General features: G+C 64.3%; 59 protein-coding genes (1 of these 59 running past the window's edge). 36 read left to right on the top strand and 23 right to left on the bottom strand.

What is annotated here, in order from left to right:
- From DQW77_RS12855 to DQW77_RS12785, 14 genes are all read left to right on the top strand, one after another.
- Positions 1-887: the 3' portion of a bifunctional diguanylate cyclase/phosphodiesterase gene (locus tag DQW77_RS12855; protein ID WP_113258636.1), read on the top strand. The gene continues 649 nt to the left of window position 1, outside the view; the window shows 887 of its 1536 coding nt (coding positions 650-1536); its start codon lies off the left edge, out of view; it ends in the stop codon at positions 885-887.
- Between the two features lie 101 nt (positions 888-988).
- Complete coding sequence (gene yidC, locus DQW77_RS12850) at positions 989-2857, top strand: membrane protein insertase YidC (RefSeq protein ID WP_113258635.1); 1869 nt, start codon at positions 989-991, stop codon at positions 2855-2857.
- Entirely contained in the window at positions 2854-3597 is a 744-nt protein-coding gene (locus DQW77_RS12845) for an MOSC domain-containing protein (RefSeq protein ID WP_113258634.1), read from the top strand. Before yidC ends, DQW77_RS12845 begins: the two co-directional genes overlap by 4 nt.
- Positions 3597-4247 carry a ribosome biogenesis GTP-binding protein YihA/YsxC gene (gene yihA / locus DQW77_RS12840; RefSeq protein ID WP_113258633.1) on the top strand — a complete coding sequence of 217 codons (651 nt, stop codon included), beginning with the start codon at positions 3597-3599 and terminating at the stop codon, positions 4245-4247. Before DQW77_RS12845 ends, yihA begins: the two co-directional genes overlap by 1 nt.
- Positions 4248-4311: 64 nt before the next feature.
- Positions 4312-5175: an acetylglutamate kinase gene (gene argB / locus DQW77_RS12835; RefSeq protein ID WP_113258632.1), complete on the top strand. Its 864-nt coding sequence runs from the start codon at positions 4312-4314 to the stop codon at positions 5173-5175.
- Positions 5176-5274: 99 nt separating this feature from the next.
- Positions 5275-5907, top strand: a complete 633-nt coding sequence (locus DQW77_RS12825) for a ferredoxin (protein ID WP_113258631.1) — start codon at positions 5275-5277, stop codon at positions 5905-5907.
- On the top strand, positions 5904-6395 hold the full coding sequence (locus DQW77_RS12820) for a histidine phosphatase family protein (RefSeq protein ID WP_113258630.1): 492 nt from the start codon (positions 5904-5906) through the stop codon (positions 6393-6395). Before DQW77_RS12825 ends, DQW77_RS12820 begins: the two co-directional genes overlap by 4 nt.
- A gap of 190 nt (positions 6396-6585) precedes the next feature.
- Complete coding sequence (locus tag DQW77_RS12815) at positions 6586-7215, top strand: DUF2238 domain-containing protein (RefSeq protein WP_113258629.1); 630 nt, start codon at positions 6586-6588, stop codon at positions 7213-7215.
- Positions 7216-7283: 68 nt separating this feature from the next.
- Positions 7284-8399, top strand: a complete 1116-nt coding sequence (locus DQW77_RS12810; protein WP_113258628.1) for an acetoin utilization protein AcuC — start codon at positions 7284-7286, stop codon at positions 8397-8399.
- 100 nt (positions 8400-8499) lie between these two features.
- Positions 8500-9345: a flagellar motor protein MotB gene (locus tag DQW77_RS12805; protein ID WP_113258627.1), complete on the top strand. Its 846-nt coding sequence runs from the start codon at positions 8500-8502 to the stop codon at positions 9343-9345.
- 89 nt (positions 9346-9434) lie between these two features.
- Positions 9435-10736 (top strand): flagellar hook protein FlgE, encoded by a 1302-nt coding sequence (locus tag DQW77_RS12800; protein WP_258523855.1) that lies wholly within the window; start codon positions 9435-9437, stop codon positions 10734-10736.
- A gap of 50 nt (positions 10737-10786) precedes the next feature.
- On the top strand, positions 10787-12241 hold the full coding sequence (gene flgK, locus DQW77_RS12795) for a flagellar hook-associated protein FlgK (protein WP_113258625.1): 1455 nt from the start codon (positions 10787-10789) through the stop codon (positions 12239-12241).
- A 3-nt stretch (positions 12242-12244) separates the two neighbouring features.
- Positions 12245-13255, top strand: a complete 1011-nt coding sequence (locus DQW77_RS12790; protein WP_113258624.1) for a flagellin — start codon at positions 12245-12247, stop codon at positions 13253-13255.
- Entirely contained in the window at positions 13252-14364 is a 1113-nt protein-coding gene (locus DQW77_RS12785) for a flagellar basal body P-ring protein FlgI (protein WP_113258623.1), read from the top strand. The genes DQW77_RS12790 and DQW77_RS12785 overlap by 4 nt, the downstream gene beginning before the upstream one ends.
- Before the next feature lie 200 nt (positions 14365-14564).
- Here DQW77_RS12785 and fliP read toward each other — a convergent pair whose 3' ends face one another.
- Genes fliP through fliF form a run of 4 tightly spaced genes read right to left on the bottom strand, consistent with a single transcriptional unit; the run spans position 14565 to position 17849 of the window.
- Positions 14565-15305, bottom strand: a complete 741-nt coding sequence (gene fliP, locus DQW77_RS12780; protein ID WP_113258646.1) for a flagellar type III secretion system pore protein FliP — start codon at positions 15303-15305, stop codon at positions 14565-14567.
- 14 nt (positions 15306-15319) lie between these two features.
- On the bottom strand, positions 15320-15640 hold the full coding sequence (locus tag DQW77_RS12775; RefSeq protein ID WP_113258645.1) for a FliM/FliN family flagellar motor C-terminal domain-containing protein: 321 nt from the start codon (positions 15638-15640) through the stop codon (positions 15320-15322).
- On the bottom strand, positions 15640-16230 hold the full coding sequence (locus DQW77_RS12770) for a hypothetical protein (protein ID WP_113258622.1): 591 nt from the start codon (positions 16228-16230) through the stop codon (positions 15640-15642). The genes DQW77_RS12775 and DQW77_RS12770 overlap by 1 nt, the downstream gene beginning before the upstream one ends.
- Positions 16227-17849 carry a flagellar basal-body MS-ring/collar protein FliF gene (fliF, locus tag DQW77_RS12765; RefSeq protein ID WP_113258621.1) on the bottom strand — a complete coding sequence of 541 codons (1623 nt, stop codon included), beginning with the start codon at positions 17847-17849 and terminating at the stop codon, positions 16227-16229. The genes DQW77_RS12770 and fliF overlap by 4 nt, the downstream gene beginning before the upstream one ends.
- Before the next feature lie 123 nt (positions 17850-17972).
- On the opposite strand from fliF, the gene fliL reads away from it, so the two are divergent.
- From fliL to DQW77_RS12715, 10 genes are all read left to right on the top strand, one after another.
- Entirely contained in the window at positions 17973-18488 is a 516-nt protein-coding gene (fliL, locus tag DQW77_RS12760; protein ID WP_113258620.1) for a flagellar basal body-associated protein FliL, read from the top strand.
- 9 nt (positions 18489-18497) lie between these two features.
- Positions 18498-18947: a hypothetical protein gene (locus DQW77_RS12755; protein WP_113258619.1), complete on the top strand. Its 450-nt coding sequence runs from the start codon at positions 18498-18500 to the stop codon at positions 18945-18947.
- The gene (locus DQW77_RS12750; protein ID WP_113258618.1) at positions 18944-19543 is read left to right on the top strand and encodes a hypothetical protein; all 600 of its coding nucleotides are present in this window, start codon (positions 18944-18946) and stop codon (positions 19541-19543) included. Before DQW77_RS12755 ends, DQW77_RS12750 begins: the two co-directional genes overlap by 4 nt.
- 72 nt (positions 19544-19615) lie before the next feature.
- The gene (motA, locus tag DQW77_RS12745; protein WP_113258617.1) at positions 19616-20485 is read left to right on the top strand and encodes a flagellar motor stator protein MotA; all 870 of its coding nucleotides are present in this window, start codon (positions 19616-19618) and stop codon (positions 20483-20485) included.
- Positions 20482-22725 carry a lipopolysaccharide assembly protein LapB gene (locus tag DQW77_RS12740; RefSeq protein ID WP_113258616.1) on the top strand — a complete coding sequence of 748 codons (2244 nt, stop codon included), beginning with the start codon at positions 20482-20484 and terminating at the stop codon, positions 22723-22725. The genes motA and DQW77_RS12740 overlap by 4 nt, the downstream gene beginning before the upstream one ends.
- Positions 22726-22812: 87 nt before the next feature.
- Positions 22813-23586 carry a lytic transglycosylase domain-containing protein gene (locus DQW77_RS12735; RefSeq protein WP_309301318.1) on the top strand — a complete coding sequence of 258 codons (774 nt, stop codon included), beginning with the start codon at positions 22813-22815 and terminating at the stop codon, positions 23584-23586.
- A 3-nt stretch (positions 23587-23589) separates the two neighbouring features.
- Positions 23590-25674, top strand: coding sequence for a flagellar biosynthesis protein FlhA (gene flhA, locus DQW77_RS12730; protein ID WP_113258614.1), 2085 nt, complete (start codon positions 23590-23592; stop codon positions 25672-25674).
- The gene (locus DQW77_RS12725) at positions 25671-26447 is read left to right on the top strand and encodes a flagellar biosynthetic protein FliR (protein ID WP_113258613.1); all 777 of its coding nucleotides are present in this window, start codon (positions 25671-25673) and stop codon (positions 26445-26447) included. Before flhA ends, DQW77_RS12725 begins: the two co-directional genes overlap by 4 nt.
- On the top strand, positions 26447-27532 hold the full coding sequence (locus tag DQW77_RS12720) for a flagellar biosynthesis protein FlhB (protein ID WP_113258612.1): 1086 nt from the start codon (positions 26447-26449) through the stop codon (positions 27530-27532). Before DQW77_RS12725 ends, DQW77_RS12720 begins: the two co-directional genes overlap by 1 nt.
- On the top strand, positions 27529-27963 hold the full coding sequence (locus DQW77_RS12715) for a hypothetical protein (RefSeq protein ID WP_113258611.1): 435 nt from the start codon (positions 27529-27531) through the stop codon (positions 27961-27963). Before DQW77_RS12720 ends, DQW77_RS12715 begins: the two co-directional genes overlap by 4 nt.
- On the opposite strand, the gene DQW77_RS12710 is transcribed toward DQW77_RS12715, so the two are convergent.
- From DQW77_RS12710 to DQW77_RS12670, 9 genes are read right to left on the bottom strand one after another with little or no spacing between them, the layout of a single operon-like run.
- Positions 27951-28469: a flagellar basal body-associated FliL family protein gene (locus DQW77_RS12710; protein WP_113258610.1), complete on the bottom strand. Its 519-nt coding sequence runs from the start codon at positions 28467-28469 to the stop codon at positions 27951-27953. The two genes, DQW77_RS12715 and DQW77_RS12710, sit on opposite strands and share 13 nt — an antisense overlap.
- Positions 28470-28477: 8 nt before the next feature.
- Entirely contained in the window at positions 28478-29206 is a 729-nt protein-coding gene (flgH, locus tag DQW77_RS12705) for a flagellar basal body L-ring protein FlgH (RefSeq protein ID WP_258523854.1), read from the bottom strand.
- A complete protein-coding gene (flgA, locus tag DQW77_RS12700; RefSeq protein WP_113258609.1) occupies positions 29203-29634 on the bottom strand; it encodes a flagellar basal body P-ring formation chaperone FlgA in 432 nt (143 codons plus the stop codon). The genes flgH and flgA overlap by 4 nt, the downstream gene beginning before the upstream one ends.
- Positions 29634-30419 carry a flagellar basal-body rod protein FlgG gene (flgG, locus tag DQW77_RS12695; RefSeq protein WP_113258608.1) on the bottom strand — a complete coding sequence of 262 codons (786 nt, stop codon included), beginning with the start codon at positions 30417-30419 and terminating at the stop codon, positions 29634-29636. The genes flgA and flgG overlap by 1 nt, the downstream gene beginning before the upstream one ends.
- 50 nt (positions 30420-30469) lie before the next feature.
- The gene (locus DQW77_RS12690) at positions 30470-31186 is read right to left on the bottom strand and encodes a flagellar hook-basal body complex protein (RefSeq protein WP_113258607.1); all 717 of its coding nucleotides are present in this window, start codon (positions 31184-31186) and stop codon (positions 30470-30472) included.
- Between the two features lies 1 nt (position 31187).
- Complete coding sequence (locus DQW77_RS12685) at positions 31188-31457, bottom strand: flagellar biosynthetic protein FliQ (protein WP_113258606.1); 270 nt, start codon at positions 31455-31457, stop codon at positions 31188-31190.
- Positions 31458-31461: 4 nt separating this feature from the next.
- The gene (fliE, locus tag DQW77_RS12680; protein ID WP_113258605.1) at positions 31462-31752 is read right to left on the bottom strand and encodes a flagellar hook-basal body complex protein FliE; all 291 of its coding nucleotides are present in this window, start codon (positions 31750-31752) and stop codon (positions 31462-31464) included.
- Between the two features lie 38 nt (positions 31753-31790).
- The gene (gene flgC, locus DQW77_RS12675; protein ID WP_113258604.1) at positions 31791-32183 is read right to left on the bottom strand and encodes a flagellar basal body rod protein FlgC; all 393 of its coding nucleotides are present in this window, start codon (positions 32181-32183) and stop codon (positions 31791-31793) included.
- 12 nt (positions 32184-32195) lie between these two features.
- Positions 32196-32594, bottom strand: a complete 399-nt coding sequence (locus DQW77_RS12670; protein ID WP_113258603.1) for a FlgB family protein — start codon at positions 32592-32594, stop codon at positions 32196-32198.
- An 85-nt stretch (positions 32595-32679) separates the two neighbouring features.
- Here DQW77_RS12670 and DQW77_RS12665 point away from each other — a divergent pair, with 85 nt between their 5' ends.
- Complete coding sequence (locus tag DQW77_RS12665) at positions 32680-34080, top strand: FliI/YscN family ATPase (protein ID WP_181711264.1); 1401 nt, start codon at positions 32680-32682, stop codon at positions 34078-34080.
- Positions 34081-34133: 53 nt separating this feature from the next.
- Here DQW77_RS12665 and DQW77_RS12660 read toward each other — a convergent pair whose 3' ends face one another.
- From DQW77_RS12660 to DQW77_RS18050, 7 genes are all read right to left on the bottom strand, one after another.
- Entirely contained in the window at positions 34134-34940 is an 807-nt protein-coding gene (locus DQW77_RS12660; protein ID WP_113258602.1) for a DUF1217 domain-containing protein, read from the bottom strand.
- The gene (flbT, locus tag DQW77_RS12655) at positions 34937-35341 is read right to left on the bottom strand and encodes a flagellar biosynthesis repressor FlbT (protein ID WP_113258601.1); all 405 of its coding nucleotides are present in this window, start codon (positions 35339-35341) and stop codon (positions 34937-34939) included. Before flbT ends, DQW77_RS12660 begins: the two co-directional genes overlap by 4 nt.
- Positions 35338-35712 (bottom strand): flagellar biosynthesis regulator FlaF, encoded by a 375-nt coding sequence (gene flaF, locus DQW77_RS12650; protein ID WP_113258600.1) that lies wholly within the window; start codon positions 35710-35712, stop codon positions 35338-35340. The genes flbT and flaF overlap by 4 nt, the downstream gene beginning before the upstream one ends.
- 75 nt (positions 35713-35787) lie before the next feature.
- A complete protein-coding gene (locus DQW77_RS12645) occupies positions 35788-36999 on the bottom strand; it encodes a flagellin (RefSeq protein ID WP_113258599.1) in 1212 nt (403 codons plus the stop codon).
- 218 nt (positions 37000-37217) lie between these two features.
- A complete protein-coding gene (locus DQW77_RS12640; protein WP_258523853.1) occupies positions 37218-37604 on the bottom strand; it encodes a flagellar protein FlgN in 387 nt (128 codons plus the stop codon).
- Positions 37594-37830, bottom strand: coding sequence for a rod-binding protein (locus DQW77_RS12635; protein WP_113258598.1), 237 nt, complete (start codon positions 37828-37830; stop codon positions 37594-37596). The genes DQW77_RS12640 and DQW77_RS12635 overlap by 11 nt, the downstream gene beginning before the upstream one ends.
- A 290-nt stretch (positions 37831-38120) precedes the next feature.
- Entirely contained in the window at positions 38121-38324 is a 204-nt protein-coding gene (locus DQW77_RS18050; RefSeq protein WP_147094973.1) for a hypothetical protein, read from the bottom strand.
- Between the two features lie 1114 nt (positions 38325-39438).
- Here DQW77_RS18050 and DQW77_RS18045 point away from each other — a divergent pair.
- Together DQW77_RS18045 and DQW77_RS12625 are read left to right on the top strand one after the other, a co-directional pair.
- Entirely contained in the window at positions 39439-40470 is a 1032-nt protein-coding gene (locus DQW77_RS18045) for a flagellar hook-length control protein FliK (RefSeq protein WP_181711263.1), read from the top strand.
- A 13-nt stretch (positions 40471-40483) separates the two neighbouring features.
- Positions 40484-41164 carry a flagellar hook capping FlgD N-terminal domain-containing protein gene (locus DQW77_RS12625; RefSeq protein ID WP_181711262.1) on the top strand — a complete coding sequence of 227 codons (681 nt, stop codon included), beginning with the start codon at positions 40484-40486 and terminating at the stop codon, positions 41162-41164.
- A gap of 127 nt (positions 41165-41291) precedes the next feature.
- On the opposite strand, the gene ubiB is transcribed toward DQW77_RS12625, so the two are convergent.
- Positions 41292-42824 carry a 2-polyprenylphenol 6-hydroxylase gene (gene ubiB, locus DQW77_RS12620; RefSeq protein WP_113258595.1) on the bottom strand — a complete coding sequence of 511 codons (1533 nt, stop codon included), beginning with the start codon at positions 42822-42824 and terminating at the stop codon, positions 41292-41294.
- Between the two features lie 3 nt (positions 42825-42827).
- Positions 42828-43571, bottom strand: a complete 744-nt coding sequence (gene ubiE, locus DQW77_RS12615; protein WP_113258594.1) for a bifunctional demethylmenaquinone methyltransferase/2-methoxy-6-polyprenyl-1,4-benzoquinol methylase UbiE — start codon at positions 43569-43571, stop codon at positions 42828-42830.
- A gap of 86 nt (positions 43572-43657) precedes the next feature.
- Here ubiE and mutM point away from each other — a divergent pair, with 86 nt between their 5' ends.
- The 9 genes from mutM to DQW77_RS12570 all read left to right on the top strand — a co-directional run bounded on the left by mutM (position 43658) and on the right by DQW77_RS12570 (position 54030).
- The gene (mutM, locus tag DQW77_RS12610) at positions 43658-44509 is read left to right on the top strand and encodes a bifunctional DNA-formamidopyrimidine glycosylase/DNA-(apurinic or apyrimidinic site) lyase (protein ID WP_113258593.1); all 852 of its coding nucleotides are present in this window, start codon (positions 43658-43660) and stop codon (positions 44507-44509) included.
- 64 nt (positions 44510-44573) lie between these two features.
- Positions 44574-45350, top strand: a complete 777-nt coding sequence (locus DQW77_RS12605; protein WP_113258592.1) for an enoyl-CoA hydratase — start codon at positions 44574-44576, stop codon at positions 45348-45350.
- Positions 45351-45629: 279 nt separating this feature from the next.
- A complete protein-coding gene (gene rpsT / locus DQW77_RS12600; RefSeq protein WP_113258591.1) occupies positions 45630-45893 on the top strand; it encodes a 30S ribosomal protein S20 in 264 nt (87 codons plus the stop codon).
- A 465-nt stretch (positions 45894-46358) separates the two neighbouring features.
- On the top strand, positions 46359-47720 hold the full coding sequence (gene dnaA, locus DQW77_RS12595) for a chromosomal replication initiator protein DnaA (protein ID WP_113258590.1): 1362 nt from the start codon (positions 46359-46361) through the stop codon (positions 47718-47720).
- 136 nt (positions 47721-47856) lie between these two features.
- Positions 47857-48975 (top strand): DNA polymerase III subunit beta, encoded by a 1119-nt coding sequence (dnaN, locus tag DQW77_RS12590; protein WP_113258589.1) that lies wholly within the window; start codon positions 47857-47859, stop codon positions 48973-48975.
- A gap of 52 nt (positions 48976-49027) precedes the next feature.
- On the top strand, positions 49028-50140 hold the full coding sequence (recF, locus tag DQW77_RS12585; RefSeq protein ID WP_113258588.1) for a DNA replication/repair protein RecF: 1113 nt from the start codon (positions 49028-49030) through the stop codon (positions 50138-50140).
- Positions 50137-50757, top strand: coding sequence for a LysE family translocator (locus DQW77_RS12580; RefSeq protein ID WP_113258587.1), 621 nt, complete (start codon positions 50137-50139; stop codon positions 50755-50757). The genes recF and DQW77_RS12580 overlap by 4 nt, the downstream gene beginning before the upstream one ends.
- Before the next feature lie 89 nt (positions 50758-50846).
- The gene (gene gyrB / locus DQW77_RS12575) at positions 50847-53264 is read left to right on the top strand and encodes a DNA topoisomerase (ATP-hydrolyzing) subunit B (RefSeq protein WP_113258586.1); all 2418 of its coding nucleotides are present in this window, start codon (positions 50847-50849) and stop codon (positions 53262-53264) included.
- A 40-nt stretch (positions 53265-53304) separates the two neighbouring features.
- Complete coding sequence (locus tag DQW77_RS12570; protein WP_113258585.1) at positions 53305-54030, top strand: bifunctional 2-polyprenyl-6-hydroxyphenol methylase/3-demethylubiquinol 3-O-methyltransferase UbiG; 726 nt, start codon at positions 53305-53307, stop codon at positions 54028-54030.
- Positions 54031-54623: 593 nt separating this feature from the next.
- On the opposite strand, the gene DQW77_RS12565 is transcribed toward DQW77_RS12570, so the two are convergent.
- Positions 54624-55025 carry a hypothetical protein gene (locus DQW77_RS12565; protein ID WP_113258584.1) on the bottom strand — a complete coding sequence of 134 codons (402 nt, stop codon included), beginning with the start codon at positions 55023-55025 and terminating at the stop codon, positions 54624-54626.
- Positions 55026-55439 lie beyond the last annotated feature (414 nt).

Raw genomic sequence — 55439 nt, 5'->3', positions numbered from 1 at the left:
TCAACGAAGCCATGAGGCACGGACCATCGGCGCTGCGGGCCTATTCGCCCGACATGCAGGGGCAGGTGCCCTGCCCTGGCGCCCTGTCCGGGGAAGCCAGCCAAGCCCTTGAGGAAGGGCAGTTCCACCCTTGGTTCCAGCCGCAGCTTTCGACCGACACGGGCCGTGTCACGGGTTTCGAGGCCCTGGCACGCTGGCACCACCCCCGGCGCGGCATGGTCCCACCAAGCGAGTTTCTGCCGGCGCTGGAACAGTGCGGTGGCATGGAACGCCTTTCCGAAATCATGCTCTGTCATGCACTCCGGGCACTGCGCGCCTGGGATCGCAAAGGTTTCGACATCCCCCATGTAGGGGTGAATTTCGCGCCGGAGGAACTGCGAAATCCCGCGCTTGTCGACAGGGTCGGGTTTGAGCTGGACCGATTCGAACTGACGCCGGGACGGCTTTCGATCGAGGTGCTGGAAACCGTCATAGCGACCTCGTCCGACGACGTGGTGGTGCGCAATATCTCGGGGCTGGCCGATATGGGCTGCCTGATAGATCTGGACGATTTCGGCACCGGCCATGCCTCGATCTCCTCGATCCGCAGGATGGCCGTGCAACGGCTCAAGATTGACCGGTCCTTCGTCATCAAGGTGGACAGGGATCCCGAACAGCAGCGCATGGTGTCCGCGATCCTGCTGATGGCCGAAAGGCTGGGTCTGGACACATTGGCGGAAGGGGTCGAGACGGCTGGAGAACATGCCATGCTGGCGCAGCTGGGCTGTGGACACGTACAGGGCTTCGGCATTGCCCGCCCGATGCCCGTGGACCAGACGTCCGACTGGGTGGAGGCCCATTGCGCACGCCTTCACACGCCCCCCGTGATAGGGCGGCAAACCGGCTGAAACGCCCTGCTCTGCCGCGGTTTCCGGGGAATCCCCTTGACCTTTGGAGCCGCACTCTGTTGAACGCCGGGAACTGTCAACACACGGGTAGGCCACCGGCGATGGACGATCAGAACAAGAACCTCATCCTTGCGACCGCGCTCAGTTTCATCGTGATCCTGGTATGGTTCGTGATGTTTCCGCCACCTGAACCCGTCACGACAGGACCCGATGGCGAAGTCACCGAGACAGATCGAACCGCCACAGGCGCCGAGACCGGAAACCTCGATACCGCCGCCGGACCGGTCGCCGCGCCGGGAGAAGAGCCCGCAGGGCCCGATCCCGCGGGCGCCGATACCGCCGACGCACCGCGTATCGAGGTATCAACCCCCAGTCTCAGAGGATCCATTTCCTTGCAGGGCGGCCGGATTGATCGCCTGTTTCTCAAGAAATACCGGAATTCCCTCGAGCCCGACTCGGGCATGGTTGAACTGCTCTCTCCGGTCGGCAACCCGACACCCTACTATGCCCTGTATGGCTGGGCGCCCGGTGCCGGACTGACACTGGACCAGGTGCCCGGCGCCAACACGATCTGGAGCTTGGAAAGCGGCGATACCCTGACTCCCGGCAATCCGGTCACCCTGAAATGGGAGAACGAGGCGGGACTCGTTTTCCGGCGGGTACTTTCGGTGGACGAGGATTTCATGTTCACCGTCACGCAGTCGGTGGAGAATTCGAGTTCCGAACCTCGCACACTGGCGCCTTACGGAATCCTTGCCCGCCACGGTGAACCGCAGGGCCTCAAGAATTTCTTCATCCTGCACGAAGGTCTGGTCGCCATGGCTGATGGCGAGCTTGTTGAAACGGATTATTCGGATATCGCGGATCTCGAGTTCAACGAGCGCGAGGGTGCCCGTGCCGAGGTCACGCAAGTTACCGAAAATGGCTGGACCGGCTTCACCGACCATTATTGGATGACCACGCTGATCCCCGCGGGCGGCACGCCGTTCAAATCGGTTGTGAAGTTTGATCCGCGCCGTGAAATCTACCAGACCGAGACGGTGCTGCCGACACGCACCATTGCCCCAGGTGAACAGACCACGGCGCGCACGCGGCTCTTCGCGGGCGCCAAGGAATGGGACACGATCCGCAACTACCAGAACGAGGATGGCGTGGACCGCTTTCTCGATTCGATTGACTGGGGCTGGTTCTTCTTTCTGACCAAACCGATTTTCGCGGTACTGCACTGGTTGAATGTCTGGCTTGCCGGGGTGGGGCTTACCGGCTCGATGGGGTGGGCGATCATCGGTCTGACGCTTCTGATCAAGGCGCTTCTGCTGCCCCTGGCCTACAAGTCGTACGTCTCGATGGCCAAGATGAAGGAACTGCAGCCGCAGATGGAGCAGATCAAGGAAGCGGCTGGCGACGACAAGCAGAAGCTCCAGAAGGAGATGATGGAGCTCTACAAGAAGGAAAAGGTCAATCCAGCCTCGGGCTGCCTGCCGATCCTGCTGCAGATCCCGATCTTCTTCTCGCTCTACAAGGTCATCTTCGTGACGCTGGAACTGCGTCACGCCCCCTGGGTCGGATGGATCCGCGACCTTTCGGCGCCCGATCCGTCCTCGATCCTGAACCTGTTTGGCCTGCTGCCCTGGGGCGCCCCGGAACCGGGATCCATCGTGGCGATATTCAGCCTGGGCATCCTGCCGATCCTGTTGGGCATATCCATGTGGCTCCAGCAGAAGCTGAACCCCACACCCACCGACCCCACGCAGAGAATGATCTTTGCCTGGATGCCGTGGGTGTTCATGTTCATGCTGGGCACGTTTGCCAGCGGCCTGGTCATTTACTGGATCGCCAACAATACGATCACCTTTGCGCAACAATACCTGATCATGCGTAGTCAGGGCTATAAGCCCGATGTCTTTGGCAACATAAAGGCCGGCTTCCAGCGACAGCGCGAGAAACAGCAGACGGACGACAAGAAATGAGCCGCGTTCGTGCCCTCTGGCGCCACCCGATCAAGGGGCACGGGCGCGAGACGCTGGACACCGTTTCACTGACCGAAGGGCAGACCATGCCCTGGGATCGCCGTTGGGCCGTCTCGCACGAGGCGGCCCGCCTTGACGACTGTGGGTGGGCCCCGTCGGTCAACTTCTCGCGCGGGTCCAAGGTCGCCTCTCTGATGGCGATCAGCGCGCGATCTGATGAGGCTGGTGGCACTGTCACCCTCAGACATCCGGACCTGCCGGACCTGACCTTCGATCCCGATCGTGATCATCGTGCATTCCTTGAGTGGGTTCGCCCGATCATGCCCTCCGACAGGGCGCAATCCTTCGCGATCCACCGTGTCGAGGGGCGCGGCATGACCGATACCGATTACCCGTCCGTGAGTCTGATCAACCTTGCTTCCAACGCCGATCTTTCCCGACGCGCCAAGGTTGAGGTGTCACCGGTCCGCTGGCGCTGCAATATTCATGTCGATGGTTTCGCGCCATGGCAGGAATTCGAATGGATCGGCCGAGTGCTTAGGCTGGGCACTGCCGAAATTACCGTCCGGGAACCGATCCTGCGATGTCTTGCCACCACCGCCAATCCAGAATCGGGCGAGCGGGATGTCGACACGCTGAAGGCGTTGAACACCCATTTCGGACATCAGGACTTTGGCGTTTATGCCGAAGTCACCAGATCTGGGCGCATCGCGGTCGGAGACCCGGTCGAGGTGCACTGATGCCTTTGCCCTTCCCAGTTGCAGCGGTTCCCGGCCCGGACGAGGCAGAGGCGGGCCGCAAGCTTTTTGCCGGTCCGGTCGAGTTCCTGAAGGGTGTTGTCGCGATGTCCGGCCTGCCGCCGGCGGACAGGCCGGAGGTCTGCTTCGCGGGGCGGTCAAATGTCGGCAAGTCATCACTGATCAACGCGTTGACGAACCGAAAGGCTTTGGCGCGCACGTCGAACACACCGGGACGCACGCAGGAGATCAACTACTTCACGCTTGGCGAAAGTCATTACCTTGTGGATCTTCCGGGCTATGGCTTTGCGAATGCGCCGGTGCCTGTTGTCGAGAAATGGCAAGCGCTTCTCAAATCCTACCTTTCCGGGCGCCAGACACTGCGCCGCGCCTTCGTCCTGATAGATGCGCGCCACGGCATCAAGCCTGTGGATGAAGAGATCATGCAGCTTTTGGACGGTGCCGCCGTTACCTTCCAGTGCGTCCTGACAAAGGCCGACAAGATCAAGCCGCGCGACACCGAAGGCCTTCTGTCACAGGTCCGCGGCCGCCTCGCATCCCATCCGGCCGCCTACCCCGAACTGATCCTGACTTCGAGCGAGAAGGCCGAGGGCCTGTCAACCCTGCGCTCTGGCGTCGCCACACTGGATTGAGCCTCCAGCCCCTCTTGCACAGCGCATAGGATACGGGGATAACCCGGCAAGCGAGGGAAACGTGATGAAGAAACAGGCCATGAACCGCGACTGGATCGCCACCGCACGCACACTATCGGAGGCATTGCCCTACCTGCAGCGTTATGATGGTGCCGTCGTGGTGATCAAATTCGGCGGACACGCGATGGGTGATGATGCCGCAATGGAGACCTTTGCGCGTGATGTCGTCCTGATGCAACAGGTTGGCGTCAACCCTGTGATCGTGCACGGCGGCGGACCGATGATAAACGAGATGCTGGCCAAGCTCGATATCCGATCGGATTTCGTGGATGGCAAGCGCGTCACCGACGCCGACACCATGAAGGTTGTGGAAATGGTTCTGTCCGGGTTCGTGAACAAACGGATCGTTCAAGCCATCAACGCGCAGGGTGGCAGGGCGGTCGGCTTGTCGGGCAAGGATGCCGGGCTTATCACCTGTGAAGCTGCCGACCCCGCTCTCGGCCTTGTCGGTACGCCCGACGAGATCAACCCCGCAATACTGCACACTCTGTTTGCCGACGATCTCATACCCGTGATTGCCCCTCTCGGGGCGGGGCGCAAGGGGCAGACATTCAATATAAACGGCGATACCGCCGCCGGTGCAATCGCTGCTGCGCTGACTGCGGATCGTCTGTTGCTGCTGACCGATGTGGATGGCGTGCGCGGCATTGACGGAGAGGTGGTGACTGAACTGACCGCGGACCAGATTCGCGAGATGACCAAGAATGGCACTATCGCCGGTGGCATGATTCCGAAGACGGAAACCGCGCTTGCGGCCATTGAGGGCGGAGTTCGGGCGGTGGTCATTCTGGATGGGCGGGCGCCCAATGCCACGCTTCTGGAACTTTACACTGAGCATGGCGCCGGATCGCTCATCCGTGCGGGCTAAACCCGAGAAAGGCGATCATGGAATGACACTTGGATTGCAATGGCAGGACGGACGTCCAGAGCGGCTCGGTTGGTCGCCAGGTCTGCCGTTTTTCCACGAATGACACTGGAGGACGTGCAAAGTATCGCCGGGCCGCAGCACCTCGCGGTTCTTGGCGGGGTGGTGGAAGGTGCGCCCGACGGGATCGGAACCCTGCTCCTTCTGGGGCCGGCGGAACCGGGGTTTTGGGCCCATTTCACCGCCCAGCCCGAATACCTCGACGGTTTGGCGGATCCGCTTGACCGATGGTCGGAGCGCATCATCGGTGGTATCGCCGAATCAATGAACGCAAGGGCCTACTTTCCGTTCGGCGGGCCGCCCTGGCATCCTTTCGTAAGCTGGGCGTTGGCAAGTGGGCGGGCGCATCTTTCGCCAGTCGGCCTTCTGGTCCACGACCGTGCGGGTTTGATGGTCTCCTATCGCGGTGCGATCGGGTTCAAGGAAACGCTCGCGCTGCCGGATGCCGGGCCGAACCCTTGTGACACATGCGCGACGCAACCGTGCCGCAGCGCCTGCCCGGTGGATGCCTTCGGGGACGACGGATACGATGTGGCAGCTTGCAAGACAGATCTGGACCAACCAAAAAACGATTGTATGTCAAAAGGTTGCGCTGTGCGCCGGGCTTGTCCGCTAAGCCGTCGTCATGGCAGGCTGGAGGAACAATCAGCGTTTCACATGAGGGCATTCAAATGAAACGGATAATCCTGATGCGGCACGCGAAATCAAGCTGGGACAACCCGGCGCTGAGCGATCATGCAAGGCCACTGAACGGGCGCGGGCGGATCTCGGCCAATGCTGTAGGGGAATGGCTGCGGACCAAAGGTTATATTCCGGAACATGTACTCAGCTCTTCGGCGGCACGCACTCGCGAAACCTTTGCGCGGATGGGAATTTTTTGCGACGCGGAATTCCGGGACGGGCTGTATCATGCAGGGCCGGCCGATCTGCTGGAAACCCTGCGTCGTGCAAGGGGCAACTGCGTACTGATTCTGGGTCACAATCCGGGGATCGCGGAATTCGCAGATATTATGCTGTCGCAGCAACCAAAACACCCAAGATTTGGAGATTTCCCCACCGCTGCAACACTGGTGGCCGACGTCCCTGTGACCGATTGGGCCGATCTTACCCCCGGAACCGGGCACCCGGTAGACTTTACCGTCCCGCGGGATCTGACAGGATAAGGATTGAACATTCCGAAGGTCTTGAAGAGGACCGTTGAAGGAAGATCCCGGGGATGGCGGAAAGTCGTGCCCATCATTGCCAATCCGGTGCCACGCAGCCGGCTTCGGGGCCCGGTGGAAGGCCGGAACGCGTGTTTGGTTGCCCTCGCGCCCTCCCGGGCCTTACGATAGCGGAAAACGGAGGCGCCTCGTGCAGGTCTCAAGCAATCTCCGCCCACGTGAGTGGGTGGTCGCCATTTTCACCGGCGGGTACGTTCTGGCCTTCACGGCATGGTTCCTGATTGGCGGGAACCACGAATTTATCGTCTACGTGATCACCATGCTCGCGCTCATCGCGCTGGTCGGGCGGAGCCTCCGATCAGCGGAGTACCCGGTTTCGATGCTCTGGGCGCTGTCCGTATGGGGGCTGTTGCACATGGCCGGCGGCGGCGTGCCGGTGGACGGGGCGGTGTTGTACTCACTTCAGGTCTTGCCGATCACGCCGGCCGACGGGGACATGAGACTGCTCAAGTATGATCAGATCGTCCATGCCTACGGATTTGGTGTGACTGCCTGGGTCCTTTGGCACCTGCTGACACGGCACTTTCCGCAACTGAGAGACACCATGACGAGCCTGTTTTATCCCGCCTTCGGCGCCATGGGACTTGGCACGGTCAACGAGATCATCGAGTTCATCGCCGTGCTGTCCGTTTCCGAGACGAATGTCGGAGGCTATGTAAACACGGCCCTCGATCTGGTTTTCAACGCGCTTGGCGCGGCCGTCGCGATGACGGTCGTGGCGGTGTGGAGCCGGCTTCGGGCCCGTCGTGACGCCCGTTGAGCAAACTTGGGCGCATTGCGGCGCCCGACAATTGGCCCTTGCGCGCCCGGCGCCCTAGATTGCAGTCGATGGGAGCGCCACTCTACATAGGATCGGAGATCTATCGCGGGTCAAGCTACGGGCCGCGGCATCCGTTGAGCATTCCCCGGGTCCCGACCGCGACCGACCTTTGCAGCGCCATGGGCTGGCTGCCGCGCGGACAGTTCCACAACAGCCCGCGCGCCCGGCCGGCCGCCCTGACCGCGTTCCACACCCCGGGCTATATTGCCGCCCTGCAGGCGGCCGAGGCGGCGGGGCATGTCAATGACGCAACACGCTTGCGTCATGGGCTGGGCACATTGTCGAACCCCGTTTTCACCGAAATGTTCCGCCGCCCGGCGACAGCGGCGGGCGGGTCAATTCTGGCGGCGGACCTGCTGGCCGATGGGGGTATCGTCTTCAACCCCGGGGGCGGAACCCACCACGGACAAGCCGACCATGCGAGCGGTTTTTGCTATCTCAACGATCCGGTGCTCGCGATCAGGGCGCTGCAGGCCAGGGGGCTGCACCGCATTGCCTATGTCGATATCGACGCGCATCACTGCGACGGGGTGGAGGCCGCGCTTCACGGCGTCGAGGGCGCACTTCTGATTTCCACCCACGAAGAAGGGCGCTGGCCTTTCACCGGGGCGCTGGAGGATCGGGCGGGCGGTGTGGCGGTCAACCTGCCGTTGCCGCGCGGCGCCCATGACGGGGATTTTGCACTGGCCCTGCACGAGGTGATCCTGCCCTGCGTGGCCGCACACCGGCCCGAGGCCGTGATCCTCCAATGCGGGGCGGATGCGGTGGCCGAAGATCCCCTCGCCCGGCTTTCGCTGTCCAACAATGCCCATTGGCAGGCGGTGGCGCTGCTCAGGACGCTGACACCGCGGTTTCTGGTGCTGGGCGGCGGCGGATACAACCCGTGGACGGTCGGACGGCTCTGGGCCGGAGTCTGGGCAGTGCTGAACGGCCACGAGATTCCCAACCGCCTGCCACCGCCGGCGCGCAGGATTCTGGACGGGCTGACCTGGACCCGGCAGCGCGGGGAAAGGCCTCCGCACCTGGTCGAGACGTTGCGCGATATCCCGCGCGACGGCCCGCCGAATGACACGATGCGTACTCGTGTGAACCACCTGCGGAACCGTCGGAAGCTGTGGGTGTGAGCGGCCGTGGCGGACGGCTTGTACGGTCAATTTGAAACGTTAAGGCCGGGGTAACACCTGATCTGGTACCACTTGTGACGGGTGAGAAAAGGTGGATGAGATGAGCGCGCATGGAAATGCGGCGCCAGTCATCATCAAGAGGAAAAAAACGGCCGCGCCTGAGGCGCATCACGGTGGCGCCTGGAAGGTGGCCTACGCCGATTTCGTGACCGCCATGATGGCGTTCTTCCTTTTGATGTGGCTGCTGAACGCGACAACCGAAAAGCAACGCAAGGGTCTGGCGGATTACTTCAGCCCCTCGGTGCCGATCAATCGTATATCGGGGGGTGGCGACGGCGATTTCGGCGGTGAAAACGTCTTTTCCGAAGACACTTTGCCGAAAGACGGCACCGGCGCGACCGCGTTGCGGCCCACGGAATCGGATCGGGCGCGGGGCGAGACCGGCGTATCGCGCGACGAGGAGGCTCTCGAGAAGGTCAGGCAGGCACTCGAATCGGCGCTGAACGGACAGGGCGGTGAAAGCATGGCAATGCGCAACCTGCGCCGTCACGTGATCACCCGTCTGACCGACGAGGGACTGGTGATCGAGATCTTCGATCTCAGGGGGCGCCCCCTGTTCGAGCCCGGAGAGGCAGCGCCGACCGAGACGCTCAGGGCGCTGTCCGGGATGATCGGCGGGGTGACGAAGCTGGTCAGCAACCCGGCGGCCGTGGAGGCGCACGCGCGCGCGCGCCCCGTCGTGCTCAAGGTCAATGCCGTCTGGGATCTGTCCACGGCGAGGGCGCACCGATTCCGGCGTTTGCTGGAGGATGGCGGCCTGGAGCCGGCCCGCGTTCACCGGGTCACCGGGCATGCCGACCGGGATCCGGTGGTGGACGATCGCATGGCGATCAGGAACAACAGGCTGGAGGTGGTACTGCTGCGAAGCGACGGCCGCGGGAAATAGACCGGATTTTATTTGTTAGCGCGCCATTAAGCGCGGGGGCCTAGACCTGTCATCGACAAATCCAGTCGATGCAGCAGAAAGGCGTATCCATGTCCATATCCTCCTCCCTGAATGCCGGTGTCGCGGGGCTCGGCGCGAATGCAACGCGGCTTGCAGCCATCTCGGACAATATCGCCAATTCGGCGACCTTCGGCTACAAGCGTGTCGAAACCGATTTCCAGTCCCTGGTGATCGGCTCGAACGGCGGCAATTACTCCGCCGGCGGCGTGCGCTCCACCACGCAGCGCAATATCGACCAGCACGGATCGCTCGTCACCACGTCCAACGCCACTGACCTGGCGGTGCGGGGCCGCGGCATGCTGCCGGTCGCGCGCAGTAGCGAGGTGGGGGTCGGCAATGGCGCCGGGCAGATGATGCTGACGACGACGGGATCCTTCCGCACCGATGCCGAAGGCGTATTGAAGACCGGGTCCGGCCTGGTCCTGCTGGGCTGGCCGGCGGGCCCGGACGGCACCGTCCCGACCTTCCCGCGCGACACCAGCGACGGGCTGGAGCCGGTACGTATCAACGTCAACCAGCAGACCGGCGAACCAACCACCCAGATCAGCCTCGGGGTGAACCTTCCCGCCACGGAAACCGGGGCCGCCTCGAGCGGCGATCCCCAGCAGCTTTCGGTGGAATATTTCGACAATCTCGGAAAATCCGAGAATATCCTGGTGGAGTTCACTCCGACGATCCCGGGCACCGGGTCCTCGAACGAATGGACGATGACCTTCAAGGACTCCGCGCAAGGCAACGCGGTGATCGGGGATTACACGCTGACCTTTGACGCGTCCCGCGCCTCGGGCGGCACACTGCTCAACGTCACGACCAACTCGGGCGGCGCCTATGATCCGGCAACCGGCAAGATAATTACAACGGTTGCCGGCGGCCCGATGGAAATCGACATCGGCCAGACCGGCGCCCTCGACGGGCTGACCCAGCTGTCCGACAGCTTTGCACCGCTTTCGATCTCCAAGGACGGGTCGCCTGTGGGCAACATGACCGCGGTGGAGGTGGACGAGAATGGCTTCGTTCACGCATCCTTCGACACCGGGATCACGCGAATTGTCTACCAGGTGCCGCTGGTGGACTTGCCGAACCCCAACGGGATGGTCGCCTTCGACAACCAGACCTACCTGCCCTCACCGGCGAGCGGTTCGTTCTTCCTCTGGGACGCGGGTGACGGGCCGACCGGCGATGTCGTCTCGTTCGCACGCGAGGAAAGCGCCACCGACGTGGCAGAGGAGCTGACCAACATGATCCAGACTCAGCGCGCCTACTCCTCGAACGCCAAGGTGATCCAGACTGTGGACGAGATGCTGCAGGAAACCACCAACATCAAACGCTGAGGCCCGGTGCCCAAGCGAGCCCGTGAGCCCTCTGAAGGAAAGGCTGCCGCATGAGTATCACAAGTGCCCTCTCCAGCGCCCTGAGCGGGCTGAGCGCCCAGTCACGCGCCGCCGAGGTCGTCGCCTCGAATCTGGCCAACCTGACCACCGAGGGCTATGCCCGCCGTGACATCGAGCTGACGGCGGCCGGGCAGGACTTCGGCGGCGGCGTCCGCATCTCCAACGTCACGCGTCACGTAGATAGCGGGGTGCTGGCCGACCGGAGACTCGCCGACAGCAGCCTTGCCGGGGCTGAAACCCGGGCCGGATTCCTTGAAGGCGTGCAGCGCACGGTCGGCTCCCCCGACGCGAGCGGTTCCCTGTCAGCGCGGCTCGCGGCCTTCGAGGCAAGCCTTGTCATCGCCGCCGCCCGCCCCGAGGACGGCACCCGCCTGCAAGCGGTGGCACTGCGCGCTTCGGAACTTGCCGACGCCTTCAACACCGCCTCCGACGACATTCAGGCACGTCGCATGGCCGCCGACGCCGGGATCGAGACCGCCGTCAGCACCATCAACACGGCCCTGGAACAGATCGGCACTCTCAACGCGCGGATCGCGACGGCAACGCACAAGGGCCAGGACACCGCCACGCTGGAGCACGACAGGCAGCGCCGGATCGACAGTATTACCCCGTTTCTGCCCCTGCGTGAAATACCACGCGAGAACGGGACGATCGCCCTCATGACCCCGGGCGGCGCGGTGCTCTTGGATGGAACTGTTGCAAAGCTCGACTTCACCCGCGCCAACATGGTCACACCCGAAACGACACTGGGCGCCGGTGGCCTCTCGGGGCTGACGATAAACGGCCGCAATGTCCCCCCATCCGGACCGGGCAGTCCGCTGGGCGATGGCCGGCTCGTGGCCCTGTTCGAGTTGCGCGACAGCACGGCCACCACGGCGCAGGCCGGCCTGGACGCGCTGGCCCGGGACGTGACCGAAAGGCTGCAGGCGCCGGGACTTGATCCGACAACAGGACCGGGCGCAGCGGGATTGTTCACCGATGGCGCCACTGCATTTACCGCAGCCGACGAAACCGGAATCGCCGGGCGCATGGCCCTGAACCCGGCAATAAATCCGCAGGATGGCACCACGTTGCACCGGCTGCGCGACGGCCTTGGCGCCGCATCACCCGGCCCGTCGGGAGATGCGTCATTGCTCAACGCGGTAACCGATGCCCTCACCGCGAGGCGGGTGCCGGCCTCGGGGCCCTTTGCCGGGCAGGCTCATTCACTTGCGGATCATGCCGCGGCGTTCGCCTCAAGGCTGGGACAAGACGCGCGGGCGGCCGATGCCGAGCTGAGTTTCACCGCCACGCAGCGCGGTGAACTTCAGACGATGCTTTTGCGCGACGGTGTGGATTCGGATGCCGAAACCAGCCGCCTTCTTGTGATCGAGCAGGCATACGGCGCCAATGCCCGGATGATCCAGACCCTCGACGAAATGATGCAAACCCTTCTGAGGATCTGACCCATGAGCCTGCACTCCATCGGCGACCTGGCACAGTCTTTCGTGCTCCAGCGCCAGAACACCGAACTGAAATCTCAGATGGCGCGGCTCAGCGCCGAGCTGTCCAGCGGCCGCACCGAAAATGTGACCGACCATCTGGCGGGAAACTTTGGCCATCTCGCGGATATCGAGCACGATCTGGTGCTGCTCGATGCTCGCCGCGACACCGCCGCCGAGGCCCGCACCTTCACCACCGCCATGCAAACGGCGCTGGAACGGGTCCAGGATCTTGCCGGAGGCCTTGGCGAGAGCGCGGTGCTAACCACCGCGGCCCCCGGTGACATAAGCCTCGACGTGACCGCCAGGCACGCCCGCGGCAATCTCGAAAGCATCGTCTCGGCGCTGAACACCGATGTGGCGGGCCGATCCCTCTTCGCCGGCGCAACCGTCGAGTCCGCGGCCCTGGAGCCGGCGGATACACTGCTCACGGCCGCCCGCGCCGCCGTCGCGGGAGAAACCGGCGCGGCGGGCGTGGAAGCGGCGCTTCAGGCGTTCTTCGACGATGCCGGTGGCGGCTTCGAAACCCTTGTCTATCAGGGCGCTAACACCAATCTCGCGCCCTATCGTCTGGGCGACGGTGCATCTGTGGAACTGTCGCTGCGGGCCGATGCGCAGGCACTGCGCGACACCCTGCGCCATACCGTGGCCACCGCCCTTGCCGGCGACGAAACTCTTGCCCTTTCGCAGGAGGCCCGACGGACACTGGTCCAACGGGCCGGAGAGGGGCTGCTGACGGCGGCCGAGGGGCTGACCGGCTTGCGCGCCGGACTGGGCTTTACCGAGGCGCGCATCGACCAGTCCGAAAGCCGGATCGCCGCCGAGCTGACCAGCCTTGAATTCGCCCGGTCCGAACTTCTGGCTGTCGACCCGTTCGAGACCGCCACGCAACTGGAGCAGGTGCAGTTCCAGCTCGAGACACTCTATACCCTGACCGCGCGCTCGGCGCGCCTCAACCTGGTGAATTTCCTGTCATGATCCCGATACGCGCCCTTGGCGGGCTGATCCTGTCGTTTTGCCTTGCCGCCGCTCCGCTCCATGCCGGCCCGATACGAATTAAAGATCTGGTCGAATTCGATGGCGTGCGCGGCAATGACCTGGTCGGTTACGGCCTTGTCGCCGGCCTCGACGGTACCGGCGACGGGTTACGCAACGCACCATTCACCGAAGAAATCATGTCGAACATACTCGAGCGTCTGGGTGTCAACGTGACTGGTGAAGAGTTCCGTCCCAAGAACGTGGCCGCAGTTCTGGTGACCGCAGTGTTGCCACCCTTTGCCCGCGCCGGCGGACGCATTGACGTGACCGTGTCAGCCATCGGTGATGCCGACAGCCTGCTCGGCGGCACCCTGGTGATGACCCCGCTCAACGCCGCGGACGGGCAGATCTACGCGGTGGCACAGGGCACGATCATTGCCGGCGGCGCCGCCGCCCGCGGCGAGGCCGCGACCGTCGTGCAGGGAGTTCCCACCGCGGGGGTGATTCCCGCCGGCGCCCGGGTCGAGCGGGAGACCGGTTTCGATCTGGCGGCGCTGGACACCCTTCGCCTGGCGCTGCGAGAACCTGATTTCACCACGGCCCGGAGAATCGAGGCACGGATAAACAACGCGTTCGACCGACAAGTGGCGTTGATGCTGGATTCAGGAACCGTGCGTCTGAATGTCCAGAAGACGGGCATGCCGTCACCGGCTCATGCTCTGGCGCAGGTCGAAAACATCCTGGTGGAGCCCGAACGCAAGGCCCGGGTCGTGGTCGACCAACGTTCCGGAACCATCGTGATGGGACAGGAAGTGCGGATCTCGCGCATTGCCGTCTCACAGGGCAATCTCACGCTGCGCGTGCAGGAACGCCCCATGGTGATCCAGCCCAACCCCTTCGCCGAAGGCGAAACGGTGGTGGTTCCGCGAACCGACGCCGGAATCGAGGAGGAAGAGGGGACTGGCCTGGCCGAGGTTCCTCCCGGCACGACCCTGTCGGAGGTCATCGCCGGATTGAACGCGCTCGGAGTTTCACCGCGGGACATGATCGACATCCTCAAGACCATCAAGGCGGCCGGTGCACTGCACGCCGAGTTCGTGGTGCGCTGAGCCCGGCGGCGCCCGAGCCGTCCCGATGTCGCAAGCCGATAATCCCGGAGACAATACCGCGGGGGGGCACCCGACCTCGCAGGGCCGTCAGGATCGGACGATATCTTGAAGACTGGGCCATCCGTTGTCCGCCCGAGGGATGACATTGGCCGCGGCACACAACGCGCCCCGATGTGACGTGTTCCCGCTCGTGGCCACTCTCAGAAGTAGCCACGGACCAGACTGCCCGCCACCAGGGTCCAACCGTCCGCGATCACGAAGAAGGCCAGCTTGAATGGCAGGGAAACGATCGCCGGCGGCACCATCATCATGCCCATCGACATGAGTACCGCAGCGACCACGAGGTCGATGATCAGGAACGGCAGAAAAATCAGAAACCCGACCTCGAAGGCGCGGGCGATCTCGGAGAGCAGGAAACTGGGCACCAGCACGGAAAGCGGGGAGTCCGGCACCGGAGCAACGCCCGCGCCCTGCGCCGCGTCGTCAGGACGCAGCGCGGCCATCGCCGCGAATGTGTCCGGATCGACACGCCCGGCCATGAAGCTGCGGAACGGCACCAACGCCTCCCCGAGCGCCGCCTCGACACCGATCCTTTCCTGCAGCAGCGGGTCGATACCCCGCTCCCATGCGGTCGTGAAAACCGGCTCCATGACGAAATAGGTCAGGAACAGTGCCAGACTCACGATCAGCATGTTGGGTGGCGACTGCTGCAGCCCGATGCCCTGCCGCAGGATGGCCAGGACCGTTACGATGAATGGGAAGCACGTGATCATGATCGCGAGCCCCGGCGCGAGACTCAGCACCGTGATCAGTGCGATGAGCTGAAGACTGCGCGCGGTGAGCGACGCATCCTCCCCCAGGGAGATCGAGATGTCCTGCGCCACGGCCGGTCCGGCGGCGACCATGGCAAGAAGGCCGGTCGTCGCCGCGCCGGCGACCATCGCGCCGGCATGGTTCATCCCAACCCGTCCTGGAGATCGGCGACCTCGGTCAGCCGCACGGCGAGTTGCCCCTGCTGATCTCCCTCCATCTCCTCGAGTTCGCCGCGAGCAATCAGCCGCTCTCCGATATAGAGTTCCACCGGATCCTCGATACGCGCATCCAGAGGCAACACCGCGCCCCGCCCCAGCCCGAGGAGGTCGCGGATCAGGGGACGGGCACGGCCCACGGAAATCGTTATTTCTATCGGGACGGTTGAAAAAGGGTTGGACAGATCCGTCGGTCCTGGTGCCGCGCGCGGTTTTCCCGTCGCCGCGGTGTCGTTGCTGTCGCTCATCATCCGGTCTCCCTTTTCTGGTCTTCGAGAAAGCCGGCGACCGCCTCTCCGATCCCGGCGAGAACTTCATCCAGGTCGATTTCCGTTTCGGTATCGCCGGCAGCGATATAGGCTTGGCCCTCGCCAAGCGACGGTTCCTCGCGCAGGGTGACTGGCGGGGAAACAACCCCTTCGAGCAAGGGTTCGAGTGCCGCCCGGCAGGCAGGCGCCACCACGATCTCGAACCGGGTTGAACCGGTGAGGCTACGCGCTTTCTCCTGCACCATGTCGACCAGGCGCGGCGCGAGAGTCCGGCGGGCGAGGTCCGGCAAGACGGTCTCGACCATCCCCTCGAGCAACGGTGTCAGCGCATCCAAGACCTGGGCATGCGCCTCCTGGTAAGTGAAGGAGAGTTCCTGAAGATTGCGCGCGAAATCCGCCGAGATCCGGGTGGCGTCATCGGCCTGCGCCTTCGCTGCATCTTCCCAGCCGGCCGTGTAACCGGTTTCGAACGATTCGAGTTTCTGTTCCTCCAGCTTCACATCGGTCATCGACAGCGTCGCACCCGCGGCCGCTCCGAAATCCTCCAGAAGGTGGGAAATGGGCGTCATGCCGGCTCCTCCTCGTTCTCGAGCCAGCTCCGCAGGATCTCGACTGTCTCTTCCTGCCGCTCGCCGATCAGCCCGCGCAGCCGTGTCGCGGGGTCCTCCGCCACCGCGCGGCCGTCCGGATCAGAGGCGCTTCCGGCGCGCGCGGCCCCGGAAATTACCGGCATCCCGTCGGCGTTGATCTCGCCCTCGTCGATCTCGCCAGTCAGGGCCATGTTCCGCGCCGCGGCATCCTCAAGCCCGGCCGCGCTGTCGGTTTGAGTCTCGGGTGCAGCCAGTTGCGCCGGCGCGGGCCGGGTCAGCACCGGGCGGACGACGAACAGTCCCAGCACCAGGGCCACCAGGCTGAGAACGGCGATCTGGACAATCCGCATCATGTCCAACCCGAGACCTGCCAACGCAGACGTCTCGGCGGCCGTGCCCGCCGGCGCAGCAGCCTTGAACCGCATCGTCTTCAGGGTGATCACGTCACCGCGCGCCTCATCGAACCCCACGGCGGACGCCACCAGTTCCCTCAGCGCCTCAAGCTCCTCCGCGGGACGGGGAAGAAACTCCTCCCTGTCGCCGGCTGACGGGTCCGCGGATCCGTTGACCAGCACAGCCACCGTCATCCGGCGGATCGAGCCGGGTGCGCGAGTGATCTCACGCTCGGTCTGGGACACTTCGTAATTGATCCGCTCACGCGTCTCGCTGCGTCGGCTGGAGGATTTTCCGTCCCCCGCCGCATCCCCGTCCGGGAGGTTGGAGGCGACGGTGACATCGCCGCCGGTATCGGAGGCCTGATCGCTGCGTTCCTCGCTGTCGACGCTGATCGCCACCCGGCTTTCGGGGTCTATCGTCACCTCTCGGATTGATTCGGTGTTCTTGACCGTCTCGACACTGACCTCGACCACAGCGTTGCCGGGACCGACCCGGGCCTCCAGGAGGCGCGTGACACGCCGCCGGATTTCCTCGGCGCGCTCCTGCCCTGCCCGGACGGGCGCATCCTCGGAAGCGCCGATCAGGCCGCCGGCGCTGTCGATGATCGAAACCTCCTTGGGGGTCAGGCCGGCCACCGCAGAGGCGACGAGATACCGCAACGCCTTGGCGTCCTCGGCCGAAAGGGCGCCCGCACCCGTGGTGATCATGACCGAGGCGGTCGGCCGGATATCCCGGCGAAACGGGTTGGATCCCGCGTTGGCGAGATGTACCCGCGCCGCCGATATCCGCGGATTGGCGACGACGGTGCGAGCCAGCTCTCCTTCCTTGGCGCGCCAGTAGGCGGCATCGAACATCTGGGAGGTGGTACCAAAACCCGACAGCCCGTCCAGAAGTTCGTAACCCTTGCTGGAATTGGCCGGCAACCCCTCGCTTGCCAGCGTCATCCGAAGCGTGTCACGTCGGGTGCGGTCCACGAAAATGGACCCACCACGCACCTCGTGAACAACGCCACGCTGATCCAGGGCGCGGACCACTTCGCCCGCAGGTCCGCTTTCCAGCCCCGCGTACAGCAGCGCCATCGAGGGCGCCGCCGCCATCCGCGCCAACCCGAGCACCGCGGCGAACACCGCCAGCGTGGCGGCAAGAACGATCACGCGGCGGCGTGGGCTGAGCGCATTCCAGAGTGTCCTGATCTGTTGCAAGTTCCCGCCTCCTTGCTTCCGGCGTTCTGCCGGACGGTGCGGTCATGTTTCGCTGATCAGACTTAACAATCGGTTAGTTCCTGAACGGTTATATTCCCGGTGTCGAAATTCACGGGGACTGAAATGGCTGAACCCGAAGGAACGCCCGGCACACTGGGAGCAAAAAAAGGAAAAATGCCGCTTGTCGCGGGATTTGTACTGGCACTGGCCGGTGGCGGCGGCGGCTTCTACGCGGCCTGGGCAGGCCTGATTCCCGGGCTCGGCGCCACCGAATCCCCGGCGCAAGAGGCCCTGCCGGGAGACGACGCAACCGCACAGGACGAAATCGCGCCGATGCCCGATATCGCCTATGTCCCGATCGAACCGTTGGTGATCTCGCTCGGGGACGGCGCAAGCGGCACACATCTGCGCTTTCGTGCACAGCTGGAGGTCCCGCGCGCCCACGAGGAGGAGGTCACGATCCTGATGCCGCGCGTTGTGGATGTTCTCAACACCTATCTACGGGCACTCGAAACGCAGGACCTGTCCGACAGTGCCGCGCTGATGCGCCTGCGGGCGCACATGTTGCGCCGCGTCCAGATCGTGACCGGACGCGGTCGTGTCAGGGATCTCCTGATAATGGAATTCGTACTGAACTGAGGTGGCGCGATGGAAATGATCGCTGATATTCTTCTGGTGGCCGGGGCGCTTGGCGCCGGTTTCTACTGCTACGTTCTCGCCCGGCGGCTGAGCCGCTTCAATGACATGGAAAAAGGGGTCGGCGGCGCCGTTGCGGTGTTGTCGGCGCAGGTCGACGACCTGACCAAAACTCTACAGGCTGCACAGGGCTCGGCGGGCGAGTCGACACGCTCGCTGGAAGATCTGACCGACCGCGCCGAGAGCGTGGCAGGCAGGCTCGAACTGATGGTCGCCGCGATGCACGACCTGCCCGACTCACCGCAAGCCCGCACCGCCCCGCGCGAGGCACCGTCATCTCGGCCGTCACCGGCCGCCCAAGCCACAAAACCCAATACAGACGCGTCCACGGAAACGGCGGTATTCCGTCGGCACGAAGGACCGGGTGAAGGACCGGATGACGGGCCGGAGGCCGCGGAATGAGCCCGAAGCCGCGCAGATCGCGCCGGCCCGTGCAGCCCGGGCGCGGTGTTCTTGTGGTCATTGCCGCGCTGCTCCTTGGATCGGCCGTTCTCAGAATGGGCGACAATGCCGGCCAGGCGCTTGCACTGGATGCCGAAACCCCGGAGCGCCCGGATTTGCCCGACAAGCCGCACACCTGCGGGAACCCCGCCGATCTCCAGGAAATGCTGGACGCTTTCGCGGCCCGCGACCAACGCCTGAGTGACCGCGAATCGGCACTGGAACTGCGTAAGAAGGCACTTTCCGCCGCCGAGGACGAGATCGCCCGCCAGCTGGAAGAAATGGCCCGGGCCGAGGCACGCCTGCGCGAGACGGTCGCGCTGGCGGACAACGCCGCGGAGGACGATCTGGAACGGCTGACAAAAGTCTACGAGAACATGAAACCGGAGCGTGCCGCTGCACTCTTTCAGGAGATGGATCCGGCCTTCGCCGCCGGATTCCTCGGGCGGATGCGCCCCGAAGCCGCAGCGGGGATCATGGCCGCCCTGACCCCGGCTGCCGCGCACCGGTTCAGCATCGTTCTGGCCGGGCGCAATGCCAACGCACCCAGCGATTGAGGGGCTCTCGCTCAGAGATTCTTAACCGCCATCTGTCAGCCTGCCAGAGGACAGCGCGGAGCAGAGACGGACATGATCGGACTTATCGGAATTGTGGTGATCTTCGTGATGGTCTTCGGCGGCTATCTGGCGGCCGGGGGCAAGCTCGGGATCATCATGAAGGCGCTACCGTTCGAAATGATGATCATCGGCGGGGCCGCCACCGGCGCCTTTCTGGTCAGCAATGACATCCCTTCGGTCAAGCAGACGCTGCGCGACATCGGCAAGGTCTTTCGCGGTCCCAGATGGAAACATGATGACTACCGCGATCTGCTGTGCCTGCTCTTCGAACTTATCCGGCTGGCACGTCAGAATCCGGTCGCCGTCGAGGAGCATATCGAGGCGCCCGAAGACTCGTCCATTTTCAGCGCCTATCCGCGCATTCTCGCCGATCCCGAGGCCGTGGCCCTGATCAGTGACACGCTTCGCTCGGCCTCCATGAACTACGACGATCCGCGCCAGGTTGAGGAAGTGCTCGACAAGCGGATGGAAGCCAACCTGCAGCACGCGATGCATTCATCTCATGCATTGCAAACGATGGCGGACGGTCTGCCCGCCTTGGGGATCGTGGCGGCAGTGCTGGGCGTGATCAAGACAATGGCCTCGATCGACCAGCCGCCGGAAATCCTCGGCAAGATGATCGGTGGGGCGCTGGTGGGCACTTTTCTGGGTGTGTTCCTCGCCTATGGTCTGGTCGGGCCCTTCGCCGCACGGGTCAAGACCGTGGTCGAGGAGGACAGCCATTTCTATCACCTGATCCGAGAGGTTCTGGTGGCCAACCTTCACGAACATTCGACCAATATCTGCATCGAAGTGGGACGGCAGAACACCCCGTCCCATTGCCGCCCGTCCTTCACGCTTCTTGAGGAGGCACTCAAGGCAACCCGCAAGGACGCCGCATGATGCGCGGTCTGTCCATGCTCTTGTGCATCGCACTGCTTGCCACAGCTTCGCGGGCACAGCAGGTCACCGTCCGGTCCGGGGAACATGACGGGTTCTCGCGCCTCGTGATCGGTCTGCCCGAACGCGTTCCCTGGAGCCTGGAGCGGCTGGGAAATGATCGGATCCTTCGGCTCGACCGCGCCGGGCTGGAATTCGAGACCGACACGGTCTTCGACCTCATTCCGCGCACGCGCCTCGTCTCGCTCGATCAGATCGGCGGGAATGCCGGGAGCGCCCTGCGTCTGACACTCGATTGCGGGTGCCCCGTGGAGGGGTTCTGGTACGGTGCCTCCTTTCTGGTGGTCGACATCCGTGATCCGGCCCCGGATCAGAACGGCGAGGATGAAACAGCACAAAGTGGCCCGCCGCCGTTGACCGACCTTTGGAAGGATCTTGCCACCGCGCGCCGCTCGCTTGCCGGCGCGCTGGCGGCAAAGAGACTGGGAAACCACCTACAAGCCCGTCCGGCCACGCAAGGTCCACGCCGCACGGCCGCGGCCAAAGCCATCGCCGGGAGCCGGGCGCGGCTGCTTCGCGAACTCGGACGTGCCGCCGCATTCGGGCTTGTGTCTCCGCGCCGAAGGCCGCCGCAACCCGGCGCGGCGGCAGATCATGCGGCGGAAAAAGCCCGGCGCGAGAGTAAGCCATCGCCCCCGGACACACCGGTCCGGCCGGACGCGCTCAGCCTGACGGCGCGCAGCGGGCTCGACGACAGCATGGTCGGCACGAGTTTCAGCGATACCGTGGCACCTGACGGGCGCCTCTGTCTTTCCGCCACGGCGCTGGCCCCCGGCACCTGGGGCGGCACCGGACCGTTCGCCGCGGAAATCGGCGCCCTGCGCCTGAGGCTCTCGGCCGAGCGGGATCGCACGGATCCGGACGTGGCGCTGACGCTGGCCCGGCGCTACTTGCATTACGGGTTCGGAGCCGAAGCGGCGAACACCCTCGCACTGGCCGACCCCGACCGTCGCGAGGCCGCGATCCTCGGCGCGCTCGCCGCGGTCATGGACACGGGTCATGCACCACCCGGATCGATTCTTGCAGGCCAACTCACCTGCGAAGGGCCAGCGGCGCTCTGGTCGGCGCTTTCCTACGCGTCCCTGCCCGAGAATGTCGCAATTGATGACGACGCGGTCCTGCGCGGACTGTCGGCACTGCCGCGGCATCTGCGCGATCACCTCGGCCCGCTCCTGTCACGCAGGTTCCTGGCATCCGGGCGCAAGCCGACAGCAGACCGCATCCGGCGCCTGCTTGCGCGGGACGGCCAGGAAGAACCACCTGCCGAACGCCTCGCAGGTGCGGAACTTGACCTTGCGGAGGGGCGGCCGGCCCGGGCGGATGCCAAGCTCGAAGAGGTTGTCGACTCCAATGGAGAAACCGCCCCCGAGGCGCTGCTGCGCCGGATCGAGGCCCGGCTGGCTGACGGGCGTGGCATTCCTCCCGAAATGGCCCAGCTTGCCGGTGCCTTCGCACAGGAGCACCGGGACAACCCGGTGGGGCCGGACCTGGCCCGCGCCTATGTCGTGGCCACAGCCGCCGCCGGAGATTTCGACACCGCCTTTTCCGAGCTGGATCGGCTCGTACCCGACCTGCCCGGCGACTCGGAACGAAAGGTGACCACGAGGCTGCTCGCTCTGCTGGCCGGGAATGCCGATGATCTCACTTTTCTGCGGCACGGGGCGGCACGGCGCACCGATGCCCCCGGCCTTGTCGGCACCGTGAACAACAATGTGGCGAAGCGCCTGCTGGACCTCGGATTCACCAACCTGGCCGCGGCCTATCTCGCGCCCGACACCGAGGGTCCCGGTCGCCGCAACCAACAGATCCTGCGGGCACGCGCCTCGCTGCAGAGCGGGCGCCCCCGGCAGGCCGAGGTGGATCTCCTCGGGCTTTCCGGACCGGACGCCAATCGTTGGCGGGCCCGTGCCCGCAGCATGACCGGCCAGCACCGGGCGGCGCAGGCGCTCTATGCGGGTGCCGAAGCCTCCGGCAGGGCCGCGCGCGAGGCTTTTCTGGCCGGGGACTGGGAAGGCGCCCGGAAAATCAACGACCCTGCCTTGCGGGCGATTGCCGAAATTCTGCCCGAGCCCGGGGCAACGGCAACGCAAACCGGGCTTCTCGGCCGGAGTCGCGGCAGCGCCGAGCGCGCCCGCCTGATCCGGACCGCAATCATCGAAGTCCTGCGCAGCCCGGTCGAATGACAGCCACGGCAGGCGCTTACCGAATCTCAAGACCTGAACCCTAGCCTGAAGCCGGGGCGACAGAATGTCCCCGACCGGAGGTAGATCGTGAAACCCAGCTCCCAACCCGCAGCCCTGCGCTGCCCGGCGCCGCGCGATGCATGGCTCGTTGCGCGTTTGCTGACCGCCGCCCTCGCCGTCGTGGCGTTGCCGGACCCTGCAACAGCAAGCACCGCGGCTCTCTGCGATCGGGCCGCGGCCCGTGCCGCCGCCGAGACCGGGGTGCCTCTGGCAGTGCTGCGCGCCATCGCCCGAACCGAGACCGGCCGCACCCGTGACGGCCGCCTGCAACCCTGGCCCTGGACCGTCAACATGGAGGGAAAGGGCCGCTGGTTCGAGACGAGAGAGGGCGCGCATCACTATACCGCACGCCGCGCCGCAGACGGTGCGCGAAGCTTCGATGTCGGTTGTTTCCAGATCAATCACCGCTGGCATGGCGAAGCCTTCGACTCCCTGGCAGAGATGTTCGATCCTCTCGCCAACGCCCGATACGCCGCCGACTTCCTCTCGCGCCTCCATGCCGAAACCGGGGACTGGACCCGAGCCGTCGGCACCTATCATTCGCGCAGCCCGGCGCTCGCCAGACGCTACACCGTCCGCTTCGGAAAAATCTATCGCACAGTCTCCGATACCCCGCTGTCGGACCCGGCGCATGACGGCCCGGAGCAGATGAAGACGGATACCGTGACGCACGCGGACGGACCCGGTCCGACACCGAAAGCCGCCGTGCCGAGGACCGCGGCCCTGGGCTCGCTGGTGCCGCTGGAACCCGCCGCCGGGCCCGCCTTCATCGCGATCGGCCAAGCCAACGGGCGGCCCTGAGAGATGCGGCGATTCTCGGCACGCGATCTGTTCCAGCCCACGATCCTGCTGGCGTTGGCACTGATGGCCGTGATCGTGATGATGATACTGCCGGTCCCGTCCTGGGTGCTGGATGTCGGGCTTGCCGGGTCCTTCGCGCTGGCGATCCTCATCTTCACCGTCACGCTCTTCATCGAACGGCCGTTGGATTTCTCGGCCTTTCCGACCATTCTCCTGGGCTCGCTGGTACTTCGACTCTCCCTCAACGTCTCGTCGACCAAACTGATAATCGGCGAAGGGCATACCGGCACGGATGCCGCCGGCGATGTGATCGAGGGTTTCGCGGACTTCGTGATGGGGGGCAGCGTCTTCCTTGGTCTCGTGGTGTTCGGCGTGCTTCTGATCGTCAATTTCATGGTCATAACCAAGGGCGCCGCCCGGATGGCGGAAGTGGGCGCGCGATTCGCCCTCGACGGGATGCCTGGCAAGCAACTGGCGATCGACAGCGACATGTCCGCCGGCGCCATCACCCATGAAGAAGCCCGCGAACGACGTGAACGCGAACAGCAGGAAACCACGTTCTTCGGCTCACTCGACGGGGCCTCGAAATTCGTCAAGGGCGATGCGGTGGCCGGATTGCTAATCACGCTGCTGAACCTGATCATGGGGCTGATCATGGGCGTGGTTGTGCATGACATGGCGATGGGCACCGCCTTCGAGACCTACGCGATCCTCACCGTCGGAGACGGGCTGGTCACGCAGATACCTGCAGTTGTCATCTCGATTGCCTCCGCGCTTCTTCTGGCCCGCGGCGGGAACAAGGGCGCGACCGACCTGGCGTTGGTCGCTCAACTGGGCCGGCATCCGGCGGCAATGGCCACTGTGGCGGTCCTCATGGCGCTTTTCGCATTGGTGCCGGGGCTTCCATTCCTGCCCTTCATCGCGGGCAGCGCGGTCCTCGGGCTCGCCGCGGGTTGGCTGTGGCGCGAGCGCGCTGCACAGCCGGCGGAGGGCGTTGCACAGGAAGCCCCCGCCACACCGACTGAACAGCCCATGGCCGACATACTCCAACTGGATGACATTCATGTGGAATTCGCCAGTGACCTGGTGAACATGGTGCTCGATCCGGGTACCGGGCTGGATGCGCGGATAAGCAACATGCGCACCCATGTCGCACAGTATTACGGCCTGATCCTGCCCGAGATCCGGCTCACAGACGATCCCGCCCTGCCGACCGGGACCTACGTGATCCGGGTACAAGGGGTGGAGCAGGCGCGCGCAACGCTTCGCCCTGACCAGATGCTCGTTCTCGACCCGGAAACCTCGGTCGAACTGCCGCAGGGGGAACCGGTGGCCGAACCGGTCTATGGCGCGCCGGCCCGTTGGATTGCCACTGACAACCAGGATGACGCCGCGCTCGCCGGGGCCACACTCGTCGCCCCGACCGAAATCCTGGCAACACATCTGCTCGAGGTGATCCGCCGCAACCTCAGCCGGCTGCTGACCATGAAAGCCATGCGCCGCCTTCTGGACGAAATGGCGAGGCTCTCGGACCCGGTCAAGGCAGAAGCCAACCGCAAGTTGCTCGACGAGATGATCCCGGATCGCGTTCCGGCAGACCTGCTCCATGCGGTGATGCGGCTCCTTCTGGCCGAGCAGGTCTCGATCCGCAACCTGCCATTGATCATCGAGGCCACTGCGGAGGGGCGCCAGATCCATGCCCAGCCGGAAGCCATCTGCGAGCATGTGCGGCAGCGCCTCGGGTTTCAGCTCGTTGCCGGGCTCACCCGCGAAGACGGCACGCTGCCGCTGCTTCAACTGGCCCCGGAATGGGAAGACACCTTCGCCACCTATCAAGTCGAGGGAGAGCGTGGACGCCCCGACGTCGCCCTCCCGCCCGAGACGTTCAATGCCCTCGCCCGTGCCGTGTCCGAACAGGTTTCGGCGGCCGGCGAGCAAGGCATTCACCCGGCACTTGTCACCTCGACCGGACGGCGGCGCTTCCTGCGCACGGTGCTGAGCGCCAAGCATATCAGCACTCCGGTCCTGTCCTTCGAGGAAATCGGGCTGGATGCACAGCCCTCGCTGGTCGGTGTGGTCGCGGCATGAACGGCGCGGCGGCGCTCATCGCGCTCGGTCAGGAGGCGCTGTGGCTTCACGTGCTCGTGTTTCTGCGCGTCGGGCCGGTCATGTCGCTTTTCCCGGGCTTCGGAGAACGCTCCGTTCCGGTAAGGGTCAAGCTGGTCCTGGCACTTGTCTTCACGGTAGCGATCACGCCCGCGGCGGCTGCACGGCTAGAGCATTTGGCCGCGGCCTTGCCCGGAAGTTTCTTCTGGCTCGCCCTGACGGAAACCGCGGCCGGCCTCGTTCTCGGAGTCGGCGTACGGCTTTTCCTGCTCGGTCTGCAAACCGCCGGCGCGATCGCCGCGCAGGCGACCTCGCTCTCGCAGATCCTCGGCAATGCGGGGGTCACGCCACTTCCGGCGATCGGACAGCTTCTGGTGGTTGCAGGGCTCGCGCTGGCGATGATGATGGGCCTGCATGTCAGGGTGGCCGAGATGCTGGTTCTGTCCTACGGACCGTTGCCCGCCGGACAACTGCCTGATCCGGCTTCGGTCAGTGAATGGGGCACCGCGCAGGTCGCCGGCGCCTTTGCTCTGGCCTTCTCGCTGGCCGCGCCCTTCGTACTTGTCTCGGTACTCTACAATCTCACCCTGGGGATCATCAACCGCGCGATGCCGCAACTCATGGTCGTCTTCGTCGGCGCCCCGGTGATCACCTTGGCGGGGCTGGTACTTCTGGCGCTGCTGGCACCGGTGATGCTGTCGGCCTGGATGGCTGCGTTGCAGGGTTTTGTCACAGCCCCGTTCGGAGGCCGCTGATGGCGCAACCCGATGACGATACCGACAAACCCCACGAACCAACGCATCACAAGCTGGAGGAGGCGCGCCGCAAGGGCGAGATGGCCCGTTCGGCCGACCTGAACACGGCGGCCGCCTATGGCGGATTTCTTCTTGCCGGCCTCTCGATCGGGCCATGGTCGGTGGGCAAGATCGGCACCGCGCTGACGGTCATGCTGCAACAGGCCGATGGCCTTTCGGGACTGTTCCTCGATGAGCGGGCGGCCGCCCTGGCGGGGGGCCTTCTGGGGGCTGTGGCACTCGGAATGCTGGGATGGTTCCTGATCCCCGCCGGCCTGGCACTGCTGTCGGCAATCGCGCAGCGCAGCTTCGTTGTCGCCCCGACCAAGCTGGAACCCAAGCTTTCGCGGATCAGCCCCGTCTCGAACGCCAAGAACAAGTATGGCCCTTCCGGGCTGTTCGAGTTTGCCAAGAGTTTCGCAAAACTGGTGCTCTATTCCGTGCTGCTGGCCGCGTTCCTGGCGTTGGGCCTGTCCGAAATGGCGGGCGCTATCCATGCCGAGCCGCAGATGATCGGCGCGCTGATGGGCCGGATGCTTGTGGACTTCATGATCGTGGTGGTGGTCATCGCGCTGGCCATCGGAGCCGCGGACTTCCTCTGGCAAAGGTTCGATCACGCCCGCCGCAACCGCATGTCGCACCGCGAAGTCAAGGACGAGCAAAAGCAGCACGAGGGCGACCCCCACATGAAGCAGGAACGCAAGCAGCGTGCCGGACGCATTGCCAGCCAGCAGATGATGGCCGAGGTGCCGGACGCGGACGTGGTTGTGGTCAATCCGACCCATTACGCTGTCGCCCTCACCTGGAGCCGCGCACCCGGTACGGCGCCCGTCTGCGTGGCCAAAGGGGTGGACAGCATGGCCATCGCGATCCGCGAGGTCGCACAGAAGAACGGTGTGCCGCTGCGGCATGATCCTCCGACAGCGCGGGCCCTTCATGCGGTTACCGAAATCGGCGACGAGATCGCGCCGGAACACTACCGCACCGTCGCCGCCGCAATCCGGTTCGCCGAAGCCATGCGACGCCGTGCGGGGTCACGCAGATGAGCGCCCCCGAAGACCTCGCCGCGCTGGCAAACGTGACCGACGCGCTCTACCGGGCCAAGCTGATTTCGATGCGCCGGATCGTGGAACGCGAAGCCGGTCTGCGCCGGGATCTTGCCGCGCTCGAGGCCAGACGCCAGGAAACGCTGGCACTTGCCACCGCGCAGGTCGACGGGCCGCGGCGGATCGGAGCGGATGTGCAATGGCAGGGCTGGCTGGACGGGCGGCAGCGGCGGCTTCAGACGGAACTCGCCCAGGTCATGGTCCTGAAAGCCGAGGCGGTGGAGGGGGTGCGCCGCGCCCATGGGCGCGGAACCGCGGCGGCCCGTCTTTCCGGCACCGCGTTCGATCAACTGCGCATCAAACGGGTCGCTCGGGCCGCGGAAACGCTACAGACCCTCGCCTGTCTCACCGCCGGCGCTCAGGTGTCCTGACGCGCAATATCGGTGATCAGCACCCCTTTGACCAGATTTCCGAGCGTCGCACGCGCCACTTCCGTCAGCGCCCCGCGCAAGACATCCATGTTGTTGGCATCGGTGAACTCGCCCTTGAAGCCGCCCATGTTGGAATGGTCGAACAACACCTGGAGGAAGGAGTCGCGCAGCTTGGGTTCGTGCCGGTAAACGCTTTCGGCCTGGCCAGGCTCGATCTCGACACTGAGCGACATCACGACCAGCGCCGCAACCATGTCACGCGACACGACCGGCACCACGAACTGGTTGTTCAACCTGATATACTCATGTTCACCGCCACCCTCGGGTGCATTTTCCGAAAGGGGCGTGAGGTCATGCGCGGCATCGGCTCCGGGCGAACACTCCGCCGGGGTCGCGGCAATCACCGCCGGTTCGGGTGCGGCCGCAGGGCGGAGCGCCAGCCCCGCACCAACCCCGCCACCAATCCCCAGAAGAAGCAGAATGAATGGACTCAACAGGCGGATCATCACATCTCCTAGAATGGCAGGATCGCGTCCAGCACCTGCTGGCCGAGACGGGGTTGCTGCATGTCGCTGATTTGTCCGCGTCCGCCATAGGAGATGCGCGCAGCGGCGATCTTGTCATACGTGATCTCGTTCCGGCGCGAGATGTCAGCCGGACGGACGAAGCCTGAAACCAGCAATTCGCGCATCTCGAAGTTCACCCGTACCTCCTGGGCGCCGCTGATTTCGAGCACGCCGTTCGGCAACACCCGGGTGATCGTGGCGGCAACGCGCAGGGTCAGTTCCTCGCGGCGGCTGACGGATCCGTCTCCCCCCGCCTCGCTGCTTGAGTTGATCGAAACAGCCTCACCCATGCTGGCCCCGTCCGGCAGATCCTCGTCAATGCGCTGTGGCAGGCCGAAGAGCTGCGGTACACCCAGAGATTCCGATCCCTGCCGGGACCGCGAGGTGGAATTGGAAATCTCCGCTTCCTCGTCAATCTCGATCACCACCGTAAGAATATCGCCACGGCGCATCGCACGCCGGTCGCCCAGAAGCGAATGCCGCCCGCGACGCCAGAGTGATGCGCGGTCGGAACGAAGCGAACGCTCAACGGTATTTGACAGGTCGGGATTGCGCATCGCGGCCTCCTCGGGGCTGTCCTCCACGGCGGTGAACGCCGGCGGACGCCCGATGTGCTTGGCCCGGTCGCACCCCGCCAGCAGGAGACACACGCTACCAAGCAGCAGGGCACGCATCATTGTCCGCCCCCTGCGTGCACAATCACGCGGCCATCTGCCAGAACCCGGCCCGAAACCGTACTGCGCGACGAAAGGTTCATTACCCGCACCAGTTCGCCGGCACCGGCACGCGACATTGATCGGCCCTCGGTGACGATACTGATCCCCGCCCCGCGGTAATGCAGGGCAACGATCTGGTTCCTTTCGATCACGGCCGGCGGACCAACGTCACCAGGTCTTATGGGGCGACCCGCATAGAGGGCCACGCGCGCCTCCTGTCCGATTACCTGTGTCGGGTCGCGCAATGCGCCGGGCACATCCGCCTCATGCAAGGTGACATCCTGCGCGGTCAAGACCGTACGGGCCCGCATGGTGCGCGCCGCGAGCAGGGTATCCGCCACCGCCGGCATGGCCCCGCACAGGAAAAGGATCAGCAACGCCCGTCGCATCAACGCACCTGCGTGGTGGCACCGAGCATCTGGTCGGCGGCCGAGATGACCTTGGCGTTGAGCTCGTATCCGCGCTGCGCCTCTATCAACTCCGTCACTTCGCGCACCGGGTCGACGGAACTGTCCTCAAGGTATCCCTGCCGCAACGTGCCCAGCCCGTCCTGTCCGGGCACTGTCACAAGAGGTGGGCCCGAGGCCTCGGTTTCGGTGAAGAGGTTCCCGCCACGCGCCTCCAGCCCCTTGGGATTGGTAAAGCCCGTCAGGTTGAGCTGACCCACCAGCTGCGCCTCGGCGCTTTCGCGGAAATGGACATGGACCTCGCCATCGGCGTTCACCGAGACACTGCGGGCATCGTCCGGGATCACGATTTCGGGGGCAACCGGAAAACCGTCGGAGGTTACCAGCACCCCTTCCGCGGAGCGTTTCAGGCCCCCGTCGCGGGTATAGGCGGCACGTCCCGACGGCAGTTGCACCTCGAGGTAGCCGTTGCCGTCGATCGCCAGGTCCAGATCGTTGCCGGTCCGGGACAGCGACCCTTGTGCCAGATGTACCGAAACCGCGGATGGTCGCACGCCGAGTCCGAGCTGCACGCCAGTCGGCAAAACCGTGCCGTCGGCGGCATTGATGGTGCCGGCGCGCGCCATCTGCTGGTAATGCAGATCCGCGAATTCGGCACGGCGGGCATTGAAACCGGTGGTGGACATGTTGGCGAGGTTGTTCGAGATCGTCTCGACCCGCATCTGCTGTGCGGCCATTCCGGTGGCCGCGATCTTGAGGGCACGCATCGGCCTCTCCTTTTCTGCTGCATCTTGATTGCTGGTGGCGTTTCGGGCGATCAGCGGCGGGTTACGGAGTCCAGCGCCGCGCGGACACGCTCGTTCTCGGCGTCGAGGAAACTCTGGCCCATCTCGTAGGCACGCTGCACCTCGATCATCCGTGCCATCTGCCCCACCGGGTTGACATTCGCCCCTTCCAGGAACCCTTGCAGGATGCGCCCGTCGGGTACCGGATCCACCGGCCCGTCGGCCCGGAACATCACCCCGTCTTCCCGGGTCAGCGTGGTTGGATCACGTGGCACGCCAAGCCCGATCCGGGCCAGAGGCCGGCCCTCGGCACTGACGGTGCCGTCAGGCGATACGCCAAGGCCCTGAGTATTCGGCGGTACAAAGACGGGCGCACCGCCGGCATCCAGGACACGGTTTCCATCCGGTGTCACCAGCTCCCCGGCCGGCGACAGGGCGAAGCTGCCCGCGCGGGTCAGCCTTTCGCCCGCCGGCGTCTCGATCCGGAAGAATCCCGGCCCCTCGATTGCGAAATCGAACTGTCCGCCCGTCCGGGTGAGCGCGCCCTGAAGCATCGAGGTGTGCCGCGCCCTGCCCGCGGCCATGGACAGGGACTCACCACCGCCGGTGCGCTGGACATGTTCAGCAAAGATCAGCCCCTCCTGCCGGAACCCGGTGGTTGCGGCGTTGGCGATGTTGTTGGCAATGACCTGCATTTCGCGCATCAGCCCGGTCTGCCGGGTGAGTGTCGCGTAGCCCGCGTTTTCCATTTCAGCCTCCTGCGATCAGCGGTAAAAGTTCATCCTGAAAGAACGCCACCAGCGTCTGGGTCATGAAACCCATCGACACCCAGAACACCGCGACAATTGCCGCCAGCTTGGGTACGAAGGTGAGCGTGAGTTCCTGGATCGAGGTGAGCGCCTGGAAAAGCCCCACCAGGAGCCCGGCGATCAGCGCGACTGACAGAATCGGCAGCGAGATGATCACCGAGACCCAGAGGCCCTGGCGCAACGTGTCGAATAGCACCGCCTCGTCCTGCATCGCATCACACCGGCATCCGCAGGATTTCCTGGTATGCCTCGACAACCTTGTCCCGGACGGTGACAGCGGTTTCCACCGCAAGTTCGGTCTGGGCCAGGGCCTGCACGAGGGCATGCGGATCGGCCTCCCCGGCCATGGCCGCCTTCGCCGTCGCCTCTCCCTCCTGAAGCGTCGCGGCGAAATCCCGCGCCACGCCGGCCATCGCCTCGGCCGGTCCGCCCGATCCCGGACCCGGGTCCGTGGCCGGCCGGCTGTCAAGGTATCCGCGCGCGGCGGCAAGTGCACTTATTTCCATATCCGATCTCCTTTCGGGTGCTTATTTGTGGGGCGGTCCTAACGGCGCAGAAGGTCGAGCAGGCGCGACGACATCTGCCGGGCCTGCTCGAACATCTTCAGGTTGGCCTCGTAGCTGCGTTGCGCCTCTCGCGCGTCGGCGATCTCGATCACCAGGTCCACGTTGGATCCCTCGTAGTGACCATCCTCGTCCGACAGGGGATGAGCGGGATCATAGACGCGCTCCAGGTCAGAACGGTCAAGTTGTACCGGCCCGGTGCGCACCGCGCCCGCCTCTCCCGCGCCGCCGAGCGCCGCTTCGAAAGAGACGGTCTTGCGGCGATAACCGGGGGTGTCGGCATTCGCGATGTTCTCGGACAAGTGGCGCAGGCGTTGTGCCTGGGCCTGCAGCCCGCTTGACGTGATCGAAAGCGCTTGGGAAAAATCGCTCATCTCCAGCCTCCTCTAACGGCGCCTGACGGCATTGCGCAGAATGTCCAGCGACGACTTGTAGATCGTCACCGCACGGTTGTGCTGGCGGCCGATCTCGACCGCTCGCTGCATTTCTGTTTCCAGTGAAACGGTGTTGCCGTTGGGATCGGCAGGCAGATCGCGCAGAGGCGCGGCGGCCGGCCGGGACCCGGCGGCGGCATGACCGATATGGCCGGGCCGGGTGGCGCGCAGCCCAAAACCGCCATGCCCGCCCTGCGCCCCGCGCAGCACCTCCGAAAAGGGCGCCACATCCCGTGCGGCGTATCCGGGCGTGTCGGCATTGGCGATATTTCGGGCCACAGCAGCCTGCCTCGTGCCGGCGTGGCGTGCCATCGCGTGGGCCATGCGGAATACTTCCAGGTTTTCGAACATCGGGGCTTCTCCCTCGATCGGCTTCAATCAAGGCTTAACCGCGATTCCTTTAGAAATGGTTCCCGGACCCTTACTGGAGAGCACGATGCCAAAATCCGACATGACCTGCCTGAGGGCAGAGATTTCCGCGCTGGACCCGGTGCGCAGCGTCGGCCGCGTGACCGCCGTCAGCGGCGCGACATTGCGAATTGGGGGGCTTTCGGGCGCCGCCCGGCTTGGCGACCGGATCCGCGTTCGGCGGTGCGACGGCGGTGCGCTTGGCGGCGAGGTGGTGCAGTTGGCGGCACGATCCGTTGTGATGCTGCCCGACGGACCACCGGCCGGCGTGGCGATCGGGGATCGCGCCGCACTTGCCGGTGCCAGCGAGATCGCACCGGCCGACAGCTGGATCGGCCGGGTCATGGATCCGTTCTGCCGGCCGCTTGACGGGCGCCCCCTGCTGCGCGGCCCCGTGCCAAGGCCCCCGCGCGCGGCGCCGCCCCCCCCGGCGGAACGGCGTGCCCTGGGCGCGCGTCTGGAAACCGGGATGGCCGCATTCAACACCATGCTTCCGGTGGCACGCGGCCAGCGCCTGGGCCTGTTCGCCGGGTCGGGTGTCGGGAAATCCAGCCTTCTGGCGCATCTCGGCCGCGAGATGGAGGCCGATATCGTTGTTTTTGCCCTGATCGGGGAACGTGGACGGGAACTGCGCGATTTTGTCGAATCGGGGCTGGGCCTGCGGGGCATGGACCGCTCTGTCGTGATCGCCGCAACTTCGGACCGTTCTCCGCTGGCCCGCCGGCGCTGCGCGTGGACGGCGATGAGCGTGGCCGAGCATTTCCGCGACCAGGGGCGGCATGTTCTGTTCCTCGCCGATTCGGTCACCCGCTTCGCCGAGGCGCACCGGGAGGTCGCTACCGCCGCCGGAGAGCTTCCGGCGCTGCGCGGTTATCCCGCCTCGACCGCGCACATGATCATGGCCCTGTGCGAGCGGGCGGGCACCGGCGCCGGACCCGCCGGAGACATCACCGCGCTGCTGAGCGTACTGGTCGCGGGGTCTGACATGGACGAGCCGGTGGCCGACATCCTGCGCGGGGTTCTTGACGGGCACATCGTGCTGGACCGGACGATCGCGGAGCGCGGAAGGTATCCGGCGGTGGATCTGCTGCGCTCGGTCTCCCGCAGTCTCCCGGGGGCGGCGAACGAAAACGAAAATGCGCTGATTGCCCGGGCAAGGGCGCTTCTGGGCAGCCATGCGCGGTCCGAGACGATGATTCGCGCCGGGCTCTATGCCGAAGGCAGCGACCCGGAACTTGACGAGGCGGTGCGCGCCTTTCCCGATCTCGACGCCTTTCTTGGCGAACACGAACATGGCAGCTCGTCAGACAGTTTCGACCGCCTGGCCCTGATCCTGCGCCGCGCCAGCAGCCCGCGCACCATCCCGGCCCGGTCGCAATCGGCACCGGGCGGCGACGGACCGGCGCGCCCCTGCCTGCCGGCTGCCTGATCGGTGGCCGGCGCTCCGGTGATGACAGCGATGCGTCGGCGGACGAAATCGGTTCAGCCGGCGCCGCGCGCACCCTGGAGAAGCGTCAGGGCAACCGAGGCCGGCGACGCGCGGCTCACGAAACTGTCGGCCTGTTCACGCAGCACATACCGGCGCACCACGCGGTCCAGCACGGCCTCGTCAGTCAATGAAGACAGGCTGTCCAGGCCCAGCTGCGCCGAAGAGCGCTCCCGGAAGACCGCTACCTGCCGGTCCAGCTCCAGCCTCCCGAACCCGTCCGGCAGGCCAAGTGCGGTTTCGAATACCTCGCGCAGCGGTGGAGTGCCCATGATCCGCAGCCATCTGGTATCTTCCGCAACCGGCGCCGCTGCGATCCGCGGCAATTCACGGCGCGCATTCATGGCCAGCCGCAATGCCGCATCGCTTTCGCCCACCGCGATCTCGAACCGGCGAGAGCGATAAGCGTCCGTGATCGCTGTGCCAAAACCCGGGATGGCGGTGCGCGGCCCACCGGCAGCACCAAATCCGAAGGCATCCGCAAGCTGCCGGTACCGGTCGTCTGTCAGCCTGTTGGCCAGCGTATCAGGCGATGCGGTTCCACCTTCCAGCACCTTGCGAATGAAGAAGCGACTGTCGATATCGTCCTGCAGCCCGAAGGCTCCCAGCGCAACGCGCAACAGACGGCGGTCCGAAACCAGCGCCTCGGCGGTCTGCACCTTGCCGATTTCCCGTTCGAAGTGGTCCGTGTCGCGGCTCAGGGCCGGGTCCGCGTCAAAAGCCTGCCGCTGTGCGCCAAGGGTGGCGTTCAGGAACACCCAGCCGGGAAGCCCGCCCAACGGAACCACCGGAGAGAAGTTCATGCCGGCCGACTGGCCAGAAGCCGATCCTCACGCGGCAACAACGCACGCAGCGCCTTCAGGCACTGGTAGAACCGGCCGTTGATGGCTGCCTCGGTCGCCAGGGTCAGATGCGCGCGGCTGTCGGGATCCGTCAGTACTTGGCTCAATTCCTCGATCCGGCGCAAGAGCTGGAAGCGGGCCTGGTCGGGCGGGGAGTCGCCTGAGAGCACCAGCTGTGCGGCATAACACACCCGCCGCACCGGCGTTGTCGCCTCGTCGGGGTGGATGGCGTCGCGCAGCCGCAGGATATTGGCCTCGGGCGTCAGGATTGCCAGCCGCGCCCGCCGCCCTCCATTCTCGATCACGGCTCCGTTCACGAGCACCCGTTCACGCGGCCCGAGCTTCAGGACCAGCCCGCTCATGCCGCACCGACCCGGGCGCGCAGACCCTGCATTACGGCGGTATTGACCTCGATCAGGGGGGCCGCCGACGCACCCTCTGACAGCACCTGGGCACTGTGACGTCGCGTGAATACGGCAAGCCCGACGATTCTTGCGCGCAATGATCCGGGCAGGCCGTTTTCGGCGCCAGCCGCATCCGCAGCCAGCAGCGCCCAGAGGCGGCGGTTCTCGTGCAGGGCGGCAGCAAGCTCTTTATAGGGTGCGGCGTTCTCCACCGCCTCCTTGAGTCTGCAGGTGATTCGCGCAAAGGCGTCATACTCGGTACCGCGGTGGGTTCGGATCGGCTGCGCCTGCAGCCCATAGGCGGATTGTGCCTGGCGGGTCGCGTTCACGTCATGTCCTTTCAGGAAATCTCGAAGTGTCCGGCAAGCCAGGGGGGCGCGTCATCCGCGCCCCCGTGACGAAAGTTACCGGAAGAGCGACAGGACAGCCTGGGGTGCCTGGTTCGCGATCGACAGGGATTGCGTCGCCAGCTGCTGCTGGACCTGCAGGGCCTGAAGGCTTGCCGAGGCCGCCTCCATGTCGGCATCCACCAGCGAGCCTATTCCAGCCTCCATCGAATCGGTCAGCCTCGAAACGAAATCCGACTGCGTGGAAATCCGGCTCTGATCCGTACCGAAGGACGCCGCGGCGTCGATCGAGGTCTGAATCAAACTCTCGATATTGGCAAGGGCGGTATTCGCCCCGCCTGCGGTCGACACGTCGATGGCCGACAGCGTGCCCAGCCCGCCGGATCCGGCGTTGGTGAACTGGCCGCTCACCGAAAGGGCGTCGGAGCCCGCATTGGTGACCGCGATCTGACCGGGAGAGCCGGAATCGAAGTCCACCGTCACGTTGGCGCCCGAATCCTCGATCGCGGTCTTGAGCCCCACCGCGATGGTGTCGCTTGGGGTCGTCGAGGCGATATCCTCGGCGGTTACGGTGTAGTTGGCGGTATCGTCTCCGATCTGGACAGTGAGCTTATCGCCCGCCGCGAGAACCGATCCGTCAACGGCGATTGTTCCACTGTCGCTGGTGCCGCCATTGGGATCCATGGAAAAACCGAAGCTGTCCTGGGTGTCGGCGGCCTCACCGGTTGATCCGGCGAAGGCGGCGGCCGAAACGAATCCCCCGCTCGAAAGGTCCTGCGCATCGACGGTGATCGAGGACGAGGTCACGTTCCCGCCCGAATCGCGGTCCAGTGACGCAAGCACATCGGTACTGGCAACCGATCCGTCAACAAGGTTGAGCCCGTTGAACTGTGCCGCGCCAATGACCGAATTGACCTGATCGCGCAGCGACGCCACGTCGGATTGCAACTTGCCGCGATCCACGTTGTCGCCCTGTGCCGCGACGATTTTCTGCTTCATCTGTGTCAGCAGATCGGTGGTCGTCTCGGCCGCGTTCCGGGCCACGCCGACGGTGGACTCCCCGAGCGACAGGCTTTCGGAGATCGCCTTGAACCCGCTCACGTCGGATTCCATGACTTTCGAGATCGCGAACACCGACGCGTTGTCGCGCGCCGTGGCAACTTCTTTGCCGGTCGAGATCATGTCCTGCGTCTTGGCCAGATTGGTGTTGACCGATTGCAGGGTTTGCAGCGCGACCATCGCGCTGTTGTTCGTCAGAATGCTGGACATCGCATTAATCCTTGGGCCTGTGGCGCTTTTGCGCCGGTTCCTTGTCCCGCCCCGCGAGGGGCGGCCTCCAACGTCATTCTGACGGTTGCGGCTCCACCTTTCAGCCTTGCGGCGGGCCGCGCCACCCCCATCGGGTGCGGAAAGGAACATGGCAGTCGGGGTGCTAACGGAGTGCTAAGCGGAGCCGGGGATGTGACCCGCATTTGAAACAAATCCAGTCAGGCGCGCTTCTCGACGCTATGGGCCGCGCCATCGCGGATCTCGGTCTTTCGTCCGGTACGGTCATAGGTTTCCAGAGATCGTCGGATGCGACGAAACGCGGCCATGCGCGCCGCGGCACGCCGTATACCCTTGAGCGCCCCGTCCATCAGATCCCGGTTGCGGGCCGCCTTTCGTTCCAGCACACCGACGGCGGGTTCCGCTGCCGCGGTCATGCCGCCAAGCGCGTCGATCAGGCGTTCCTTGCGTTCGACGATCTCCGCCATCGCGTCAATATCCCCCTTCAGAAGCGCTGCGCGCTCCACGTCAAGCAGGCCGTCCAGCCGGTCGATCACCGCCTGCGCACCGTCCGCTCCAGTGGTGCCGTCCCTGTCATCATGTTGCATCGGCACGCTCCACGATCGCGTCATAGACGGTCTCGGCGAGGCCGATCCCACCGCTTCGCACCATCGCTTCGGCCAGTGCCTGGCGCTGGAACGAGGCGAACTGCTCCGCACCGATGCCGCCATCACGCCCGGCCGCGGCATCGCCGAGCCCGGTGTTCTTGAGCATCTCCGCCAGGAACCCGGCCTCAAGCGCCTGCGCGGCCTGCCGCGCGGAGTCGTCCGGCATTCGCGAAGCCCGCGCGGGGCTCGTCGGGGGCGGGGTACTGGCCAGCGGGATTTGGGGTGGTAAATTTTCAGTCACGCGATTGCCTCGAATTGATGGAACTCAGCCGTCATTTGACCTCATAGCGGTAAAGAACCGGTAACCAGGATCGGTGATGCTCTCCGGACACGGAAGAAATCCAGCGGAGATCACATGATCACATCCCTACCAGGCCCGGCCGGCCCGACCGCCCCGCCGCCCGATGCGGCCGCAACCGGAAAACCCGGGGCCGGGAATGGGCCCCAAGGGGCCTTTCACGCGATATTCGCCACGCCGAAGCCGGCGCCCGGACGACCGGTCGAAGACCCGCCTGCAACCTCGCCGGAAGCACAGAAAAAGGGCGGCGGTGATCCGGTCCAGCCCACGGATGCGGCGCCCTCCGGCGCATCGCCCGAAGCCGAACCGGAGGCCGGAACCGAGGCAAAGCCCACGCCGGAAACCGCAATCGCCCCGAACACGGAAAAGCTCCGGCACGCGGCAGCGGCCGTCCGCCTGCCCGGCGCCCCGGCCAATGACGGCCTGCCATTGCCGCAAAAGGACGCGTCCAGGGGCGCCGCCGACGGGCCCTATCCGCCGCTGCGCGATCATGCTCTGACGGCCGTGCCCTCGCCGACCGGCCCCGGCGACACGAACGGCCCCGCCGGCGGCTACGCGCGGCCGCCAACAACACCCGCAATCGCCTCATCCCCGGGGGGCGGCGGGGCCATCGGCACCTTCCCCGGCAAGCAGGATCCACGGGCCATCCCGCAAGATCCGGCATCGCCGGTCAGAGGCGTCGCACCGAGCCCCGACCGCGCCGAGACGGATGGCCCGGCCCCCGTCGCCACGGACCGGTCTTCATCCGCAGTTGCAGTTGCTGCCCGGCAAATCATGCCCGCAAATGGCCCGGTCCGGGTTCAGGCCGCGACAACGGAAACAACCGCGCGGCCCTCCGAACCCCCTCAACCCGCACCACAGCCACGGCACTATACCCTGCCGCCCCCCGGGCCCGCCGCGACGCGGCTGTCCGCGACCGGACCGGCCAGCAGGGGCATCGGGGATGTGTCCGGTGCCGCCCCGTATTCTGGCGCCAAGGGGCCGACCGCGCCGGATCGGGCCGATGCTGCCCTGTCTGGGGACCGGTCCCGTCCGGCACCCGCAGAACGATCCATACCACAGGTGTCATCACGCGCCGGGACCGCCATACCGCCCGACAGGCCGGCCGCTAGCGCCACCCCGGAACTTACGGCACTGCCGCCGGGACGCGGCCACGGAACCGCCGCGAACGTCATCTCCGATGCGCCCACCGTGCCGCGTGAGCGACCGGAATCGGCAAAGCCGCCCGCCGCCGCGCCCGCGGCATCCGGCCCGTCAAGCCCTGTTGAGAAGCCCGCAAAGCTGCCACCGTCCAAGGCGCGCCCGGATATCGCAATGCGCCCCGGTCATCTCACAGACGCATCAGGCAACACTTTCATCCGGACACCCCCTCCAACGGCCGATCCGGCCCCGACCGCAAAGGTCCGCGATCCCGGCCCGCCCATCGTCACAAACTCAAGCATCCTGTCTCCCGCCACCGTCAAGGAACCGGGAACCGTGGAACGTGGAAAGGCCGAAACGCCCTCGCCTGCACCGCGGGACACACTTGCCCAGACGCAGCTGTCCCAACCGGAGCGGCAGCCGCGGGCGGCCTTGCCACCCGACCGCACGGCAAGCCCGCCGCCTCTGAAAGATGTTGCCGAAGCACTGACACGCGGCAAGGCCGAAACGCCCGTACCGGCTCCGCGGGAAACTCCCGCCGAAACGCCCCTGTCCCGCACGGACCGGCAGACCCTCACGGCCTTGCCACCGGCCAGCACGGCAAACCCGCCACCTCTGCAGGCTCTCGCCGAGGCCCGGGCACGCAACCGAACGGGCATCGCCCCCACTCATCGGGACGGCGTGCATGCGCCACGCCGCACAGCACCGTCGCGGGGGCCCGATGCTGAGGCGCCACGTCCGACCGCGCCCTCCACGCAAGCCCCGCTGCAGGCCATTGCGGTCCCCGTGCCACCGCCGCCGGCACAGGCAGCTCCGGCACAGGCGGCCCGGGCCTTCACCCCCGCCGAACCCTATGACCGCGGCGATCCCGAGTTGCGCGCACAGTCGCCAGCGGATGCCCCCCGCAGCGGCGGCAACACCCTGCCAACCTCCGGGCCGGCGCCCTTGCCAACGTCCGATGGCATCGCCACGGCACGACAGATTGCCGCCCAGATCGCCACCGGCGCGGCACGCGGTGCCGACCGGCCCGTCGATGTAGTCCTCAACCCTGCAGAACTCGGGCGCGTGCGGCTTTCCATGACGGCGAGTGACGGCATGATGATCGTGTCGATCACTGCCGACCGTGCCGAAACGCTCGACCTGATGCGCCGCCATTCCGACACGCTTGCGCAGGAGTTCCAGGATATCGGCTACGAGGGCACAAAGTTCGAATTCGGCAAGGGCAGCGGGGACGGGAACCGCCCGGATACGTCCGATCAGGACACCGGCCCGTCCTTCCCCGAGGATGAAATCGAAGGGCCGGCACCGCCCGGCACCGGGATCGCCACGGCCGAAAACAGTACGGACCGGGTCGATATCCGGCTCTAGAAAGGAGACACATATGGAAATCACCCCCACCCAACAGTCCACCGCACAGTCCGATGCCACCACGCGACCGGGCAGTGCGTCACTCAGCTCCGATTTCTTGACCTTCCTCAAGATGTTGACCACACAAATGCAGAATCAGGACCCCCTGAATCCGGTGGAATCCTCCGATTTCGCAGTTCAGCTCGCGACCTTCTCGGGCGTAGAACAGCAAGTACAGACAAATGAGCGGCTTGCCGGGCTCAGCGAACAACTGAGCGCCTCGGAACTTTCGCGAGTCTCGGGATGGATCGGCATGACGGCCCAGGCCGAGGCGCCGATCCATCTGGGCGAAGACCCGGTGCCATTGCACCTGAGGACCGACCCCGAGGCGGATGCCGCGCGGCTGGTGCTGCGCGACAGTACGGGAACGGCCATACAGGGGTTTGACGTGCCCGCGGAAGGCGGGCGTTTTGCCTGGGCCGGGGTGGACGAGGATGGCGCGCCGTTCGCGCCGGGCACCTACACGGCCGAGATCCTGTCCTTCCGGGAGGGTGAGGAGATCGCCACCTTTCCGGCCCTTGTCGAAGCCCGGGTTGCCGAGGCTCGTCTGCGGGACGGGGCCGCTGTCGTGCTGCTGGAAAGCGGGCAGAGCGTGGCGACCGACAAGGTATTCGGTTTGCGAGAGCCCGATGAAAACGGCCTTGTCACGCCATAGGAGCCTTGTCACGCCATAGGAGCGGCGTACCCCGAACCGGGCGTGACAGCCTCTTGACGGACCTCCTTAACCCGGTTGCTTCCCGTCAAAAGGGGCGCCATCGCACCGGCGGCAGGCCATACTTCCCTCAGACGAGGGCGATGACCGCCCATGTCGCGCCGGCCCCGGCCGCGAGGCCGGCAATCGCCCACGCGGCGGCTGCGCCGCGGTTGTCCCGCGGTGGCGACGCCGGCGGTTCGGACTGCCGTATCAGCGCCGCCTCCACCATCTCGGGCAGACGGGGGCCGAACCGGGCAAGCACCGCGACGGTACGGCGCAGGTCACGCAGCGCGGCGCGCGGGCCGATACTCTGGCGGATGTAATCCTCGACCACCGGCCGCGCGACCTGCCAGATGTTGAGGTTGGGGCTCAGTGATCGCGCGACCCCCTCCACCACCACCATCGTCCGTTGCAGCAGGATCAGCTCGGTGCGCGTCTCCATGCCGAACCGCTCGGTCACCTCGAAAAGGTAGCTCAGCAGACTGCCCATGGAGATATGGCTCGCATCCATGCCGAAGATCGGCTCACCCACCGCGCGCAGGGCACGGGCAAACTCGTCCACGTCGCGGTCGGCGGGCACGTAGCCCGCTTCGAAATGGACCTCCGCGACACGCTGGTAATCGCGCTTGATGAACCCGTAGAGGATCTCGGCATAGACCTTGCGGGTATAGGCGTCGATATGGCCCATGATCCCGAAATCATATGCGATTATACTGCCATCGGCGGCGACCTTGAGGTTTCCCTGATGCATGTCGGCATGGAAATAGCCGTCGCGAAGCGCATGGCTGAGAAAAAGCTGCAAGACCCGCTCGCCGAGGGCCGTCCGGTCATGTCCCGCCGCGTCCAGGGCCTCATTGTCTCCCAGGGGCAGGCCGTCGGCCCACCCCATGGTCATGACCCGGCGGCTTGAAAGGTTCCATTTGACATCCGGCAGGCGGAATCCCGGGTCACCCTCCGTGTTGGCCGCGAATTCCGAGGCCGAGGCCGCTTCAAGCCGCAGGTCCAGCTCGCCCATCACCACGCCCTCGAAATGGGCGATCACGTCGGTGGGCCGCAGGCGCCGCGAAGCCCGCGACAGCAGTTCGACCATTCGCGCCGCGAAGTAGAAGGCGTCGATATCCTTGCGAAAGGCGCGCTCGATCCCGGGGCGCAGCACCTTCACCGCCACCGCCTCGCCGGTGGCACGCAGACGCGCCTTGTGGACCTGCGCGATCGATGCCGCGGCAACCGGCGCGCTGAACTCGTCGAACAGCGTCTCGACAGGCGCCCCCAACTCATGCGCGATGCTATCGCGGGCCTGTCCCACCGGAAACGGCGGCAGCTTGTCCTGAAGCACCCTGAGCTGCGTGGCCAGCTCGTCACCCACCAGGTCGGGACGGGTCGAAAGAATCTGCCCGAACTTTATGTACGCCGGTCCCAAAGCGGTCAGCGCGCGTGTCGCCGGCGGCATCTCCGGATCACCCCTGAGGCCCAGCCACTTCACCGGCCAGGCCAGCGCCCGCATCGTCACCCGCACCAGCGCCGGTGCCTCCAGCGCATCCATGATCACGCCCATCGCGCCGGTCCGTTCCAGCGTCGCGCCGGTGCGCATCAGCCTGAAGATGTTGTGCGGACCCTTCATCGGTCAGATTTTCCAGCCCGAGTGAAGGCAGGCCACACCGAGGCTCAGGTTGCGGTATTTAACCTGCCCGAAACCCACCTCCCGGATCATCCCGGCAAAGCTGTCCTGGTCCGGGAACCGCCGGATCGATTCAACAAGGTATTGATAACTGTCGCGGTCGCGCGCGATCGCCTGTCCGATGCGCGGGATGATATGAAAGGAATAAAGATCATAGGCCCATTGCATCATGTCGTTGGGGATGCGGCTGAACTCGAGGACCATCAGGCGACCGCCGGGCCGCAGAACCCGATACGCCTCGGTCAGCGCCGTGGCGGGCCGTGTCACGTTGCGGATTCCGAAGGAAATCGTGTAGGCGTCGAAGCTGTTGTCGGCAAAAGGCAGGGCCATCGCATCGCCCGCCACCCAGGCGAGATTTTCGGCCATCTGCGCCGCTTCGGCCCTCTTGCGGCCCTCGATCAGCATCTCCTCGGTAAGGTCCAGAACGGTCACATGCCCGGTGCCGGCCCGCTTCAGGAAACGGAAGGCGATGTCGCCGGTTCCACCCGCCACGTCCAGCAGGTGCTGCCCGGGCCGCGGCGCCAGCCAATCCATCATCGCATCCTTCCAGATGCGGTGAATGCCGAAGCTCATGGCGTCGTTCATCACGTCGTATCTGGACGCCACCGATCCGAACACACCCCGAACCCGGCCGGCCTTTTCATCCTCCGGCACGGTTTCGAAACCGAAATGCGTGGTTTTCTCGTTCATCGGCCTTGCCGTTTGTTGCCCGCTGCCCTTCTTATAGGGCGCTCGGGGCCACACACAATGCGGCCGTTCAAGATTGAGGCTCGGACATGCCGGAATTACCAGAGGTCGAGACAGTCCGCCGCGGGCTGACTTGCGTGATGGAAGGCGCGACGATCACGCGCGCACGGGTCAATCGGCCGGATCTGCGCCGGCCATTTCCCGAGAACATGGCCGAACGCCTGACCGGCCGGAGGGTGCAGACTTTGCGGCGCCGGTCCAAGTATATCCTCGCGGAGTTGTCGTCGGGCGAAACCCTGCTGATTCATCTGGGCATGTCCGGTCGTATCCTCGTCTCGGGGGATCGGATGGGACGCTTCGTACATGATCATCCCGCCCCGCAGGCACATGATCATGTTGTATTCGAAATGGACAACGGCGCCCGTGTCACATTCAACGATCCGCGCCGCTTCGGCCTCATGGACCTGATGCCCACCGCGACGGCGCAGGCGCATCCGCTGCTGGCCGCACTGGGGCCCGAACCGTTGGGCAACGGGTTTTCCGAACCCTACCTCGCGGCGGCTCTTCATGGACGGCGGATGCCGGTCAAGGCGGCCCTGCTGGATCAGCGAATCGTTGCAGGGCTTGGCAATATCTATGTCTGCGAGGCGCTTCATCGTGCCGGCATTTCTCCGCGCCGCGCGGCCGGGCGGATATCCGCCAGACGCGCCGGCATGCTTGTCCCGGTGATCCGCGACGTCCTGACAACGGCGATTGCGGCGGGCGGTTCAAGCCTGCGCGATTTCCGCCAAGCCGATGGAGAATTGGGATATTTTCAGCACAGCTTCGATGTCTATGGCCGCGAAGGGCTGGCGTGCCGTCGGCCCGGCTGCAAGGGAACCGTGGCGCGGATCGTGCAATCCGGCCGGTCCACCTTCTATTGCAAGGCTTGTCAAAGGTAGCTTGAACCACCCGGTGACGATGTTATGGGTGCGGTCCTGACGGAAACAAGCGAAAGCGTATCCCATGGCCTATGAGACGATCATCGTCGAAATAGAAGACCACGTCGCCCTCATAAAACTCAACCGGCCCGACGCGATGAACGCCCTCAACGACCAGTTGATGCGCGAACTGACCAAGGCGCTGTCCGAGGCGCAGCAGAATGAAAAGGTGCGCTGCATCGTTCTGACCGGATCGGACAAAGCCTTCGCTGCCGGCGCGGACATCAAGATGATGAGCGACAAGAGCTTCGTGGATGTCTTCACGGAGGATCTCTTTGCCAGTGACAGCGAGGCGATCATGGCGGTGCGCAAGCCCGTCATCGCCGCGGTGTCCGGCTACGCCCTCGGCGGCGGGTGCGAACTGGCGATGATGTGCGATTTCATCATCTGCTCTGACACGGCGAAGTTCGGCCAGCCTGAAATCAACCTCGGTGTGATGGCCGGCCTCGGCGGCTCACAGCGTCTGACCCGCTTCGTCGGCAAGTCCAAGGCGATGGACATGAACCTGACAGGTCGTTTCATGGACGCACAGGAAGCCGAGCGTTCGGGCCTCGTCAGCCGCGTCGTCCCGGCCAAGAAGCTGATGGAGGAAACGATGTCGGCGGCCCAGAAGATCGCCGAGAAGTCCATGATCACGGCAATGGCGGTGAAGGAGGCGGTAAACCGCTCCTACGAGACCACGCTGCGCGAGGGGCTGCTGTTTGAACGCCGGGTGTTCCACTCGCTCTTCGCCACCGAGGATCAGTCCGAAGGCATGGCCGCGTTCGTGGAAAAGCGCGAGGCGCAGTTCCGCGACAAGTGAGTATCTCCGGGGCCGCTGCGCGTTTGGTCCGTGAGGGACACAACTCGCCGGCGGCCCCCGGATTTCCGTTCAAACCAAATCAACAGTTCCTTCAAGCTGTTCAGAATGGCGAGCACGGATTTTCCTGTTTTCATTCCGATGAAACTGCTCTATACGCCGCTGCCATACATGCGCGTGCGGCCCGCCCTGGCCAGAATCATGCCGGCCCACAGGTCGCCGGCCCGGGTTCCGCAACGTGCGTTCCAGACACCCGGAAACCGAACAAAGGTTTGATTCAAAATGGCAAATACTCTCCAGTCCAAGAAACGCGCGCGCCAGAACGAGCGCCGGCTCGCTGTGAACAAGGCCCGCCGCTCTCGTATTCGCACCTACATCCGCAAGGTCGAGGAGGCGATCGCGTCCGGTGACAAGGACGCCGCGCAGACTGCGCTGCGTGCTGCCCAACCCGAGCTCATGCGCGGTGCCGGCAAGGGAGTTTTCCACAAAAACACGGCATCCCGCAAGATTTCCAGGCTGGCTGCTCGTGTTAAGGCCCTTGGCTAAAGTTTTCCGCTAAGCCGTTGATTGTAAGAGGCGTCTCTTGGAGGCGCCTTTTTTCATGCTTGATGCGCTTGGGTAACGGTCGGGATTCTTTTCACCCCAGACCCGAGTCAAGCGCTAAGAACGATTGCCGTTCTGCACACCACGTTGCTACCTTACGGGTGCGATTCACGCTTGGGGGGACAGGCTGTATCAGGGAGCAACGGGCCGTATCACTGGCCCATCTTGTCATTTTTGCGCCCTGACAGGTCCACAAGTCGTTGCATGAAGAGCATCGCGGGAGCGCACCAAGGGACGGGTGTGGCCTGAAACAAACCGCTGCCATCCGTCTGACGCTTTGTCAGGGCACGGTGTTCTGTTGCTTTTCGCAATGGAACCGAGCTCGTTATGCGCGCCCCAGCCGTTTCGCGCGGCACGCGTCCGGCGTGCCAAGAATGAGAACGACAACGTATTTCGGAACGGAAGCGCATGACGGGTGAAGAATGGGGCCAGCTGAAGCAGCAATTGCTCAGAACGGTTGGCGCAAGCAATTTCAAAAACTGGATTGAACCTCTGGAATTGTCCGGTGCATCGGACGGGGTCGTGACATTCCTTGTCCCGACCAGTTTCTTCGGCAACTACGTGTCGCAGAAATACGGCGACCAGATACTCTATCACGTCAACACGATGGCGCCGGAGATCCGGCGGATCCACTTCAATGTCGGTGGCGACGGTGCGCGGCGTTCTCAGGCGGCGCCCAGACAGTCCGCGGATAACGAAAAGGCCCCGGCACCTGAAAGGGACGGCCAGATGCCCGCGGCGCCACTCGACCCGCGGTTCACCTTCGAAAACTTCGTGGTCGGGAAACCCAACGAACTTGCCCATGCCGCGGCCCGCCGCGTGGCCGAGGGCGGAGCCGTTACCTTCAATCCGTTGTTTCTTTATGGCGGAGTCGGTTTGGGAAAAACTCACCTGATGCACGCGATCGCGTGGGAATTGCAGACACAACGGCCCGAACTCAACGTCGTGTATCTGTCGGCCGAACAGTTCATGTACCGCTTTGTGCAGGCGCTGCGCGACCGGAAGATGATGGATTTCAAGGAGATGTTCCGATCCGTCGATGTCCTGATGGTTGACGACGTGCAGTTCATTGCCGGCAAGGAAAGCACCCAGGAAGAATTCTTCCACACATTCAACGCGCTGGTCGATCAGAACAAGCAGATCATCATTTCGGGTGATCGCGCCCCGGGTGAGATCGAGCACCTGGAGGAAAGGATAAAGTCACGCCTGCAGTGCGGTCTCGTGGTCGATCTGCACCCCACCGATTACGAACTGAGACTCGGGATCCTTCAATCGAAGATGGATTATTATGCGGGCCAGTATCCCGGCCTGAAGATGAGCGATGGTGTGCTGGAGTTTCTCGCACACCGCATCAGCCGCAATGTGCGGGTGCTGGAAGGGGCGCTGACCCGCCTTTTCGCCTTCGCGTCGCTTGTCGGGCACGAAATCACCCTGGAACTGACCCAGGACTGCCTTGCCGATGTTTTGCGTGCCTCCGAACGCCACGTTACCGTGGAGGAAATCCAGCGCCAGGTTTCCGATCATTACAACATCCGACTGTCGGACATGATCGGCCCGAAGCGCGTCCGTATCTTTGCCCGGCCAAGGCAGGTCGCGATGTATTTGTGCAAGCAGATGACGTCCCGGTCGCTGCCCGAAATCGGTCGGCGGTTCGGCGGACGTGATCACACCACGGTCATGCACGGCGTCCGCCGCATCGAGGAACTGCGCCAGACCGACGGGCAAATCGCCGAGGATCTGGAACTTCTGCGCCGGACCCTCGAAGGTTAGGCTGCGTGCGGCCGCACTGCTGACATGACGGCATCAGCGCGGTCGCAGGACATGCAAGAAAAGGCTTGAGCCGAAAACGGAAGTTGCTAACGTGCGCTTCCGGCGCGGGGATGGCGCCCGAAGAGGGAACAAGTGTATGAAACTCAGCATCGAACGCGGAACCCTGCTCAAGGCGGTATCCCAGGCACAATCCGTTGTCGAACGGCGAAATACCATTCCGATCCTCGCCAATGTCCTGATCGAGGCCGAGAGCGAACATGTGCATTTCCGTGCCACGGACCTGGACATCGAGGTGGTGGACAAGGCCCCGGCACAGGTCGAACGGGCGGGGTCGACCACCGTTTCCGCGGTTACCCTTCACGAGATCGTCCGCAAACTTCCGGACGGCGCCTTGGTGACGCTGAGTGATGACGGCACTTCGGGGCGTCTCACCGTTCAGGCCGGGCGCTCCAACTTCAATCTCGCCACGCTGCCCAAAGAGGACTTTCCGGTGATGGCGTCCTCGGAATACGCGAGCAATTTCAGTTCGAGTGCCGCCGTTTTGCGGCGGTTGTTCGACAAATCCAAATTCGCCATATCCACCGAAGAGACAAGATATTACCTCAACGGTGTCTACATGCATGTCGCCGATATTGATGGCGGGCAGGTATTGCGGTGCGTGGCCACCGATGGCCACCGCCTTGCCCGGATCGACGCCGACCTGCCACCGGGCGCGGAGGAAATGCCGGGCGTCATCGTCCCGCGCAAGACGGTCGGTGAGCTGCGCAAGCTTCTGGAGGATGACGACGCTTCGATCGCCGTGTCGGTGAGCGAAACCAAGATACGCTTCGCGACACCCGATATCACGCTCACTTCGAAGGTGATCGACGGCACTTTTCCGGACTATACCCGCGTGATCCCGCAAGGCAACACGAGACGGATGGAGGTGGATGCCTCGGAATTCGCGCAAGCCGTCGATCGGGTCGCGACTGTAAGTTCCGAAAGATCGCGCGCCGTGAAGATGACACTGGACGAGGACCGCCTGGTGCTTTCGGTCAATGCGCCCGACAGCGGCGCCGCCGAAGAAGAATTGGCCGTGGCCTATGGCGACGATCCGCTCGAGATCGGGTTCAATGCCAAGTATCTGCTGGAAATTGCCAGCCAGGTTGACCGCGAGAATGCCGTGTTCCTTTTCAACTCCGCCGGCGATCCGACGTTGATGCGCGAGGGCAATGATACATCGGCGGTGTATGTCGTGATGCCGATGCGGGTGTGAAATCCGCCGGGCGCCTCCGGCGGGAGTATTTTTGGAAAGATGAAGGGCCGTCATGCCCGGTCTGTATCTGTCGGCCCTGACGCTGTCTCATTTCCGCTCGCACGAGTCGACGCGGCTGGAACTGGACTGCCGGCCGGTGGCCATCTTCGGGCCCAACGGTGCGGGCAAGACCAACCTGCTCGAAGCCGTCTCGATGTTTTCTCCTGGCCGGGGCCTGCGCCGGGCCTCTGCACAGAACATGGCGCTGCGGCCGAAGGCAATCGGCTGGAAGATCACCGGCCTCCTGCATTCCCTCCACCAGGCACACGAAATCGAAATCTGGTCGGAGGAAGGGGCATCCCGGCAGCTCCGCATCGACGGGAAGACAGCCTCGCAAACAGTGCTCGGCCGATTGGCCCGTGTACTCTGGCTGGTACCGGCGATGGACAGGCTCTGGACAGAGGGGGCCGAGGGGCGCCGCCGGTTCCTCGACCGCGTGACACTCAGCTTCACGCCGTCCCACGCGGATGCCTCACTCGCCTATGAAAAAGCGATGCGCGAACGCAACCGGCTGCTCAAGGATCAGGTGCGGGACGGGCATTGGTATGTGGCGCTGGAGCGGCAGATGGCGGAGGCGGGCATCGCCATCAACGTCAATCGTGACCGTGCGCTCGCGCAACTTGCCACGGCGCAGTCCGAGGCCGAAACGGCTTTCCCCGCTGCGGAACTGGAGTTGACAATGACGGACGGCGAGATGCCCGCCACTGTATCGGACTTTCGCGAGGCCCTTCATGAAAGCCGTTTTCGGGACCTGGCCGCCGGACGCACGCTTGTCGGACCTCACCGTGCCGATCTTCATGCGGTCTATACCACAAAAGGCGTGCCCGCCGCGGAATGCTCGACCGGCGAACAGAAGGCACTGCTGATATCGCTCATCCTTGCCAATGCGCGTGCCCTGACCAAGGACTCCGGTTTGGCGCCGATCCTTTTGCTTGACGAGGTCGCCGCACATCTGGACGCCATCCGTCGGGCGGCATTGTACGAGGAACTGGGTGCGCTTGAGGCGCAGGCCTGGATGACGGGCACCGATGCCGAACTCTTCGCGGAACTCGGCGACCGCGCTCGTCACCTGGAAGTCACCGAATCCGGCGCTGTCATCCGCCCGGTCTTCAGAGCGGGCTCATGACACTCGCGCCCTTCGACCTTGCGCTTTACGCGCTCTCGATCTTCATCCTGTTCCTGACCCCGGGACCGGTGTGGCTGGCATTGGTCGCGCGGGCGATGACGGGCGGGTTTCACGCCGCCTGGCCACTCGCGCTTGGCGTGGTTGTGGGTGACGTCCTGTGGCCGTTCCTGGCGATCCTTGGCGTTGCCTGGATCGTCTCGGTCTTCGACGGGTTCATGGCAATGCTACGGATCCTCGCTGCCCTCCTCTTTCTCGGGATGGGTGTGCTGCTGATCCGCCATGCAGACCGCGCAATCAGCGCTGACAGCCGCCTGACCCGGCCCGGCATGTGGGCGGGGTTCATGGCCGGGCTGGCGGCGATCCTGGGCAATCCCAAGGCGGTCCTTTTCTACATGGGCGTATTGCCCGGCTTCTTCGATCTGGAACGGATCACGCCGTGGGACATCGCGGCGGTGGTCTTCATATCGTTCTCGGTTCCGTTGGTCTGCAACCTTTTCCTGGCGCTGTTCATCGACAGGATCAGGGGGTTCATCACATCGCCAGTTGCGCTCAGGAGGACCAACCTGATATCCGGCGCACTTCTTGTCCTGGTGGGCGTGATCATCCCGTTCACATGAGCGCAATAGCGCGCAAAATATAGCGTATCCGCGTGACATTGCCCCCAACAGATCGTATAAAATCACAAATTCAAGAGGGGAAGGTTCGCATGTCCGACACCGCGCAGGCAGCGGATGCATATGGCGCCAGTTCCATCAAGGTTCTCAAGGGGTTGGAGGCTGTTCGCAAACGCCCCGGGATGTATATAGGTGACACCGACGACGGGTCGGGACTTCACCACATGGTCTACGAGGTGGTGGATAACGGCATTGACGAGGCGCTGGCCGGCCATGCCGATGCGGTGACAGTCACCATTCACGCCGATTCCAGCGTATCGGTCAGCGACAATGGCCGCGGCATACCCGTCGAGATGCACGAGGACGAAGGCGTTTCGGCCGCGGAAGTGATCATGACACAACTGCATGCCGGCGGGAAGTTCGATCAGAACTCCTACAAGGTGTCCGGCGGTCTGCACGGCGTGGGAGTTTCGGTCGTGAATGCATTGTCGGAATGGCTGGAACTGCGTATCTGGCGGAACGGCAAGGAGCATGTCGCACGCTTTGAAGGCGGTGAAACCGTCGACCATCTGCGGGTTGTCGGAGATGCGCAGGGACGAAAGGGCACCGAGGTAAGGTTCCTGGCCTCGACGAAGACATTTTCCAACCTCGATTACAGCTTCGAAACGCTGGAACGGCGCCTGCGCGAACTGGCATTCCTGAATTCCGGCGTCAGAATCATCCTTCGCGACGAACGTCCGGCCGAACCGCTGGAATCCGAGCTCCACTATGACGGCGGGGTCAAGGAATTCGTGAAATACCTCGACCGTCACAAGTCACCGATGCTGCCCGAGCCGATATTCATCAGCGGGGACCGGGACGATATCGGCGTCGAGGTCGCGATGTGGTGGAACGACAGCTACCACGAGACCGTTCTGCCGTTCACCAACAACATACCGCAGCGTGATGGTGGCACCCACATGGCCGGTTTCCGCGGCGCCCTGACCCGTACCATCCAGAAATATGCCCAGGAAAGCGGGATCGCCAAGAAGGAAAAGGTGAACTTCACCGGCGACGACGCGCGCGAAGGGTTGACCTGTGTCCTGTCCGTGAAGGTGCCCGATCCCAAATTCTCCAGCCAGACCAAGGACAAACTGGTCAGTTCCGAAGTGCGTCCGGCTGTCGAGGGCCTGGTCAGTGAAAAACTCGGCGAGTGGTTCGAAGAGAACCCGAACGAGGCCAGGATGATCGTCGGCAAGATCATCGAGGCGGCGCTGGCGCGGGAAGCCGCAAGAAAGGCGCGGGAACTGACACGCCGCAAGACGGCGATGGATGTCAATTTCCTGGCAGGAAAACTCAAGGACTGCTCATCGAAGGATCCGGCGCTGACGGAACTCTTCCTCGTCGAGGGGGACAGCGCCGGCGGCTCCGCACAATCGGGCCGGGACCGTGGCACGCAGGCGGTTCTGCCCCTCCGCGGGAAGATCCTCAATGTTGAACGCGCCAGGTTCGACAGGATGCTTGGCAGCCAGGAAATCGGCAATCTGGTCATGGCGCTCGGAACCGGTATCGGCCGGGACGAGTTCGATATCTCGAAACTGCGTTACCACAAGATCGTCATCATGACCGATGCGGACGTGGACGGGGCGCATATCCGCACGCTTCTTCTGACCTTTTTCTATCGACAGATGCCCGAGTTGATCGAGGGCGGGTATCTTTATATCGCCCAGCCGCCTCTTTACAAGGTGATGCGCGGCAAGTCGGAGGTCTATCTCAAGGACGAACCGGCACTCGAGGATTATCTCATCGCCCAGGGAACCGAAGACGCGACGCTGCGGCTTGCCAATGGCGAGGATATCGTGGGGCCCGACCTCGTGCGCGTGATTGAGGACGCGCGGCAGGTTCGGCGCATGCTGGAGTCCTTTCCCACTCATTACCCGCGCCACATCCTCGAACAGGCAGCGATTGCAGGGGCTTTCGTGACCGGACGGGCGGATGCGGATCTTCAGGGCGTGGCCGATGCCGTGGCCGGACGGCTGGATCTCATCGCATTGGAATACGAGAAGGGCTGGCAAGGACGGCCGACGCAGGATGGCGGCCTGCGGCTGACGCGCGTCCTGCGCGGAGTGGAGGAGGTGCGTACCCTTGACGGCCCGGTGCTGCGCTCCGGCGAGGCACGGCGCCTGAGCGAGTTCACCGAAACCCTGCGGGAAATCTATATCCGCCCTGCCGAACTGATCCGCAAGGACCGCACACAGGACATCTACGGTCCGACGGATCTTCTGAGCGCGATCCTGAAGGAGGGCGAGAAGGGCCTCACGCTGCAGCGCTACAAGGGCCTGGGAGAGATGAACCCGAACCAGCTGTGGGAAACAACGCTGGACCCGGACGCGCGCACGCTCCTGCAGGTCAAGATCGACGATGTCGCCGAGGCTGACGACCTGTTCACCAAGCTCATGGGTGACGTGGTGGAGCCCCGCCGCGAGTTCATTCAGCAAAACGCGCTGAGTGTGGAGAATCTCGATTTCTGACCGGGTGGTCGCAGTTGCAGGACAGGGAAGGGATGCCGAAATGACCGATGCAATCAAGTGGTTCCATTCCCTGGACTTGAACGGGGAAGTGATGCCGGGGATACGGCCCGCTGACGTTCTGGAAACCGAGGCCGAGGCGATTTTCAGCCATTCGGTAAAGGGCAAATCGGTTCTCGACATCGGCGCCTGGGACGGTTTCTTTTCCTTCGAGGCGGAAAGGCGCGGGGCGAAACGCGTGCTTTCCACTGATCATTTCTGCTGGAGCGGACCCGGCTGGGGAACAAAGGCGGGCTATGACCACGCTCATCAGCGCCTTTCGTCCAGGTGCGAGTCACTGGATGTGGATGTGTTCGATCTCGATCCGGAGAAGCTGGGAAAATTCGATGTCGTCCTCTTTCTCGGCGTTCTGTATCACCTTACAAATCCGTATGACGGTCTCAGGAAGGCCGCCGATATGGCCGGTGATCTTCTGATCGTGGAAACGGTCACCGCCCAGAACCGGAACGAACAGGCTGTTCTGCAATATTACGAAAACGACAGCCTCGATGGGGATCCGACGAATTTCTTCGCGCCCAACACCAAGGCATTGGCCGGAATGCTCCGTGAGATCGGTTTCCCGAATGTCGAGGTGATCCCGAACCCCGCCGTCGAAAGCCCGGCCGCGAAAACGCCAGCTGCGGAGAAGCGGAAATGGTTCGGAAACAGGGCGGCAGGACAGGAAAAGCATGTCGACCGCGCCCGTCACATCGCGTTTGCGTGGCGTTGACAGGGTAATCCGCATCGCCGGGTGATTCGCGCCGCACATCCTTTGGTTTGCTTGCCGGAGAGAGCCGCGGGATTGCCGGACCGCGGGGTGGCGACCGGCCCGGGGGGCGTCGTGCTTCATGGTGGCGGTGTCCGGAATACTCTGACGGGCGCGCTGACGTTACCCAATCGCCAGCCCGGGGGGCGGGTGAGCAGGCTTCCCGGAAACGCTCCGGCGGAGCGTTTCGCCTGCGAACGGGCGAAGCCCCGGGCAGGCGATCGCGCGGCGGCGCAGCAGGCTGCGCCTTGGTGCCGCGCGGGGGTGGTGGGGAATGGTGCGTGCAAGCACGCACCCTACAGCTTGCTTGTGAGAGGGGTCCGTGCGGCCGACGGGCCGCGGTGCGGCGATCCAACAGTGGGAATGGGCCCTTTATGGCCGCCAAATCCGAGAAACATCGGGGCGGCGCGCAGATGGCCGCCAAATCGCCGTGCCGGTCGGGCGGCCCGGCGATCGCGCGGCGGCGCAGCAAGCTGCGCCTTGGTTCCGCGCGAGGGTGATGGGGAATGGTGCGTGCAAGCACGCACCCTACAGCTTGCTAGACCCACTCCGTTTGACTAGGTTGACGTCGGTAAGTCGGTTATGCAGCGATCAATAAGAAGGGCTGCTATGAGGGATATGATTGCAAATAGGAAAAGGCCTTGTTGACAAATGAGCGAGATGGGTGCCCACTTGTTGTCAAACAAAGAAACGAACTCGTCCTTTTCTTCGCCTTTGCTTGCATCAACCGTTGTGCGCTCAGCCACCTCGACTAAATTTGTGATTGCACCCAAGTGAAAAAGCCCGGCAATTATTGAGCAGCAAAGAAAGATGTACAAAACAACCAAAGCAGTGAACACTCTACCGTCAGCTTCATTGTTTAAAATCGAGTTTGCTAGTGCAGATACGCCAACAAGCATCGCGCTGCATAGCGTTATCAATTGTTTCGAAATCTCTAAGGCAACATCGAATCTTTTCATCACGGACTTGGTTTGCAGAAAGGATAAATACAGTTGACAGACGTCCTCGCAAAACTCGCAACTATTGAGCTGTCTAAGTTTTTAACTCTTTGGTTTTCTACCAATGGAGAGAGATTGCGGAGTAAGTCGTTTGCTGATCCAACTGCGTTGGAGATATCACGATCTCTGTCTTGCTCTGCTGAAAAACGGTCATAGATATGCCTAATCGCTCGATCCACGAAAAATTTGCGAGCTTCTTGCGTTAGTGTCACGCCCTGACGCCTTGCTGCCTCGTCCAACGCGGTCCTTAGCTGTTCCGTCCCGGATGATCACATAGCCCCTCGTCGATCCGCGCTTTTCATGGCACGATCTGTTTTGAACGAGGTGCGAGACGGGAGATCGGCATGCTGATCAAGCTTCACAGCCAAGCGACGA

The organism is Roseovarius sp. TE539, assembly GCF_003298505.1.
Classification (GTDB): Bacteria; Pseudomonadota; Alphaproteobacteria; order Rhodobacterales; family Rhodobacteraceae; genus Roseovarius.
The sequence above is the reverse complement of the archived record's forward strand: the minus strand, read 5'-3'. Positions and strand labels throughout refer to the sequence as shown.

What these genes read in the sequence shown, in the direction of transcription:
- DQW77_RS12805 (WP_113258627.1), top strand. Translation starts at nt 8,500, where the DNA reads ATGAGCGCGCATGGAAATGCGGCGCCAGTCATCATCAAGAGGAAAAAA.
- DQW77_RS12640 (WP_258523853.1), bottom strand. Translation starts at nt 37,604, where the DNA reads ATGCAACATGATGACAGGGACGGCACCACTGGAGCGGACGGTGCGCAG.
- DQW77_RS12725 (WP_113258613.1), top strand. Translation starts at nt 25,671, where the DNA reads ATGAACGGCGCGGCGGCGCTCATCGCGCTCGGTCAGGAGGCGCTGTGG.
- gyrB (WP_113258586.1), top strand. Translation starts at nt 50,847, where the DNA reads ATGTCCGACACCGCGCAGGCAGCGGATGCATATGGCGCCAGTTCCATC.
- ubiE (WP_113258594.1), bottom strand. Translation starts at nt 43,571, where the DNA reads ATGAACGAGAAAACCACGCATTTCGGTTTCGAAACCGTGCCGGAGGAT.
- DQW77_RS12800 (WP_258523855.1), top strand. Translation starts at nt 9,435, where the DNA reads ATGTCCATATCCTCCTCCCTGAATGCCGGTGTCGCGGGGCTCGGCGCG.
- DQW77_RS12770 (WP_113258622.1), bottom strand. Translation starts at nt 16,230, where the DNA reads ATGACGCCCATTTCCCACCTTCTGGAGGATTTCGGAGCGGCCGCGGGT.
- fliP (WP_113258646.1), bottom strand. Translation starts at nt 15,305, where the DNA reads ATGGTCGCCGGCGCGGCGACGACCGGCCTTCTTGCCATGGTCGCCGCC.
- fliL (WP_113258620.1), top strand. Translation starts at nt 17,973, where the DNA reads ATGGCTGAACCCGAAGGAACGCCCGGCACACTGGGAGCAAAAAAAGGA.
- DQW77_RS12790 (WP_113258624.1), top strand. Translation starts at nt 12,245, where the DNA reads ATGAGCCTGCACTCCATCGGCGACCTGGCACAGTCTTTCGTGCTCCAG.
- DQW77_RS12580 (WP_113258587.1), top strand. Translation starts at nt 50,137, where the DNA reads ATGACACTCGCGCCCTTCGACCTTGCGCTTTACGCGCTCTCGATCTTC.
- flgK (WP_113258625.1), top strand. Translation starts at nt 10,787, where the DNA reads ATGAGTATCACAAGTGCCCTCTCCAGCGCCCTGAGCGGGCTGAGCGCC.
- DQW77_RS12820 (WP_113258630.1), top strand. Translation starts at nt 5,904, where the DNA reads ATGAAACGGATAATCCTGATGCGGCACGCGAAATCAAGCTGGGACAAC.
- DQW77_RS12685 (WP_113258606.1), bottom strand. Translation starts at nt 31,457, where the DNA reads ATGCAGGACGAGGCGGTGCTATTCGACACGTTGCGCCAGGGCCTCTGG.
- DQW77_RS12810 (WP_113258628.1), top strand. Translation starts at nt 7,284, where the DNA reads ATGGGAGCGCCACTCTACATAGGATCGGAGATCTATCGCGGGTCAAGC.
- flgC (WP_113258604.1), bottom strand. Translation starts at nt 32,183, where the DNA reads ATGAGCGATTTTTCCCAAGCGCTTTCGATCACGTCAAGCGGGCTGCAG.
- DQW77_RS12670 (WP_113258603.1), bottom strand. Translation starts at nt 32,594, where the DNA reads ATGTTCGAAAACCTGGAAGTATTCCGCATGGCCCACGCGATGGCACGC.
- DQW77_RS12710 (WP_113258610.1), bottom strand. Translation starts at nt 28,469, where the DNA reads ATGATCCGCCTGTTGAGTCCATTCATTCTGCTTCTTCTGGGGATTGGT.
- DQW77_RS12565 (WP_113258584.1), bottom strand. Translation starts at nt 55,025, where the DNA reads ATGAAAAGATTCGATGTTGCCTTAGAGATTTCGAAACAATTGATAACG.
- rpsT (WP_113258591.1), top strand. Translation starts at nt 45,630, where the DNA reads ATGGCAAATACTCTCCAGTCCAAGAAACGCGCGCGCCAGAACGAGCGC.
- DQW77_RS12660 (WP_113258602.1), bottom strand. Translation starts at nt 34,940, where the DNA reads ATGAACTTCTCTCCGGTGGTTCCGTTGGGCGGGCTTCCCGGCTGGGTG.
- DQW77_RS12570 (WP_113258585.1), top strand. Translation starts at nt 53,305, where the DNA reads ATGACCGATGCAATCAAGTGGTTCCATTCCCTGGACTTGAACGGGGAA.
- flhA (WP_113258614.1), top strand. Translation starts at nt 23,590, where the DNA reads ATGCGGCGATTCTCGGCACGCGATCTGTTCCAGCCCACGATCCTGCTG.
- yihA (WP_113258633.1), top strand. Translation starts at nt 3,597, where the DNA reads ATGCCTTTGCCCTTCCCAGTTGCAGCGGTTCCCGGCCCGGACGAGGCA.
- dnaN (WP_113258589.1), top strand. Translation starts at nt 47,857, where the DNA reads ATGAAACTCAGCATCGAACGCGGAACCCTGCTCAAGGCGGTATCCCAG.
- mutM (WP_113258593.1), top strand. Translation starts at nt 43,658, where the DNA reads ATGCCGGAATTACCAGAGGTCGAGACAGTCCGCCGCGGGCTGACTTGC.
- DQW77_RS12720 (WP_113258612.1), top strand. Translation starts at nt 26,447, where the DNA reads ATGGCGCAACCCGATGACGATACCGACAAACCCCACGAACCAACGCAT.
- DQW77_RS12750 (WP_113258618.1), top strand. Translation starts at nt 18,944, where the DNA reads ATGAGCCCGAAGCCGCGCAGATCGCGCCGGCCCGTGCAGCCCGGGCGC.
- DQW77_RS12845 (WP_113258634.1), top strand. Translation starts at nt 2,854, where the DNA reads ATGAGCCGCGTTCGTGCCCTCTGGCGCCACCCGATCAAGGGGCACGGG.
- flbT (WP_113258601.1), bottom strand. Translation starts at nt 35,341, where the DNA reads ATGAGCGGGCTGGTCCTGAAGCTCGGGCCGCGTGAACGGGTGCTCGTG.
- DQW77_RS12775 (WP_113258645.1), bottom strand. Translation starts at nt 15,640, where the DNA reads ATGAGCGACAGCAACGACACCGCGGCGACGGGAAAACCGCGCGCGGCA.
- DQW77_RS12665 (WP_181711264.1), top strand. Translation starts at nt 32,680, where the DNA reads ATGCCAAAATCCGACATGACCTGCCTGAGGGCAGAGATTTCCGCGCTG.
- DQW77_RS12645 (WP_113258599.1), bottom strand. Translation starts at nt 36,999, where the DNA reads ATGTCCAGCATTCTGACGAACAACAGCGCGATGGTCGCGCTGCAAACC.
- DQW77_RS12625 (WP_181711262.1), top strand. Translation starts at nt 40,484, where the DNA reads ATGGAAATCACCCCCACCCAACAGTCCACCGCACAGTCCGATGCCACC.
- DQW77_RS12755 (WP_113258619.1), top strand. Translation starts at nt 18,498, where the DNA reads ATGGAAATGATCGCTGATATTCTTCTGGTGGCCGGGGCGCTTGGCGCC.
- flgH (WP_258523854.1), bottom strand. Translation starts at nt 29,206, where the DNA reads ATGATGCGTGCCCTGCTGCTTGGTAGCGTGTGTCTCCTGCTGGCGGGG.
- flgA (WP_113258609.1), bottom strand. Translation starts at nt 29,634, where the DNA reads ATGCGACGGGCGTTGCTGATCCTTTTCCTGTGCGGGGCCATGCCGGCG.
- fliE (WP_113258605.1), bottom strand. Translation starts at nt 31,752, where the DNA reads ATGGAAATAAGTGCACTTGCCGCCGCGCGCGGATACCTTGACAGCCGG.
- flgG (WP_113258608.1), bottom strand. Translation starts at nt 30,419, where the DNA reads ATGCGTGCCCTCAAGATCGCGGCCACCGGAATGGCCGCACAGCAGATG.
- DQW77_RS12825 (WP_113258631.1), top strand. Translation starts at nt 5,275, where the DNA reads ATGACACTGGAGGACGTGCAAAGTATCGCCGGGCCGCAGCACCTCGCG.
- DQW77_RS12635 (WP_113258598.1), bottom strand. Translation starts at nt 37,830, where the DNA reads ATGCCGGACGACTCCGCGCGGCAGGCCGCGCAGGCGCTTGAGGCCGGG.
- DQW77_RS12740 (WP_113258616.1), top strand. Translation starts at nt 20,482, where the DNA reads ATGATGCGCGGTCTGTCCATGCTCTTGTGCATCGCACTGCTTGCCACA.
- DQW77_RS12605 (WP_113258592.1), top strand. Translation starts at nt 44,574, where the DNA reads ATGGCCTATGAGACGATCATCGTCGAAATAGAAGACCACGTCGCCCTC.
- dnaA (WP_113258590.1), top strand. Translation starts at nt 46,359, where the DNA reads ATGACGGGTGAAGAATGGGGCCAGCTGAAGCAGCAATTGCTCAGAACG.
- motA (WP_113258617.1), top strand. Translation starts at nt 19,616, where the DNA reads ATGATCGGACTTATCGGAATTGTGGTGATCTTCGTGATGGTCTTCGGC.
- ubiB (WP_113258595.1), bottom strand. Translation starts at nt 42,824, where the DNA reads ATGAAGGGTCCGCACAACATCTTCAGGCTGATGCGCACCGGCGCGACG.
- recF (WP_113258588.1), top strand. Translation starts at nt 49,028, where the DNA reads ATGCCCGGTCTGTATCTGTCGGCCCTGACGCTGTCTCATTTCCGCTCG.
- DQW77_RS12715 (WP_113258611.1), top strand. Translation starts at nt 27,529, where the DNA reads ATGAGCGCCCCCGAAGACCTCGCCGCGCTGGCAAACGTGACCGACGCG.
- yidC (WP_113258635.1), top strand. Translation starts at nt 989, where the DNA reads ATGGACGATCAGAACAAGAACCTCATCCTTGCGACCGCGCTCAGTTTC.
- argB (WP_113258632.1), top strand. Translation starts at nt 4,312, where the DNA reads ATGAAGAAACAGGCCATGAACCGCGACTGGATCGCCACCGCACGCACA.
- DQW77_RS12785 (WP_113258623.1), top strand. Translation starts at nt 13,252, where the DNA reads ATGATCCCGATACGCGCCCTTGGCGGGCTGATCCTGTCGTTTTGCCTT.
- DQW77_RS12690 (WP_113258607.1), bottom strand. Translation starts at nt 31,186, where the DNA reads ATGGAAAACGCGGGCTACGCGACACTCACCCGGCAGACCGGGCTGATG.